This window comes from Terriglobia bacterium (assembly GCA_020073085.1).
GTDB lineage: Bacteria > Acidobacteriota > Terriglobia > JAIQFV01 > JAIQFV01 > JAIQFV01.
The window spans coordinates 1-44,671 of sequence record JAIQFV010000030.1; the positions used below are offsets into that span (position 1 = coordinate 1).

The following is a 44,671-nucleotide window of genomic DNA, read 5'->3' on the forward strand; positions in this document are numbered from 1 at the left end:
GAAGTTGACTGAAAATGCTGCAAAATGTGTTCACGGTTGAGCCTCCGAATGTGAATTTGCAATCTTCCGGACTGCGAATCCATCATACGTGATGGCTCAACCCCTTTCATTTTAAAAAGCTAATTTGGACAAGAGTGATTGGTGTAGATTTCGTGCTTTTGGCTTATCCTTATGAGTTCGATTAACCATAATGGGGCATAGGCCAAAGGAATGTCATCAAGAGAGTATCCGGGCTTCCATCTGTATAATTCGCCCGATTCGTGTTTGCTGGGGGGGGCTTTGGCATAGCCATCATAAGCCCGTATATCCACACTTGGGATAATATGCTGACAATTTTTAACGTCAAAGCCCGGATCTTTGAAGTAATGGTGAAGCCCATCCCCTGTTATGACGGTTGGCGTCTCTGGGATATAAAGCCCATGAACCGACTTCATTCCTTCTTCGCCGTCTGGATCTAGAACCAGCAACCCCTGCGTGACGATTGCGATATCGTTATTACTGCCGTTACCCCACCATTCATTGCATTTTCGCAAAGAAGCCGTCGTGTCTCGGTAGGGCTTCCAATGGCGGACGTTTGGGTACTTTGTGGAGGGCTTCAGGGGGAAAGGGCTGAGACCATGCTGGATGTAATTAAGTGCTGCCTCTAACGTTTCGTTCACTGCCGCCTCAATGTTACGGGGCTAGGCGATTAGGCGGAATCGCCAGGGCTTTTGACCTTTTCGCCCCGATCCTTTGTCGAAAGTTGCTTTGCTGCTTACTTGCTCAAGAAATATCTAATCAAATGAACCCTGGCATCGATCACTTTGCTGTCGGTCTCCTCGCTATTGTGAAAGTATTCACATGTTCTAATAAACCTATAAGTCACTCGGGCCATTATCCAGATTATCTATGGAACGGAACACCGGGGGACTTACTCTATTTCACCCCCCTTATTTCATATTTTTCGCTGAATGTCGATAATCCTTTCGGCAAATCTCAATAAAATAAATTCTGGTTTATGTGAGTTATTAAAAACAAAAGCGCTATTAATCGAATCCTCCTCTCATGGGAAGGGCCGTCGAACTAGTGCATGGTGCAAATAGGTAATTTTCACTTATTTCGGTTTTCACCGGAAAATGGCAACATCTGGGAGCGAGAAACCTGCACGGTGCAACCATAAGACAAATCAAGCTCAAAGCCACAATTTGAGCAAGTAACTTGCATAAGTGGACAGGGAAAAGAATCACCACAATATAGCATATATTTTAACCATGCCATGACTCTCTGCGCGGTTTCCAGGTTGGCTCTTATTGACAAATCACACAGTGGATTCAAAACCAGCTCGTGAAAAATTTCTCTTGAAATTGTAGCAGCGAAGTTCTACACTTTTGCTCGGCCAGCCGCCCCCAAGTCGGCCCCTTATCACAATGCACCGATCGGCTGGCTATTTGAGGCTGTTCCGTTTATCTCCAGGTTAACCAGTGATTTGGAAAGCCCCGCCTACAGGAGGCCAAATGCGTCTTCAATTGGTTGGAATCCTCACAGTCTTGCTACTGCTCCCCCAATTGATTTTTTCGCAGCAGGCAAGTTCGAAGAGCGCTTTCACTTTGAAGCCCGGACAAGCGGTTTACCTTGTCGCAGCTAAGAGTAATGGAAATCCCGACCTTTCGTCTGAGCGCAAGATCAAAGAGGAGTTTGAAAAGCAAAAGGTGTTTAAGATTGCCTCTTCCCTCCAATCCGCCGACTTTGTTTTCATAATGCTTGTTGAATACGAATATAACCAAAGCATGGTTGGTGGAATCGGGATTGGGAGCGAGGACATAAAGAGCATCCTTGCTCTTGGAGTTCCTCCTTCTGCATACAGCCGATACAAGGCAAATCTCGATGGCTTGCGTGAAGAATCATTCTGGCAGTTGAGCGAGAATAACAATGCATGGCGGACAGGAGGCCTTCCGAAGAAAATTGTGAAGAAATTTCATGAAATGGTTCCCCCAAAATAGGTCTTCCTGGACGATTTCTACATGAAAAATACCCCATGAATCTAGGTAAGAGATGAACATGAGATCTTGCGTTGGCCAGTCGCCTCCCATGTCGGCCCCCTGGTGATTCCGACCGACTGGCCACGTTTGTTTCCCCGGCCACATAAAGAAACCCTTCCACGAGAGATGAGAGAGGAGGCACCCCCATGTTGAGAATCCGCAAGTCTGTTGCCTTCGTGTTCTTGTTCTCGATGCGTTCCACTGCACTTCAAGAGGTTTGTAAAGCGTCCGATAAATAGATTTGCGGTTGCTGGTCATACAGCAAATTTCCCTCATTCTTTGGAGCGCCTGTTCAAAAAATCCTTAGTGAAATCTCAGCTCCGAAAGTAGAAGGAGTTGGTGAAATGTACTCTTTCGATTCATTTCCAGATTTCGAGAATTTCAGGTATCAAATCGCGAATGTTCCATCTGGTAGTAAGCTGCAGGCGTGGATCAAGCTCCGAGAGTGTGAACGACGTCTCGCGTTTTGCATTTGGGCCAAATCTTTTTGTGATTTCAGAGATCCAAAGATAACTCTCATTTTTCAGGATGCAATAAGTGCCTTCCTGCAAAGTTACGAATCAACGATTCAGATTCTTTATCGTCAATTGACGCCCGGAAAGCTGAAGTTGCCACAACCATTACAAGATGACGTGATCGTTGGCGGACTGCGGACCTTACGTGATCTTGAGACGCATGTGGAAGGGCGCCTAGAACAAGAAATTGAGGTGAATATCGGCGACTCGATTCAAGGTCATTCGTCTGGCACGAAGATCTCATATACAGTGAAATTGCGTTCGCTTGAAAAATCAGACCTGCCAAGGAACAAGAACGCAAGGAAATTGAGGGAGACTGGTCTATCAAATTGGAACAATTTGGATCGGGACCCCGCCAGATTATTCGAGCATGGCCTTCAAGAGCTGAAGAAAGCACTCATAGCCGTGGAGAACCAGACATATCCCCTCCCCTCGGAGAAAATGAAATGATTTACCGAATAATAATCGAGACCTTTCTTGCAATAGCAAGCTTCTGGATGGGAAGCCTTTTTTGGCAACTAATGAAGCGGAGCAAATTCCTGAAGTCAATTGTTTGTGACCAGCCTTTTCTTGAAGCATTAATCTCACAGAACAATCTTGAGTCCCCTCCTCAGAGGCTAATTCCTTATGCCTTGAAAAACGACGTCGGTTACTTTGTGAACATGATGGCAATCATAGAAAGCGACAGAATTTCACAGCAACGCACAAAGAGGATCACTGGCTTATTGCTTTTAGTGATTTTCATCGCAAGTTATTTCTTGGGAGATTTGTACCTCTTCATCAACATCACAATCTTTCTGCTTCTCTTCTGGGTTCCTGTCGCTCAATCAACAAAGTTCAATGCCATTGAGCATGTCCTCGCTCTGGCGTTAATCCTTCACAGGTGGCGACGGGAAAATGAGGCACAGTGTAACCAATGGGTTGAGGAGGTCAGAAGTCTTCACCCATTGTATAACGCAGTGAAAATCGTTGAGTCCAAAGCCAGCACGTAAAGATTTTCAAGCGTGGATCATCTGGTGCCAGCGGGGTCACCGTGGCTCATCAGTCGGATGCCCCATGTTAAACAAGGAACTACGCAACCTGAGGTTTTGGCAGGGTCCTAATTTGGTTTTTCACGATGGGGGATTTTGACTGACTTTTGGTGTTCGTTTTCCGAACAGCAAACGGTTCTCCTTGTTATGTCATTTCTTAGCGTAGTTGCCTTCCTTTTAGAATCCTAACACAGCACCCCTAAAATAATTCGTATTATGAATATCCTGTGCACCGTATGTGGAAGACGGATGCTTGACTCCCTTTTTCTGTCAAGCCGAACCTGATTCGTGAAGAAAACTCTTTCGTGCGAGTCTTCTTGAAGAGTTCTTGTCTCTGTTCTAGGCTTTTTGACAATAGTTCTAAAAATACTGTTTCATTTTGAGAAATCAAGGCCCATAATCCTTGGACGTTTAGACCAATAACCCTTTATTCCGGTTAATGTTAAATAAAGTTCAACCGATGGCATATATGTTGCTAGGAATTAATCGCGTATTCGATGTACGGCAATTTGCCGTATTTTTATCTTGACTTGTACGGCGGTTGGGTGTACAGTCACAGACGATTTATGGAGACGACGATGCCACAAATACAACAGACCGAGGAACGCTCTCCCAAAAAGGAGCGCCTTGACGCTAGGGTTACTGCGGAACAAAAACGTCTGATTGAGCGTGCGGCCGCATTACGTGGGACATCCATCACAAATTTCGTAGTCGCGAGTGCACAGGAGGCCGCCACTAGCACAATCAAAGACTTCGATGTTCTGTACCTTCGAGATCAGGCCCGCAACGTTTTCATAAGGGCGATTTTGAATCCCCCTGCACCCACCGATGCTGCTCTTGCCGCAGCAGAGCGGTACAAAAGGAACATGGGGCGCTAGGTGGCTCCCGAAGAGAAACAATCCGCATTCGAAATCGAGCCGCTCGGCAATAATCATGACCGAGCGGCTTTTTCTTGTGGGGATAAAGCGCTCGACACATACCTGCACACGCAGGCGGGGCAAGATGTAAAGAAAAGTGTGGCGGTCGTATTCGTTGCAACGCCAGATAGAAGAACCATCGCTGGATATTACACGCTCTCCCAGTACGCGATACATCTTGACACCATTCCGCCGGGAGTTGCCCGAAAACTGCCAAGGTATCCAATGCTTCCGGCAACGCTTATAGGTCGCCTTGCATCGTCCGAGAAATTTCGCGGGCAGAGGGTCGGGGAAACATTGCTGATGAACGCCCTTGAAACCTGTCTTAAGTATAGTAAACAGGTCGCCGCCGTATGTGTTGTTGTGGATGCCAAAAATGATTCGGCAGCTGCATTCTATAGGAAATACGGGTTTATTGACCTTCCGAAAGTGGAGCGACGCCTCTTTCTCCCCATGAAAACTGTTGCAGCACTTTTTCCCTAGACCTTCTTTGTCTAACCTACGATTGCGCTCCCCAAGCGCAGAGTGGGGAAAATCAACGGATTGATTACGATTGATCCATGGGTAGAGATGCCCCCTTGTACCCTTGTGAATCCAAATTAGGACACTGCGCAATTTCCCCATATCAACCCACGGGGACACCGGAGAAAATCGATTCTAGACCACCAGCGTGCTCTTGTGGGCGGGGTTCTTGGATTCTACACGCCATTTCAAGCCCCCTCTTGGCTGCTTGACGCTGCTTCTCCGACATGACGCGGATTCTCTTAATTCCTGCCTCCCGAATGGCGACTTGTGCCATTTTCTTATCGGTGGGGTAAAAAAGCACCATCCCCTCAGTGTCACAGTCCAATGTCACTTCTAACCCTGCCGCTTCCATCCGTCGTTTTGAGTTGCCCCATTTTTTCGCCGTCTCAAACATCAGCAAAACGCCAAACTGACCGGACCCATGTTCGTAGATGTGACCCCGCTTGCCAGGAATAATCGTTTCACCGCATGTATCGCGCTTTGTGCGTACTCTGTGTAACTCGGAAAACTCGCGTATATTCAACTTGCCTCCTAAAAAAGAATGCTTTTGTAATGTCGTGCTGGATTTCCAAGGCCCCTTAATGCCCAATGGGGTTTCACAAATGCGAATCCAAATCTCTCGCGTACTATCAAACCTTTTCCGGTCGATCCTGCTTGCACCCGTCTTTCAGGCGTAATGCGGTTTGAGATGCGGTTTGAGATTTGGAAACGGTGTGCCCATTTTTGTGCCCTATCGCAGGAACAACTGCAAAGATTATTGGGAGCATTTGAATCGCACAGCATGACTAAACCTTTAAGCGAGAGATACGTTTGTGCTATGATTTGTTTTTGTGTGGATCGTCCGGCTTGAACTTCGAATCCGCAGGTCGCAGGTTCAAATCCTGTCGGGCGCACCAGTTCTTTGGTATGATTCAGGAGTATGGTAGTAACGGAGGCGATGGAGAGACATTGTGGGGGCGAGGCTTCTTTTTTCATGAAGCGGCACTCTCCCGGCGACGGAGAGGATGCTCCCGGCCCCCGCATGGAGTACGGTGGGTGTAGCTCAGCTAGGTAGAGCGCCAGATTGTGGATCTGGTGGCCATGGGTTCGATCCCCATCACCCACCCCAAAGTTCAAAATCCCCCTGACGGCAAGCGCTGTTCACCACTCATTCCCCAGGTCATGCGTTCCGGTTTTCGTCGAGTGATCCGCCAGGGGGGGAAGCGTCCCGTTCTTTGTGCCCTGTGTAAACTCAGTTTATTGCCGGTGGGGACCAGGATTGTGCTCTTTCATGGTCTTTACCGCGAGGTCCAAGTCGTAAGCTGCAGCGCCTGAAGCTCTTCTCTCCTGGCGCATTCATCCTTTTCCTAAAGAGTTTGACTTCGCTGCGGAAAATTCATTGCCTGAAGGAGGCTTGTGATGACATTTCGTTTTTTGAGGATGGTTTTCATCCTCACCTTGTTGATGGGGACGGCGGTTGTGAATGCGGCTGGAGGAGGAGCCGGAGCGGGCGATGCCTCCGCCTCAAAGGCCAATCAGGACCCTACCTACCAGGCGCTCCGCACGGTGGGGCTGAGTGGAGACGCTGTGGCCGTCACCAATTTCACGCTGAAGCGCGAGGCGGGGACCTTCATATTCAAGTCGGGCAGTCTCTATTTTCTTGCGCCGGTGGCGAGCAAAGTGACCGGGGCCGTGTTTGTGGGGGAAGGGAATTTCCAACTGAGCCCTCTGCTGAAGAGTGAACGCCAAAGCTTGTCGATCTTGACCAAGGACTCCGAAGGGGTCATCAATGAGGAATTCAATCAACTTGTGTTGCGGTTTACCGACGGTACCTACGAAGAGCTCAAGAAAGCGGGGAGCGTCGCCCCGGGGTCAGCCGATAGCCACGCCCGGGATGTCCTTGGCGATAATCAATCCCTCCTGCGCCGTACGCTCCACTACAACCTCAGCGGTAGAATCCTTCAAGATCTTCTGGGTGATCACCAGGGGGGCTTGTTCTATGCGTTCATCAAGGGGAAGAAATACAGCGGCAAGCTTCTCTTTGCGATTGATCCTCACGGCGTGCCGGGCCTGGGTGATCTCCCGCCAGTTGAGCCTGAAGAAGTGGCCTTACTGACCTATGACGATTCCAAACTCGGCATTTGGTGCTCTTTTCATCTGGCTTCTGAATACAATACCGGCAAGGCCGTGGGGAATCAGAAAAATGGCGTGATCCACATTGAACACCAGGAGCTCGACACCACCATCGAGCGTAATGCCCGAATCCAGGGAACCGCCACCACAAAATTCATCGTCCAGTCGGCCGGGGTGCGGGTGGCTCCGTTCGACTTATTTCCGACGTTACGAGTCGAGAGCGTGACGGACTCCGCGGGTCAGGCGCTTTCCTTCATCCAGGAGGGAAAGGACGACGATCCTCAGTTCTCCGTGATTCTTCCTAAGGCTCTCGGGGCCGGTGAGAGTTACGTGATTAAAACGACCTACGGGGGGAAAGAGGCCGTGAGAGACTCGGGAGGCGGAAATTATTATCCGGTCGCCAGAGACAACTGGTATCCCAACAGCCGATTTGGCGATTATGCGGAGTATGAGATGACCTTCCACATCCCCAAGGGATTAACCATGGTGGCCACCGGGACTCCGGTCAGCAACGAGAATGACGGGAATCAGAACGTCTCCCGGTGGCGCAGTGAAGTACCGCAGGCCGTGGCGGGTTTCAACTTCGGGAAATTTAGAAAACAAGAGGCAAAAGACAATCAGCTTGGGTACACCATCGAGTCCTACGCAAACACGGAGCAACCGGATATTTTCCGCGAATTACAGGCGGACATAGAGCAGGAGGAGCAACGGGGGAACCGATCAGAAACGACGCTGGGAAGCCTGGACACGACCGGGTTGATCAAAAAGGCCTTGGCGGAAGGACAGATTTCCATCGCACTCTACACCACCTATTTTGGGCCGATCCCTTATAAGCGGGTCGCCTTGACCCAGCAGACAGCGACAAACTTCGGTCAGTCTTGGCCCACCCTGGTCTATCTTCCCATTACGGCATTTCTCGACACTACCATTCGCCATCAACTCCACATCGATGATACCAAAGGGTTCTTCAAGATTGTGGGCCCCCATGAAGTGGCGCACCAATGGTGGGGACACGCAGTCGGATTTGCCTCCTACCGGGACCAGTGGATGAGCGAGGGGTTTGCGGAGTTCTCTTCTTCCTTGTACGTCCAGGTGATCCAGAAAAAGACGCAGGAATTCAAAAAATTCTGGGATGACGAACGCAATCTCATGCTTGAAAGAAATAATTTTGGGAAACGGGCTATTGATGTGGGTCCGGTGACGATGGGATACCGGCTCAGCAACAGCAAGTCCGGCTTCGACATCTATCAACGCCTGATTTATCCCAAGGGAGCCTACATCCTCCACATGATCCGCATGATGATGTGGAACAATCGCACCGCGGATGAAAAGTTCATTGAGATGATGAGAGATTTCATCAAGACCTATGCCAACCAGACGGCCACCACCGAGGACTTCAAGGCGATGGTCGAGAAACATATCCTTCCCGTGATGAATGTGACGGGCGACGGGAAAATGGATTGGTTCTTCAACGAGTATGTTTATGGCACCTCACTGCCTAATTATGCTTTGGATTACTCGGTGAATAACAGCCCGGACGGCAAGCTCATGCTGCACGTTAAGATGACCCAATCGAACGTGGACGACAACTTTGCGATGCGCATTCCGATCTACCTGGAGCTTGCGGATTCGCGCGTGATCCGTCTGGGAGGTGTCCTCCTTCAGGGAAACAAATCAATTGAACAGGATGTTCCTCTCGAAGGGTTAAAGGAAAAACCTAAGCGGGTCATGCTGAATTACTTTAATGATGTTCTGTGTACCCAGTAAGGAATCGGATATCGCTCCCATTGGGAAGAACGCGCACCCGGACGTGCTCGGTCAGACGGCGGACCCGTTCCCTGAGGGCTCCGTGACGCGATGGATCCTCGGTAAACGTCAAGAGCCTCGAATAAAGGTGTGAGAATGCCTGGTTTCCCGTCAGCGGGGCTTTGTCCGGGGCCACAGTTCCACTGCAGATGAAGATCTCAGCCAGTGGGGCTCCCTTCAATTTTGTCGCGGGTCGCGCATTCCCGCCAAGCGGTGTCTGATGTGCCATAAACTTCCCGTCTTTGGATTGGGCGAGCAGCGATATCTCCCCCCCGAACAGTGAGCTTGCCTTTGGAGTGCCGTCCGCCCGCTCGTCGCCCAATGCTGAATCATCCAGCAGAAGGTAACTCCGCTCGTGGTGCACCACCGTCGACCCCCGTATCAGCATGCCATCGAATCCCTCCAGCCACAGCGGGAACAGCATCTGCAAGAGGGTCAGAAATTGAGGGAGCTTTTCCGGAATGGCAGCCCAGGCCAATCGATAGCGGGGAAGGTACGTCGCCTCCAAGCCGGTGTTCCTCAGTATCCAGTAGTGGGACCGTGCTTCAACCGTCCTCCCGGATTCCCGTAAGGCGAAGTCCTTGTCAGGAAAAAATCCCGATTCACAGACCAGTCGCGGCGATCCCTCCACAGGACGGCCGATCTCAGGAGAGAAATGGTGGTGAATGATTTGAGTCATGACGGGGGTACGCGATTCGACAGTGAATGCGACGGGGCCGATTCGCAATGTGATCTCCGAGGCCAGCATCTGTGGAGTATTCAACCGTTGGACCGCTGGCGTCGATCTGGAACCTGCGTGACAAACACTGGTCAGTTCCTCCCCGAATGGGGCTCCAGGCTTAATCATCTTGTTTCCTCGTTGAATGTTCATAGCTCCTCTTTTCCGGTTGGAATGGGGTAACGTCTCGATACAGTGGAAAACCCATTTAATCCTCGGGGTAAGTGTGAATTGCAGCTGACGTCTGTAAACAGGCAAGTAGCCATCCAAATCAACATCCCAATTATTCTCTGATACTTAAGTCGTATCAGCTAGAAAAGATCGCTCCTCAAAACTGCCGGAAAAAGTCAGGTTTGAAATCAAATTTGGTCCAGGGGAGGGATCGATGAAAATTGCCCTCACCCGCCTCATCCCCGCGAATTCGCCAAAGCGTGACGAATTTCCATCGCAGTGATGAAATGTCGTCATCGCTGGCGATGGCTTACGCGGAAGGAAAATTCGTGACTCCAAAACAACCCTCTTGTTTTCGAGTAAGTTAGTTTGAGTCTCAAGCCCGATCTCATTTTTGGATTCAGGCGTGCAACTCTTATTGAGAATTGCCACTGTGGGTAGCCTGGATGAAGGCCACCAGGAAGAGACTTCCAGACGGGACAACGACCATGATTAAGATTTCAAAAAAGGAAAGGGATAAAGGAAAGACGATCGAGCTCAAAATCGAGGGCAAAATCTGCGGGGCTTGGGCGCAGGAATTCAAGCAAACCTGCATTCAAATCCTGGGGGAAGACGTTCAGCGACTCATTCTGGACTTTTCATCAGTGACCAGCATCGACCGTGAGGGGTTGAATTTACTGAAGAAAGTGGATTGTCCCCGGATAGAAATTGTCGGCTGCAACCTGTTTCTCAATGACCTGATTCAAGGGACGAAGTTGAAGCAGTCGAAGATCGAGGCAGATCCCCAAGCCGGATCAGCCCATTCGGCTCCCAAGGGAGTTCGAGGTGGTGGAAGAATTTCTCGATGAGGTGAGCAGTGATGCAAAAACTCATGGAAGTATTGGATTTCAGAAATATGTCTAACCTCTGGACCTCGATGGTGCAGCAGTACCAGATCCTGGGCTTTGAAGGCGTCGTGATCACGCTTTTGATCCTCATCGGGAATCTACTACTGGAACAGTGGCGGCGGTATCGGAGGTCCTGGGGAGTGGCGGGACCGTTTCCAGTGCCCGTCCGGGCCGTGCAGATCCTGATGGTAGGCACGATTCTGGTGCTTGGGGTCAACCTCCCGGCATATTCGCAGAGCTCGTCTCCGACCCAGCGCCCTTCCTCCGCTCAGCCGGCAGCACAATCTCCTCAATCGCTTACTTTGCGTCAGGCGGTCGAGATGGCGCTCGAGAACAATACCCAGGTCCAACTCAGTGCGGAGGAAATACAAGCCGCAAAAGGGCGATCGAACCAGGCGCGGGCCGCTCTTCTGCCGAATTTGGATGGCCAAGTGTCCCAGTCCAATATAACCATAAACCTCAAAGCCCAAGGCATCGATTTTTCCAAGATTCCGATTCCTGGATTCAGCAGTTTTGGGGCGCTGGTCGGGCCCTTCGATCGATTTGATGCTCGTGCTTTCCTGCAGCAGAATTTGTTCAACTTCGCGGCCATCCGTCAGTATCAGGCCGCGCGCATCAGCCACAAAGTTTCAACCCTGGAGGCCGAGCGGGTTCGGCGAGACACGATTGCGACGGTGTCGGCACTCTATTACGGGGTCTTGCAGGCAGCGGCTCACATCGATGCCACTCAGGCGAATATCCGTTTGAACGAGAGCTTGCTGGAATTGGCAGTCCATCAAAAGGACGCCGGCACGGGGACGGCGGTGGATGTCACCCGCGCACAGGTGCAACTCGCCCAGCAACGGCAGCGTTTGCTGAGTGATGAAGTCGATTACGAGGACGCCCGGCTGAGGTTACTGAAGGCGATGGGGAAAGACGTTTCCATGGATGTCCAACTGGTGGATACCCTGACGCTTCGGGACGAGCCGATCCTGAGCATGCCCGAAGCGCTCACGATTTCGAAGGAGAACCGGGTGGAGCTGCAGTCACAGACGGAGCGGGAGCACGCCGCCCGATTGCAGTTGAGTTCGGTCAAGGCCGAACGGTATCCCTCGGTGGGTTTTTTTGCGGATTATGGGTCCAGCGGGTTGACCCCCGGCGACTCCGCTCTTGCAACACGCACCTATGGGGTTGCTGCGACCCTGCCCATTTTCGATGGAGGACGCCGGGAAGGGCGAATTGCGGAACAGTCGGCGCGAACCAGGGAAGAGGCCATCCGGTTGACGGATGTCAAACAACAAGTGGAAGTGGAGGTTCGCCTCGCCTTGAAGACCCTGGAATCGACCCGTCAACAGGTGGCTGTGTCGGAAGAAAACCTGAAGTTATCGCAGACTGAACTGGAACTTGCCCGCGACCGGTTCCAGGAGGGCGTCACGAACAATATTGAAGTGGTCAATGCCCAAACCTCCCTCGAACAGGCCCGCGACCGAAGGATCGAAGCGCTGTATCTGTTCAATCTGGCCCGCGTCAATCTGGATCGGGCATTGGGTCAGGTGGAGAAAATTTATCAGTAACCAAAAGGGTGGAGCCCATCCATGAGAAACCGGACATGTCAAATGGGATCCGCTGAGTGAGTGGTGAGTGAATGGATTGAGACTTTGGATTGACCTGGAAACTCGGACGATAGGTCAACAGGAGATGTGGATATGGCAAACGAGCCCAATGCAGTGATACCGAATGAGAACCCTCCCAAGGCAGCACCCGTCAGCAATGGAAACGGGTTTAACGCGCGGCGCAAGCAACAGCTGCGCATCGGGCTGATCGTTGGGACCATCGTCTTTGCTTTTGTATTCGGCGGGTGGAGGATTTACTCCGCCGGGCATGTCAGCACCGACGACGCCCAGGTGGCCGGGCACATTATTGTCATCAGCGCCAAGGCGACGGGCTTTATCAAGAATGTTTATGTTCTGGACAACCAGGAAGTCCAGGCGGGACAACTGCTGGCGGAAATTGATGACCGGGACTACCAGGTCCGACTCGCGCAGGCAGAAGCGGATCTGGCTGTGGCCCGGGCGACGGCCAGGGCCTCGTCAACCCAGGTGTCGGTAACCAGCCAGACCACCACCTCATTGGTCGATCAGGCCAGGGCCGGCGTGACCAGTGCCAGGGCCGGCGTCGAAACGGCGGAAAAAGACCTGGAACAGACCCGGGCGATGCTCCGCGCAGCAGAGGCGGATGTGGTGGCCGCAAGATCCAATCTGAAAAGAACACAGGACGATGTGACCCGCTACCGGAAACTGGCCGCCAAGGAAGAGATCCCGCGTCAAACCCTCGAGGCCGCCGAGAACGGGGAAGTGGCGGCCCAGGCAAGCGTCACCAGCTCGGTTCAAAATGAACAAGCCGCCCGGGCCAAAGTCGCCTGGGCAGAAGCTCGCGTGACGCAGGCGAAGGCACAGATAAACGATTCTCAGGCCCGCTTGATTGGGGCGGAGACTGCACCGGCCCAGGTGTCCATCTCCCAGTCGCAGGCCTCTACGGCCGAGGCGAAGGTGAAACGGGCGGAGGCCGACGTGGAATCACGACGGCTGGAATTGAGCTACACCAAAATCTATGCTCCCCTCCACGGGGTGGTCAGCAAAAAGAGCGTGGAAATCGGCCAGAACGTCGCCATCGGGCAGCCGTTGATGGCCCTGGTTCCATTGGATGATGTTTGGGTGGTGGCGAATTTCAAGGAAACGCAGTTGAAGAATGTGCGCGCCGGACAGAGTGCCGATGTCGACGTGGACACCTATTCGGGGAAGACGTTTCACGGGAAAGTGGACTCAGTCGCCGCCGGCACGGGGGCCGTGTTCTCTCTGCTTCCCCCGGAAAATGCCACGGGCAACTACGTTAAAGTGGTGCAACGAATTCCTGTAAAAATCCTGCTGACCGAGCAGAAGCCGGGAGAGGTTCTTCGGCCCGGCATGAACGTGGTGGTCACCATTCATACCCGTTGATCAGGGATTTGCGCCGGGGATCGAACTGGTCCTCGAGGGCGCTTAAAGGATGACTTGGAATTCGGAAGTGTGCGAGACAGCAGATCGACGAAACATCGGGGTAGCAAGAGGACTTTGAAATGTCGGCCATAACACAGGATGTATTCTTAGAAGGACCCCAGGAGACGACTCTGAGCCAGACCGTGGTGGGCGATGTGAATTTCCACGCCGACGGGATGCCCCGGATCAATCCCTGGCTCATCGCGGTCACGGTCACCATGGCGACCTTCATGGAGGTGCTGGATACCAGTGTAGCCAATGTGGCGCTGCCGCACATCGCCGGGAGTCTCTCGGCAGGCGTCGACGAATCGACCTGGGTCCTGACCTCCTATCTCGTCTCGAACGCCATTATTCTTCCCATCTCCCCCTGGCTGGGCGGCCGGATCGGGCGCAAACGGTTTTACCAGCTCTGCGTCATCGTGTTCACCGTCTCGTCCCTGCTGTGTGGTCTGGCCCCTTCCCTGGGCATGTTGATCTTCTTTCGTGTGCTTCAGGGGTTGGGCGGGGGAGGACTGCAACCGACGGAGCAGGCCATCCTGTTCGAATCCTTTCCGGCTGAAAAGCGCGGAATGGCTGCGGCGGTTTACGGAATGGGCGTTTTGTTCGCGCCGATCATCGGACCCACCCTGGGCGGCTGGATTACGGACAACTATTCATGGAGATGGATCTTTTTCATCAACCTCCCGGTGGGGGCGCTCTCCATTTTCATGACACAGCTGGTGGTGTTCGATCCTCCCTATATCAAGGCGCTGAAAAACAAGGTCGGAAAGATCGATGCCGTGGGGCTCGGCCTGGTGGCGGTGGGGCTCGGCTTTCTCCAAATCGTCCTTGACAAGGGTCAGCGGGAGGACTGGTTTGAGTCGGGATTCATCGTTCAGATGGTCATTTTGTCGGCGATCGCTTTGATCTTTTTCGTCATATGGGAGTTGCGTGTTGCCCATCCGGTGGTCAACCTCCGTATCCTCAAGGACCGGACGTTTTCGACGGGGATGGTTCTTATTTTTATGACCGGATTCGTGTTATATGGCTCGATCGTGTTACTCCCGATATATTTGCAGAGTCTAATGGGATACACGGCCATGCTGTCCGGTCTGGTGATTTCGCCGGGAGGCATCGCCACCTTGATGATGATGCCGTTGGTGGGCGCCATGGTCAGTAAGCGCGTCGATGCCCGCCTTTTGATTGCCATTGGATTGATTGTGACTGCAGCTTCGGTCTTTCAGATGTCGGATTTCAATTTGGAGGCAGGGCTGGCAAATTTCATCTGGCCCCGCATTGTTCAGGGCATCGGCCTGGCGTTCCTGTTCATCCCGGTGAACACCGCGGCGTTTTCCGCGATGCCCAAGGAGATCATGAATGAAGGCACGGGATTATTTAACCTGATGCGCAATCTCGGAGGCAGCTTCGGAATTGCGGCGGTCGCCACGGTCTTGTCGAGGAGACAGCAGGTTCACTCGGCGCACTTGACCGAGTACATCAACCCGCTGAACCCCAATTTTCAATCCCGTATCATGGGGGTCCAGCAGTTTATCGCAGGATCGGGTTCTGACCCGGTGACCTCCCAGCAACATTCCCTGGGTCTGGTGAATGGGCTGCTTGAGCGACATGCCGCCATGCAAGCGTTCGTGGATGACTTTTGGTTGTTAGGGGTGTTGATGCTGGCCATGCTTCCGCTGCTCCTCTTCATGCGGAAGCCTGCTCAGGATTCAGAGATTGTGATGCATTGATGGATGAAAGTTGAGCCAAAGGGAGAAGTCTTGATATGGAGTCAGAGCCGGAAGAATCCTTGAGGCCGGGAGGCCTGTCTTTTCGAGAGTGCCATGCGATCCTTCATCAGAACGGTTCTTTTAAACTTTTACCGACGCAGCGACTCTTCATAGGAGGGGTCTGAATATGACGCAAAGCAAATCGCGCGCTCTGTGGTGGAAACTTACTGAAGGAAGAATGGTTGCAAACAAGTCAGGGATCGACCTCGACGGCTCGACGCAGGTGCTAGTGCACGATTTGGTAGAATTCGAGACGGCGTCAAAGACTCTGAAGGAAAAGGCGATTTCCGACTCCCCGACGATGCGACTGGAGGAGGCTCCACTTCCGTTTGAGGCGATCCATGAATGGATGACCTGGACCATGGGTGGCAGCAAGATAAATCAATAAAGGGATTTATTCCTGGTGTTTTCTCAATTCCAGCACAACTGGATTCTGGTGGAAAAAGAAGGAGGGACAGACACCAGCTTTGCTACCATTCTGCAAAGTTATTTAAGAGAAGGTGTCTGTCCCTAACCCTGCGAAGGAGATCAGTCATTCATGAGGGCGATCCGCATTCACAAGCACGGAGGGGCGGACAACATCCGAATCGATGATATCCCAGTTCCCTCCCTCAAACCGCATGAGGCGCTTTTGGAAGTGAAGTCGACTTCCCTCAATCACCTCGACCTATGGGTTCGTAACGGGATGCCGGGGGTTCAACTCCCGCTCCCGTTGATTCTGGGAAGCGATGCCTCGGGGGTAGTCAAGGAAGTCGGTACATCAGTCAAAAACGTCAAGGTGGGTGATCGTGTCCTGGTGGTGCCGGGCTACGGCTGTGGGGCCTGCGAGGAATGTTTTTCCGGGCGGGAGAATTATTGTCTCGAGTATGCCCTTTACGGGGAGCACGGGGATGGGATTCAAGCGGAGAATCTGGCGATTGACAGCAGAAGGCTCCTCCCGATGCCCTCCAACATTTCCTTCGACGAGGGCGCAGCCATTCCGCTGGTGTATTTGACCGCATGGGAGATGCTGGTGAACAAGGCGGGTGTTCAGCCGTGGCATACCGTGCTGGTGTGGAGCGCGTCGAGCGGCGTGGGCAGTGCGGCAGTTCAGATCGCCAAGCTTTACGGAGCCCGGGTGGTGACCACGGCCGGTGGACCGGATAAGGTGGCCAAGGCCAAGCAATTGCTCAGCCCGGATGCGGTCATCGACTACCGCGCTCAGGATGTCGTGAAGGAAATGCGTTCGATCACTCGCGGACTGGGGGCGGACATCGTGGTGGATCATGTCGGCCAGGCGACCTGGGAGAAGAGCTTAAGATCGCTGGCGAAGGGCGGAAAACTGGTTTTTTGTGGCGCCACCTCGGGACCCAATGTGAGTTTTGATCTGCGTTATGTGTTCTTCAAGCAGCAGTCCATTCTGGGTTCGACGATGGGGAACCGCGGGGACCTGTTCAAGGTGCTCCAGCTGGTGGAGCACGGCAAGCTCCGGGGCGTCGTTGACCGTACCTTCGATGTGGAAGCCATTCGGGAAGCACACGAATACCTCGAGTCCGGGAAGCAGTTCGGGAAAGTGATCGTGCGATTCGCACGCTGAGCACGGCGGGCCCACATCTGTGAATTGCCGCCCGCGTTATTCGGCCGGGCCCCAGCGGAGGGAACAAAGAGGCGTAATCCCGGCTCCCCTGAAGGGGCGGGGTAGAGTCATGATAGCGTTCTGATGTCCAAAGGAAGAATTGAACCCCCCCAAATGATCGAGGCCACGGCCCCGGTGGAGTCCGCTGTCGCCATTGAAATGGTGAATGTGCGGCCTTCTGCGTTTCAGGCTTTGAAGGCGCCCAACTATCGTGCCTTTTGGATTGGCAGTTTCCTTTCCAACATCGGGACGTGGATGCAGTCGGTAGCGCAAGGATGGCTGGTGCTTCAACTGACTAACTCCGCCTTCTGGCTCGGACTGGTGGGATTCTCAAGTTCGCTGCCCTCCCTGATCTTTTCTCTTATGGGGGGCGTCCTGGCTGACCGTGTCAATCGTCGCAAGCTCCTCTTTGTCACGCAATCCGTCATGATGGCCTCCGCGCTGGCAACCGGGCTCCTTACCGCTTCTCATGCCATCCTGGTCGGTGAGATTATTGTGCTGGGCTTTGTTTCCGGGCTCGCCAACTCCGTTAACGGGCCGGCGTACCAGGCCACACTGCCCGACTTGGTGGGCGACAAAGATCTCCCGAATGCGATTGCCCTCGACTCGGCTCAATTCAACCTCTCCCGCGTGATCGGTCCGACCCTGGGTGGCTTGGCGCTCGCGGCGTTTGGCGTCGCCGTATGTTACCTGCTCAACGCTGCCAGCTTTCTGGCACTCTTGGCAGCGTTGTTCTTGATCCGCCTCCCCTCGAATGGAGGCGTGCGCCGGAACTCGGTGTGGCGTGACCTCATGGAGGGCGTCCATTATGTCCGTCACACTCCACTCCTTGTAGTTTTGTTGTCGATTATTGTCGTGATGTCCCTGTTCGGATTGCCCTATGTCACGATGCTACCGGTCTTCGCCCGGGACATTCTGGGAGCGGGAGCGAGTGGGCTGGGATACCTTTACGGGGCCGCAGGGATTGGGGCCGTTATCGGGACCTTGACGATCGCTTTTCTTCGAGACTTGAAGCACAAAGGGATTACGATCCTCTGTTGTTCCTCCCTGTTCGGAATCTCGATCACCCTTTTTGCGCGCAGTCGAGACTTTCGTCTTTCCCTTGTCATCTTGTCGTTCGCGGGCATGATGATGATCGGGGCATTGACATTGACCAAGACCTTGCTGCAAACCACCGCTTCATTCGAGATGCGAGGTCGCGTCATCAGTATGTACTTCTTCTGTGCAGTCGGCTTCTTTCCGCTCGGGAATCTGATCTCGGGAACACTCGCTGGCTGGCGGGGTGCCCCTTTCGCTCTTCAGCTGGGCGGCGGGGTTGTCTTTCTGTTTTCAGCCACCATGCTGGCCTTTATATCCAGGATTCGCCGCTGGGTGCGACAACCCGCGTCCATCAGGCATTAAAGTCCAAAGTCCAAAGTCCCAAGTCCAAAGTCTGAAGCCCAGTTCAAAGTTCCAAGGTCTGAACGTACAGTTCAAAGTTCCAGGTTCAAAAAACCCAGTTCAAAGTTCCAAGGTCTGAACATACAGTTCAAAGTTCAAAGTTTCACGGCCAAAGTCCAAGGTCCAAATTCCACAATCTATGATTCCAAGATCTTCAATCCCGACTTCTGACTTCCTTCCCCCGACTTCGGCGTCTGCCCTACTACCTACTACCTACTACCTACTACCTACTACCTACTACCTATCACCTATCACCTATTCCCTGACACCCGGCACCCGTCCTCCAACAAAGAAAACCTTCCAGCGATCTTTTGCTGGAAGGTTTCAGGCCTCACTACGGCTATCCCCAGGGGATAGCTTTGGGCAGGAGGTAGGAGGCAACTCGTTGTAGCTTATTTTTGTCTGTCTTGTAAGGATCGGGCAAAGAGCCCTTTGAAGGCCTTGCCCGAGTCCGATCATTAACCTGCGACTCGACAGCTACCCCTCCACATGTCGAGAAGCGCGGTCATATCCATTCGACAGAAAAACACTGTGAAGGTTTATTGGTTGGCCGGTTTTTTTTAGGACAAGGGGGCCTGCTACGGTCTTATTTGAGGGCAAAAGTCAGGAAAGGCAGGAAGGATGGCACCGACAAGGACACAGCTCCTCCCTTCCACTCCGCAATCCGAAATCCGCATTCCGCAATTGAATGGGGTGTCGTGTGAGATCGTGAGAGTCGGTGTTCGGGGATTCGTCCAGGGATGATCTGGAGCTAGATCCCATTGGGCCGGACGGAGGAGTCCCGGGACTTTTCAATCAGTTCTTTCAAGCCCTCAGTGGAACCATTATGGCGGGCCTTGTAATAGGCCTCCAGCAACTGGCTTGCTTGGGTCTGAATTTCACTCGGGATGGCGGCGCTTCTGGCCAGGGCGGCGATCGCCTCGTCAATTTTTTTTGACTTCCAATAGGCGATGCCAAGGCGGTATTCCACCAGCGGATCGGCGGGCAGAAAGTCCCGCGATTTCTCCAGGTCCGCCACCGCAGCATCCAGCGTCTCGTCTTTCTGCAATTCCACGAGCCCGCGCGTCGAATAAGCCAGACTCTTCCATTGAATCTTCTGCTTTCCCCATTGTTCCTCGGAAAGGGCCGCAGGCTTCGGCCTCGAGTCGAGCGCATCCGCGACAGCAACCGCTTTTTGTGCTTGTGCCATCGCCGCCTCGATCTCCATCGGCTTTCTGAGGTACGCACTAACAATCAAGGTGATGATTTCGACGTTGTCGGGGTTAAGAGCGAGCGCTTTTCCCGCGTACTCCAGAACCTTGGCCCGGTTTTCCAGTCGGAAGTAGGCCCGCATATACTGTTCATCAATGAGGGGCCTGGTCTCCGGATCATCCACGACCTTCGTATATTCATCGAGCATCGCTACGATCTTCTCCGGATCCGGCTCGGAAGACAGCTTGGCAAAGAAGACCTGCTTGTATCGATCGATCGCGTAAGCCAGCAACTGTTTGGCAGTTGAAATGACCGATTCTTGTGACAGCAGCCACTCCTTCGGCGAGACGCCCGAGGGAGGAGTGTCCTTGACCTTGGCAGCGAGGGTGGAAGCGTCCTGAATCATCTGGATCGCCTTGGACAGATTTTCACCCTTGACGGCCAGGACTCGGCCCAACATGAGCATCAACTGCGGGTCCTGGCGGAGAGCGAGGGATTTCTCGGAATATTCGATCTCCTTGTCGGAACTCCCCAGCTCGCGGTAGGAGATGGCATAGAATTCGTAAATCTGCGCGAGGTCAGAGGTCTTCGGGAAATTTTTCAAGAACCCGTCCAGCAGTTCCACGCGTTTCTTTGCGTCGGTTTCGCGCGCAATCGCCTGGTAAGCCTTATCCTCGGGTGAACCCGCGATCACCTGAGCCCAGTGCGTCAATGGGGCCATCAAAAACAAGAATACTGTGATCCCGGCCATCATTTGGAAAGTGCGACCGCGCATGGCTGTTACCCTCGCACAAAGATTGTCTTCAAACCTGGAGCAAACCGGATTGTCGCGCCTCGACCCTGGATGATGCTTAAGCCCCCGGAACTGCTGGTCCATCGCGGCCCGGACATGCTCACGTTCGGGCGGACAAGTATTTGAGCAGTATTCTCGCACAATGAAAACAATCGAAGCAAGCTGCAATTTCACCCTCCGGGCGTCTTCGACTTTTTGCTTGAAAAAGTCTCGGACGCTAGGGGATGATGTTGAGGGTTTGAATCACATGGCACTTCGTTAGAGACTTCCCAGGTCATTAACCTTAAGGAGGCACCTCAACAGTGGATGTTCCTGCCATACGCATTCAACAATTCGGAGTTCAGTTCTACCAGGCCGCACTTTCCGCCGAGGCGGTGGGGCAACTGGTGACCTTTGAAGTTCTGACCTATGACGCCCGGACTAAGATGTCAAGGCGACCCATCAAATCCGGCGTGGACAAGGCAAAAATAAACTGGGAACTGCTGGAAAACGTCATTCGCGCATCGGCCGAAGCTTATCAACGTCCGATCATCAGCAAGAAAATCGCGGAATTGGCGGAATACTATCACTTGTGCGCAGAACTGAATACGCTCCCTTCAATTCCGGGGTCGGTTTTGCTTGTTGCGGACCGGCGGCTGGATTTTCAGCAGAGCGGTCGCGACAAGTTTTACGGAAGCTTGACCATTCCCGCCGAGCCGGGCGTCCTTCGAGTGCTGGATGGCCAGCATCGACTTCTGGCCTTGCATCAGATGCAGACCGATCCTGCCGTCACCAGCGGGGGCCGAAGTCTTAAAGATTTCTATGTTCCCAGCGTCATCTTTGACTTTCTGCCGCCGGACCATGCGGTGGAGATGTTTGTCACGATCAACGCCAAACACACCCGGCTGAACCCCTCTCACATTATTTCCCTGGCGGGCCGGCGCCTGTACAAGGACGAATGGCTCGCGGCGGCGCACGACACCATCCGGGCATTGAACGAAGACCGGGACTCGCCCCTGGCGGGTCAGATCAAGGTGCTGGGCGTGGGACCCGGAAAGGTGTCCCAGGCGGCGCTTGCGGACGAGATCAAAGCGATTTTTACCAACATGGCAGGGGCCTCAGAATCGGCGGCTAAACAGTTTCGCGACGATTCCCGGCGATTTTTTGTGAGCTATTTCAAGCAGGTGGCCCGGACCTTTGAATCGGCCTGGTACGGACGCAAGTACTCCATCAAATCCGGGACCGCCCTGCGGGCGTTCATTCGCATCGTTCCCGATGTGCTGCAGATCATCCGGTCCCGGCGCGGGGAAGTGACCGACGCCCTGAAAATCCGCGAAGCGATCGCCCCATGGGCCCTCACCATCGGGGATCGGCGGTTTGAATCGGAAGGCGAGTGGAAATTGAAGCTCCTGGGGGGCACACAATCCACGGTGGACCTGCTGACGCGGGAACTGCGCGCCGGCCTGCAACCTCGTTAGCAAATTCTTCTCCAGAAGAGGGTTTATTTCATGATTCGACCCTGGATGGATGGTTCAGCGAAGCGGACTGCAGGGCGGATTAGTGGATGATCCAGTTTTCATGCGCATCCACGAAGCGCAATCCCACCCGGTACTTTCCCGACTGGGATCTCCTGGACCAGATCATGGCAACGCGGGCCTGAGCCAAAAATCTCTGATCAAAAGCAGAAACCTGGATCAACATTCCGACTTCCATCTCTTGGATGGTCTCCACACAGGCCCCATGCCGGCTGACGTTCTCCGTGACCGTGTCTTCGACGAAGGGCTTATCGGCTTTGTCCTTGCCAATCAGGCAGACAGGGAATTTGAGCGTGACACGGGGCTCACCGCGCCGCATTTTCCATACCGCATCACTGTGGAGAGCATCGCCGTTCAAGCTGGGATCATTTTGATTTTGTGTGGCCATAGGATTTATCCAGAAGACTTGTTGATCAATTCGTTGGTTGAATCCGAGACTGCTGCAACTCCCTTGATTTCAATTCGACTTGAGAGTAATTCACAAATATTACAACTTTTTGAACGACTGAGCATTAAGTTTCCTGCCGTGGACGGGGTTGTTCCGGCTTTCCTGGATGACCGCCTGGGGCGTTCCCGTTTCACGCCTGCCCTCCTCGGGGGTCAGGGACGGATCTGCAGGGCCTTCATTTTCCGGTAAAGGTGGCTTCGCTCCAATCCGAGCGCTCGTGCGGTATGCGTGATGTTCCCGTGGTTCTCCTCCAGCTTCCGCAGGATAAAATCCCGCTCATAGGCCTTGCGCGCTGTCTCCAGGGAAGAAGGGGCGGGGGGAGTTTCTTCTGACGCCGCTCCTTCGCGCAGCAAGGCGGCCGGCAAATGGCGAAGTTCGATCCGCACCGCCGAGGTCATGATCACAACGCGCTCCATCATATTTTTCAGTTCCCGGACGTTTCCCGGCCAGGAATGTTTCACCAGGGCGTCAATCGCGTCGTTGGTGAGAATTCTTTCCTTTCGACCGTATTCCCGTGAAAACTCCTGGACGAAATAGCGGGCCAGCACCGGGATATCCTCGACGCGCTCGCGCAAGGCAGGCACGTAAAACGGGATCACGTTCAGCCGATAAAACAGATCCTCCCGAAAATTTCCCTTGGCAATCTCGTCGTCGATGATTTTGTTGGTGGCGGCGATCACCCGGACATCCACCTCCGTCGGCTCGCTGCCGCCGACGCGCTCGAAGCGCTGGGTCTCCAACACCCGGAGCACCTTGGCCTGAGTCTTCAAGCTCATGTCGCCGATCTCATCCAGGAAGACGGTGCCGCGGTCCGCCTTGGCGAACTTCCCGATCTTGTCTTCCGTGGCGCCGGTAAACGCCCCCTTGACATGGCCGAACAGCTCACTCTCGATCAGTTCCTCGGGGATCGCCGCGCAGTTCACCTCGACGAAGGGGTCGTTGGAGCGGAGGGACTGTTGATGCAGGGCATGGGCGATCAATTCCTTGCCTGTCCCGCTTTCCCCATAAATGAGCACGCGGCCGTTGGTAGGAGCGGCAAGCGCGAGCTGCTGGCGGAGCGCTCGCATGGGCACGCTGTCGCCGATAATCACATATTTTCTCTTGAGTTCACTGCGCAGCGCCTCGTTCTGCTCGGCCAGGTGGCGTTGCTCCAGGGCGTGCCGCAGCACCAGCATCAGTTTGTCGATCGAGAGGGGCTTTTCGATGAAATCAAACGCTCCCAGCTTGGTGCATTTGACTGCGGTCTCGATGTTGCCGTGGCCCGAAATCATCACCACGGTGGGGGGATGGTTTTCCTGCTTGATGAGGCGCAATGTTTCCAGCCCGTCGATGCCCGGCATCCAGACGTCGAGCAGCACCAGATCGTACTCCTTCTTCTGGATGGCCTCGAGACACGCCTCGCCGTTGGCGACCGCATCGGCCTTGAAGCCCTCGTCCTCCAGGACGCCCTTGAGGGAGCCTCGAATGTTCTTTTCGTCGTCCACGATCAGGATGGTGTTCCTCAAGCGACCCCCCTGGATGACCGGATCACCGGCCCGGGAACTTCTCCGCCCGGTCTTGATCCTCTCCTTGAATTGCCGGCCGGTGTTCTTCAGGAGCTGAGGACGGGCAATTCGATGATGAAGCGAGTGCCGTGTGGAGGATTCTCTTCCACCCGGATAATGCCATTGTGATCGGCGACGATGCGATTGACGATGGCCAGCCCCAGCCCCGTGCCCCGCTTCCGGGTTGAAAAATAGGGGAGGAAAAGCTTGTCCTTGTCCTGGGGGCGCACGCCATGGCCGGAATCCTCCACCGCCACTTCCACGGTCTCGCGCCGCTCATCAAATCGTGTCTGAAACCTTAAATGTTTCTCGGGCACATCGGCCATGGCTTCCACGGCATTGTCAATCAGATTGATCAGCACCCGTTTGAACTGCTCCGGGTCCACCTTGACATTGGGCAGTCCATCGCGGAAATGCTTTTCGATGGCGATATCCTTCAGGCGTCCATCGTAGGTCGCGAGGGTCTGCTCAATGATCCGATTCAAGTTGCTCGGGACGGGATCGGCGGAGGGGAGCCTTGCAAAGCGCGAAAACTCATCGACCAGGTTCTTCAGCGCGGAAACTTCCTGCGTGATGGTGGAGGCGCATTCCGCAATCAGCTGGCCCAGCGGCCCCGTGATCCGGTTGGCATTGGCGACGCTGCCCGGAGGATCCTGGGCGCGCGTCAGGTTCTTTAGGATCCGTTCGGCGCTCAGATGGATCGGCGTCAAAGGGTTCTTAATCTCGTGAGCCATACGCCGCGCCACCTCGCGCCAGGCCGCGCTCTTCTGGGCCTTCAGCAACTCCGTCAGGTCTTCGACGACGAGGATAAAACCGAGATCCTGATTGCTGCCCTCGCGCAGGGCACAGGCCGTGATGGCGCAGTAGAGACTCCTCTCCCCGCCGATTGAGAGAGTGATCTCGCGGCTGGCAATGGAAAGCACCCGGGCCCGCCCGAGGATCTGCTCCAACAGGGGAGTGACGGTGGGACCAAACACATCCAGGAGCGAGCACACCGGTCCCACTTCAGAATTCAGCATCCGCTGGGCGGCGCCATTCAACTGCGTCACCCGAAAATCATTCGTCAATGAGATCACCCCGGTCGGAATCGACTCCACCACGGTTTCGATGTAATGCCGCCGGGCTTCCAACTCGCGATTCGCCTGTTCGAGGGCTTCGGTCGATCTTTGAATGGTCCGATTCTTTTCGTGAAGCTGCTGCGTCATGGCATTGAAGGAATCGACCAGAAGCTTGATTTCGTCCTGGGCTTCCACCGAAACGCGGTAGTCCAGATCGCCGGAGGCCACGGCCTGGGTCGCTTCCGCGAGGGCCTGGATGGGCACGGTGATGCGCTTGGAAAGGTAGATGGCTATCCACGAGGCGCTGAAAAGGATGGAGAGGGTAATTAAGAGGAGCGTGAGGACCTTGACCTTCTTGAAGGTCTTGATGTCGCGGGCCAGCGCCGAGTACTTGGCCCGCTCGGTATTGATCTGCTCGATCTTTTCCTGCAGGTTGGAGGGGTAAAAATTGAGCGCGGACACCGAGGCGACCAGATGCAATCGCTCATCAAAAATGCCGGTACCCGCCAGGGAGAAAGGCCGGCCGTTGATCTGGCCTTCGCGTGAAATCTCGGCGGTCTCCTTGAGGGCAGCCGCCGCCTGGGTGAACTCCTGTCCCATGGGACGTGTCCATTGCTCCGCCGAAGGCAAATGGTAGAGCAGGATCCCTTTTCCATCCCGGTCGTAGAGGGCAACACCCTCCACCTGGAACTCCTGCGCCGATTGCCCGATAAAGGCCTGGAGCTTGGTGGTGTCGTGCGACCTGAGAGCAGCGATAACCACGGGAGAGCTCGCCAGCTGCTTGACGTAGAAATAGGTCTGGGTCGCGAAAACCCCTTGATACTGGGCGACGATGTCGCGGGCGCTGTCGAGAACCGTGTCGACCGGGACACTGAACCACTTGTCCAGGCTGCGATTGATGAGCCCATAAGCGAAGATGAATAGGAAAATGGCCGGGATAAACGCCAGTCCCAGGAAGGCGCCGAGCAACTTGGTCTTGAACTTGGAGCCAAGCTTCACGGATCGCCGCTCCACATAGATCTTGATGAGATACCGGGAAAGGATCAGGGAGAACACGATCAGGGCCACAACAATGAGCGTCGTGAGCGCAAAGAGCACCACCGTCTGAGACGGGTCGGAGGGGGACAGAAACTTCGAGATATTGAATGCCGCCTCGATGAATACAATGGCGACCAGGATGAGGATCAGAGCGGCGATCCCCGCCAGGGCCCATATCTTCTTTGTTCTCGGGGTCATGTCAAATTACCGGGGTCTTGAATCATCGGTGGCCCCCCTCCGGTTTCGGGCCTTCGGGTAACAGGGGCTGCAATGGGCATTGCGAACATCGCGGCTCCTTCCGCTTACAATAGTTTTTCCCGACATTTACGAGCAGGGCATGATACTGGTTAAAAAGCGACTCATCACGCGGAAGCTGAGAATCGAATGAACCCTGGATTTTCCCGTAGGCCGCCTTCTCGTCGGCCCAGCCGTGACGCGAAAGAATTCTCCGTGTGTAGGCATCAACGACAAACACCGGGCGCTGTGCAGCATAAAGCAGAATTGAATCAACCGTCTCCGGCCCCAGACCCTCGATTGCGAGCAATTCCTCCCGCAGGGTTTCCGTCGGCTCCTGGAACATCCTGTCCAGTGTCCCATAGCGGGACAGGTAAGAAAGGAAATTCTTCAGTCGCCGGGCCTTCTGATTAAAATAGCCCGACGAGCGAATGTGAGCGGCGAGTTCTCGAAGCCCGACCCGGGAAAGGGTCATGGGGGTCAGCAGTCCCTCGCGCTTCAGGTTCCCGATCGCCTTCTCGACATTCGTCCAGGCGGTTGACTGAGTCAATATCGCCCCGACAATCACTTCAAATGGAGAATCTCCCGGCCACCAATGTTGCGGCCCCAGCACCTTATCCAGAAGTTGGAACGCCTCAAGCAAAGGCCGGTCGGTTTTCTTTCTGCTTCCTGGTCTCCGAATTCCGTCACCTCCATCAGGTTGTCCGTAGGTCTCGACTGTTGCAATTCAACCACACTGCTCTGCTCACTCTATCGCGACAGGAGAAAGGGAGTCAAGACAAGGAAGCCTGAGGTGTCCGGATGTGGACAATGCACCTCCTGAAAGGCCTTGACTTTGCATGCGTGATTCACTATGTTACGCAAGCAGGCAAAGGAGTCAGTGTCGGTAACAGCGGCTAATATTGAGTTTTTTGGAGGTTGGGTCAAAATCTGCCTTGGACGATTCAGGAGGTTACCCCAAAGGATCGAGGTGATTGTCGAGGCCAGGGTTATGTTTCCATCCCTCTCGGTAAGAGAGTCTTTTCGGCCATCGAGTATTGGTTTCATTGACCCACACTTGGTCCCCCGACCTTAAGATCCTTCGATTGGCCCGAGCGGAGGGAGTTGTCCGTTCCCTCGTCAAGCCTCAAAGAAATTCATGGATTCTGTCACTTTTGCCTCAGAGTGGCGCAAGGGCTGGTGGAGAAGACCCGGGCCCCATCATCAAAATTCACTCGGGACATGGCCGCCGGCATTTTCTCTTGAAACATTCGTTAAGGATCTCCCCATTATTTGTGTTGAGTGACGTTGATATTTGCGAAAGAGCATTCCTGGAGGGGTGTTTGTGTCGGTAAGAGAAGGCATGGCGTCAAAACTGGGTGATCTTCTCGTCAGCGAGAATCTGATTACCACGACACAACTGGACGAAGCGGTTGAGCTGCAGCGCCGTTCGGGCAATCGATTGGCCCAATGCCTTGTGAAGTTGGGCTACGTCAACGACGAGGATATTGCAAAAGTCCTCTCCCGTCGTTACGGGGTTCCATCCATCAATCTCTCCTATTTCGAAATTGACACTACCGTCATCAATTTAATCCCCCGCGAGACCGCCCAGAAATACCATTTGCTCCCCCTGAGCCGGGTCGGATCGGTGCTCACGATTGCGATGCTCGATCCCACCAATGTAACGGCTCTCGACGACATCAAGTTCATGACGGGCTTTAACATCGAACCCGTCGTGGCGTCAGAGTCATCGATTACGGAGGCCATCGAGAAGTACTACGGATCGCCGCACGCCATCGAACTCAAGAAGGTGATGGAATCGATCAGCGGTGCAGGCGACGGGGAAATCATCGCCGGCGAAATCGATGCGGATGTGGAGCTTCAGACAGGTGCCGAAGAGCAGGTTGACCTCGCCGAGCTGGAGCGCGCGGCCGAGGAGGCTCCCGTCGTAAAGCTCGTGAATCTCATCCTGGTGGACGCCCTTCGGCGGGGGGCATCCGATATTCATCTCGAACCGTACGAAAAAGAATACCGGGTGCGGTTCCGCATGGACGGCGTTCTTTATAACATCATGACGCCTCCCCTGAAACTCAGGGATGCCATCATCTCCCGATTGAAGATCATGGCAAAGCTCGATATTTCGGAAAAACGACTGCCCCAGGACGGCCGCATCCTGATGAAGATGAGGCATCAGGGGAAACGCAAGGAACTCGATTTCCGCGTTTCCGTCCTGCCGACCTTATACGGCGAAAAAGTGGTTCTCCGTCTGTTGGACAAGGAGAACTTGATGCTCGATATGACCCGGCTGGGTTTTGAGTCGGAGTCGCTGGTTAAATTCGAGCAGGCCATCTTGAAACCTTACGGGATGGTGTTGGTGACGGGTCCCACCGGCAGCGGCAAGACCAACACGCTTTATTCGGCCATCTCGCGCCTGAACACGCCCGAAACCAACATTATGACAGCGGAAGATCCCGTTGAGTTCCAGTTGCAGGGCATCAACCAGGTCCAGATGAAAGAACAGATCGGCCTGAATTTCGCGGCCGCCTTGCGCGCTTTCCTCCGCCAGGATCCCAATATTATTCTGGTCGGTGAAATTCGTGATTTCGAAACGGCGGAGATCGCCATCAAAGCCGCTTTGACCGGTCACCTGGTCCTGTCCACGTTGCATACCAACGATGCCCCCTCAACGATTTCGCGTTTGATGAACATGGGAATCGAACCTTTCCTGGTAGCAACGTCAGTCCATTTGATCGCCGCCCAGCGCCTGGTGCGCCGGATTTGCAAGGCCTGTAAAGAAGAGATTCCCACGCCGCAGAAAGTGCTGGTCGAAGCCGGATTTTCCCCCGAGGAAGCTAAGAAACTGAAACTTTACAAGGGGAAGGGATGTCCCCTCTGCAACGGGACCGGTTACAAGGGACGCGTGGGATTGTACGAGGTCATGGAAATCACCGATGAGATTCGGGAACTGGTGTTGGTCGGGGCGTCCGCATTAGAGTTGCGCAAGAAATCGATTGAGAACGGAATGATTTCCTTGCGCGGCAGCGGGCTGCGGAAAATAAGAGATGGAGTGACAACCCTCGAAGAAGCACTCCGTGAGACGGTCCTATGATCCCGGGGGTAAGGCGCGGGCAGACCCCGGCGTTTTGATCGAGTCAGCCGAATAATCCCCGGGACGATGAACTCTGGTTTTCCTTCTGTTGTAATTCTCACCTGATCCTCTTCAACCTGAATTCCGAAGTTGAAAACCCGGGGGGAATCTCCAAGGGATTGCAGGGAAGATCGAAGGACTATTCCTATCTTTCCGCGAGCAGGAACCGAAACCCTGCGCCGGTTGAGTACTGCTGTTGCCTCCGACGGGAACCGGCTGAGGGTGGCATAGCGACGCCAAGGGCCGATTGCGGCGTGGACACAAGCCTTCACCCGATCCGCCGGCAAGATCTGAAATCTCAGATTTGAGATTTGGGATCTGCTGGGCTAGGGGGGTCGCCACCCCGAAGAGGGAACCCGCGCAGCAGGGCCTCGAATTTTGGCTGGGGATCGTATTTCCAGGAAGAGGGAGAAGAGAACCCATGGATGTTCCCCGATCGGACCATCCCATGGAGATTTCCAGACCTCCTCTCGGACCGGTACCTTTTTCGGGCTTCAACTGAGGACCTGGGGTTAAAATTTGTGGGTTTTGGTCTGAAACCTATCCTCCGGGAAAGAATCGGGGTCGGGTCGTCAGAACCCCAAGATTCAAAAATACTACCCACTTTGTGATCTGCATCACAAGCAAAAAATACATCTGAAATATTTTGGTAATGGTCCGATAAGACTGTTAAGACCATTCGGCAGGAGGAAACAGGGATTTACGCGGGGTTGGAAGTTGAAAAAGCGGGGATTACCGCAGACCGCGGGAGGGAATCGACTGAACCAAACAGGAGCGGCAGGGGGATGGACGTATTGGCAGTGAGACAGACCATCGGCCTCGGAGGCCGGACCCCCGGCGGCAATCCTGCGGATCGGTCCCGCGAATGTTCGTCCACTTGATGTTGGTCAGGTTAGGAAAGGATTCTTCATGCTTTCGCTCAGTGACCTTTTGAAAACGATGATGGAGCAAAATGGGAGTGATCTTCACATCACCACGGGGTCACCTCCACAAATCCGCGTGGACGGCGTGCTGCGTCCGCTGGATACGCCTCCCCTGACCCCTGCCGATACCAAACAGCTCGCCTACAGCGTCCTGACGGACGCGCAAAAAAAACGCCTCGAAGAGGACCTCCAGCTCGATCTATCATTTGGCATCAAGGGGCTGGCGCGTTTTCGAACCAACGTTTTTCACCAGCGCGGAGCCGTCGCGGCGGTCTTTCGGAATATCCCCTTTTCCATCCGGAATTTCGACCAACTGGGCCTGCCCTCCATCATCCGCACCTTGTGCGATAAGCCGCGCGGGTTGATCCTGGTGACGGGGCCCACCGGCTGCGGAAAGTCGACTTCCCTGGCCGCCATGATCGACAAGATTAATGCCGACCGGCACGAACACATTGTCACCATCGAAGATCCCATTGAATACCTGCATCCTCACAAGAATTGCATCGTCAACCAGCGCGAGGTGAATAACGACACCCATTCCTTCAGTGATGCCCTTCGATCGGCCTTGCGCGAGGATCCGGACGTCGTCCTGATCGGTGAAATGCGGGACTTCGAGACCGTCGAATCGGCGCTGCGCATTGCTGAAACCGGCCACTTGACCTTTGCCACCCTGCACACCAATTCGGCCATTTCATCGATTACCCGCATTGTGGACGTGTTTCCCTCCCACCAGCAGAACCAGATCCGGGCGCAACTCTCTCTGGTGCTCGAAGCCATTCTCACGCAGGCACTGTTGCCCCGGGCCTCCGGCAGCGGGCGGGTGATGGCCATGGAGATTCTGATTCCGAATGCGGCGATCCGCAACCTGATCCGTGAAGACAAGATCCATCAGATCTACTCGTCCATGCAGGCGGGACAGGAGAAGTTCGGGATGCAGACGTTCAACCAGTCGTTGGCGTCGCTTTACTTCCAGAAGCAGATCACGCTCCAGACGGCGTTGAGCCAAACTTCGAATGTGGACGAACTGCAGGAGATGATTAACCGCGGCGCCGGCCTGGTGACTCAAGCATACAAGCGGCCGGTTCATCCCGCTTATAAGGCTTCGCATTAGACCACCCTCAGAGTGGGGCAACGCGCGGTCGTTCCAGATAGTTGAGTTCGCAGGATCTTTCGAAATCTCGCAGCTTCAGCAATGAAGGTTTAAAGGAGATCAGCGATGCCAGTCTATACTTACCGAGCAAGAACAAGAACAGGAACCACGATTTCGGGAGAGCGCGCGGCCGACAACCAGCAGGTGCTGGCAGCCATGCTGCGTCGTGAGCAGGTCAGTCCTATGGCGATCAAAGAGAAGCGAAAGGGATTTGCTCTCCCTACGTTCGGGGGAAAGGTCAAGGCCAAGGATCTGGCGGTTTTCACAAGGCAGTTCTCCGTGATGATCGACGCCGGCTTGCCCCTGGTGCAGGCGCTCGAAAGCCTCAGTTCGCAGATGGAGAACAAGGTCTTCAAGAAGGCAGTCGAAACCGTCCGTGGCGATGTGGAAGGCGGTTCCACGCTCGCCAATGCCATGCGGAATCAGCCCAAGGTGTTTGATGCTCTTTTTACCAACATGATTGCCGCCGGAGAAGCGGGGGGTATCCTTGACACCATTTTGCAGCGCCTCTCCACTTACATTGAGAAGGCGGTGAAATTAAAGCGGGCCGTTCGCTCCGCCCTGATCTATCCCTGTTCCATCCTGGCCATCGCAATGGGCGTGGTCACCCTGATTCTGGTCTACGTGGTGCCCACCTTCATGACCCTCTTTGCCGGTTTGGGGGTTGCACTTCCGGTGCCGACACAGATCGTCATTAGCGCGAGCCATTTCTTGACGCGATACGGTCTGTTCATCCTGTTTGGTCTGGGCATATTCATTGTCGCATTTCGATCCTACTACTCCACGCAGGCCGGCCGTTATAATGTGGATGCCGTCTTGTTAAAACTTCCTGTGTTCGGGATCCTGCTTCGAAAAATTGCGGTCGCCCGCTTCTCGCGAACTCTTTCCACTTTGATCACCAGCGGTGTGCCCTTGCTGGAGGCCTTGGATGTGACGGCAAAAACGGCTGGAAATGCCGTGATCGAGAAGGCCATCATGGACACCCGGAAAGCCGTGGAACAGGGACGCACCATCGTTGATCCCCTGAGACAATCCAAAATTTTCCCCCCAATGGTGACCCAGATGATCTCCGTGGGAGAACAAACCGGCGCCATGGACTCCATGCTCACCAAGATTGCCGAGTTTTACGAGGAAGAGGTCGATGCCGGCGTCAAGGATTTGCTCACCGCCATGGAACCCCTGCTGATCGTTTTCCTGGGCACGGTGGTAGGCGGGGTCGTGATTTCCATGTACCTGCCGCTGTTTACACTGATCGATAAGCTGTCGGGGTAGGGGATGGGTGTTAGGGCATAGGTGATAGTGGATAGTTGTTAGGGGACAAGGTATAGGTGATAGGTTTTAGCCGGAGTGTGGCTCCCCCTCCCGATTGATTCACGAACTCCTTCCACGCCCACATTTTCATTTTTCTATTGTTCATAGCGAAAAGCCTGGGCCCTTTCACCTGGGTTCCTATAACCTATCACCTATGATCTACAGCCTATTACCTATCTTTCGCCTCGGAGAAATCCTGAGTGGCAAACGTCACAATAGCGACTGAAACCCGCGACTGGTTGCTGTGGTTTCTCAAGCTTCGCGTCATCGTCTACACGGTGATCCTCGGCATTTTGGTCGGGGTGGAACGGATTGCGACCCCGCGAGTGCCTTTTGGGGCCGTGATGGGGGTCCTGCTGGTCGCTCTTTCCCTCACCCTGATTTATTCCCTGTGGGTCAATTACGCTTCCAATTACTTGTTCCAGGCCCTCTGTCATATCGTCACGGATCTGGTCATTATTACCCTGATTATCTATTACACTGGAGGGACCGAAAGCTATTTTTCGATTCTATATTTTCTGCCGATCGCATTTTCCAGTTTGGTGCTGTACCAGCAGGGCGCCCTGCTCACTGCTTTTTCGGCCTCGATGGTGCACGCCTCTCTTCTCCTTTTAACCCAGGCGGGATTCCTTCCTACCCATGCTCTCACGCATCCCTCTTTGAGGACATTGATTGCGTTCATTACCCTGAACACCTTCGCCTTTCTGGTGGTCGGATACTTCAGTGGATATCTGTCGGAGAACCTCCGGCGCAAGGGCGCGGAGCTGGTGAATAAGACCGGGGCGCTGGCCAGCTTGAAGGCGCTGAACGAAAACATAATTCAAAGCCTGCGCGGAGGGCTGTTGACAACCGACCTCGACGGAAAGGTGACCATGCTCAATCCTGCCGGGGAAGAAATCGTCGGGCGTCGCCTGGTCGAGGTGCTGGGCGGATCGATCAAGGAAACCTTTCCCGACGTCGACTTTGAGCGTTGCATCCATCAACTGCGTGATGGACGCCGCAACGTCCGTGTCGATTCCATTCTTCGCAACCGGCCGGGGGAGGAGAAATTTCTCGGGCTCTCGGCCTCGCCGCTTTACGGCGATCAGCATGTTTTGATCGGATACCTCGTGAATTTTCAGGATCTGACTGAAATGAAGCGACTGGAGGGAGAAATCCGCGCCAAGGACCGCATGGCCGCCGTGGGTGAAATGGCGGCGGGGATGGCCCATGAGATCCGCAATCCGCTCGCCTCTATTTCCGGTTCGGTGGGATTGCTTCGAAAAGAAGTCCCCTTGACCGATGAGCAGGACAAGTTGATGAGCATCGTGCTCCACGAGTCACAGCGTCTCAATAAGATTATTGATGGCTTTCTGATTTATTCGCGCCAGATTACCTATAACCCCCGGACCGTGGATTTGAATGAGCTCATGGAAGACACGGTGACTTTGTTGTACAACAACCCTGAGGTCACCGCGCAGCACCGGATCGAAAGCATCTCGGACCAGCACCCGCTGGAGTGCCATCTCGACCCCGATCTCATCAAGCAGGTGTTCTGGAATTTGTCGCATAATGCCATCCGGGCGATGCCCGAGGGGGGAACGCTGACCATCGAACTGAAGAAGGCCGGCGATGACGAGGTCAGGATAGTGTTTCGGGATACCGGCGTGGGCATTGAAGAAGAGCGGATTGACAGAATCTTCGAGCCCTTTCACTCTTCATTTGCCAATGGCACCGGGTTGGGGTTGGCGATTGTTTATCAGATTGTTCAGGCGCATCATGGCCGCATCGAAGCCCATTCGAGCGAGGGACTGGGCTCCGTGTTCGAAATCTCTCTCCCCTGCCAGGTTCCGGTCCAGGTCCATTGACAGGACGTGGACCAACACTGACAAACACGGATAATGAATTAATCAGGAATGAATTGAGTCGGCCGGTATGATGGACGTGAGATTCTTCAGTTCGTGCGTCATTTTGATGTGGGTCGAGAGCATTTGGACGCTCGCTTTTGCTCTTAACCCAAGTACTTCCGTGTTCATCGGTGTTCATCCGCGTCCTGAATGCGTTTTATGAAACTGCTCATCGTTGACGACGAAAAATCGATTTGTGATCTGCTGGAAATTGTTTTCAAGCGGGATGGCTACGAGGTGAAAACGGCTTCCAGTGGGCGTGCCGCTCTGGACCTGCTCTCCAAAGAATCCGTGGATCTGGTGGTCTCGGATATCAAGATGCCGGGCATGACGGGGCTTGAGCTTCTGAAAGAAGCCAGGGCGCTGCTGCCCGACGCCGTCTTCATTTTCATGACCGCCTTTGCCTCGACTTCGACGGCCATCCAGGCGCTCCGGATGGGGGCCAACAACTACATTATCAAAACGGAGAGCTTTGTTGACGAGTTGAAGGTGGTGGTCGAGAAAGAGATGCAGGAAGTGAAGGTCCGGCAGGAGAACCGCGACCTGAAACGTGAACTCGGACGTTTGAGCAGCATTGAAAACCTCATCGGCACCAGCGCCCCCATGCGGGCGCTGACCGAGTTGATTCACACCGTGGCTTCGACCAACAGCACGGTTCTGATTACGGGGGAGAGTGGCACGGGGAAGGAACTGGTGGCCCGGGCCCTGCATCGGTTGAGTCCGCGGGAGCTGGAGCCCTTTACTTCCATTAACTGCGGCGCCTTTCCCGAGACGCTTTTGGAGTCGGAACTGTTCGGTTACGTGAAAGGGGCGTTTACTGGCGCCGCCAGTAATCGAAAGGGGTTGTTCGAGGTGTCGGACCGGGGAACCGTCTTCCTGGATGAGATCGGCGAAATGAGCCCCACCATGCAGGTGAAGCTGCTGCGGGTCCTCCAGGATCACAAGATCCGCCCCGTCGGAGGCACCGAAGAAATCTCAGTGGAAGTGCGGGTCATCGCGGCGACCAACCGCAACCTGCAAAAGATGGTGGCCGAAAAGGGCTTCCGTGAAGACCTGTATTATCGAATCTCGGTGATTCCCATCCCCGTGCCTCCCTTGCGGGAAAGGAAGGAGGACATCCGGGCGCTGACCGATCACTTCATGAAACGGTTTTCAAAATCGATGGGTAAATCGATCCTCGGGGTGGAACCGGAAGTGTACGAAGCCCTGGAGGCCTATGCATGGCCGGGCAATGTGCGCGAACTCGAGAACACGATCGAGCGCGCCGTGGCGTTTGAATCCACCGAGACCCTGAAACTGGAGCGATTGCCGGAGCGTATCGTGATGCCCGAGATCAAGATTCCTGAAATCGAGGCGTCGTTCCCTCAGGAGGGGGTCAATTTCGATCAGCAGATCTCCGAGGTGGAAAAGAAACTTCTCGAAGCCGCCCTGCGAAAAGCCGACGGCGTCCAAACCCGGGCCGCGGAGCTCTTAAAAATGACCTACCGCTCTTTCCGGCACTACATGGCGAAATATAATATTCAGAAATGAGGAGACCCTGAAGAAACCGATGAATCGGTTTAATACCGAAATGGGTGGGGACAGTTGACACCCCGATAAATCGGGGTGCTGCAAACAGGGGTTCTAACAGCACCCGGATTTATCCGGGTGACCCAGGGATCATCCAAATCATGTTGATTCCGACAGCACCCGGATTCATCCGGGTGGACCTGAGATCATCAGAATAAGTTTGATTCCAACAGCACCCGGATTCATCCGGGTGTTGATGAAACAACGAAACGCATGTCAACCGTTTCAACGGTTTTATGGAGCTTGGGGAAGAAACCGATGAATCGGTTTAATACCGAAATGGGTGGGGACAGTTGACACCCCGATAAATCGGGGTGCTGTGAAGAACGAATCCAACAGCACCCGGATTCATCCGGGTGAACCAGGGGTCATCCAAATCAGTTTGATTCCAGAAGCACCCGGATTCATCCGGGTGGTGCCGTAGCATCAAGAAGCGAAGACAACCGTTTCAACCGTTTTGTGGAGTTTGAGGAAGAAACCGATGAATCGGTTTAATACCGAAATGGGTGGGGACAGTTGACACCCTGATAAATCGGGGTGCTGTGAAGAACGAATCCAACAGCACCCGGATTTATACGGGTGACCCAGGGATCATCCAAATCAGTTTGATTCCAGGAGCACCCGGATTCATCCGGGTGTCGATGAATTACCAAAAACGAAGTAGAAACCGTTTCAACGGTTTCCAGAGGAGACCGCATTGCTCCACTCACACACGAAGATATTCATTCACCTTATCTGGGCAACCAAGAGTCGTGAACGAATGCTCACGAAGGATGTTCGTCCTCTCCTTCGTCGGCATTTGGTCGACTATGCGAGGGAGAATGATATTCACTGTGATACCCTGAATGTTCAAATGGAGCACGTTCATGGCCTGATCTCTCTTCAGAGCACTCAGAAAACTGATGATGTCGTTAAACTTCTGAAAGGAGAATCTTCACACTGGATTAATGAGCAGAACCTTCTCCGCGGAAAGTTCTCCTGGCAGCGGGGATATGCGGCTTTGTCCGTGAGCCCATCGCATGTGGAGCGGCTCAAGTTGTATATCAACAATCAGGACGAGCATCACCGTCGAAAGACGTTTGCAGAGGAGTATCAAAGCATCCTGAAGAAGTATGGATTTTCAGTTGCGGAAACCGATGAATCGGTTTGAAGGAGAGTCGGAGGGATCGTTAACACCCCGATAAATCGGGGTGCTGCAAAGAACGAATCCAACAGCACCCCGATTTATCGGGGCGAAATGGGTATCCCTAAGATCAGTTTGGATTTGAACAGCACCCGGATTTATCCGGGTGAACCAGGGGTCATCCGAATCAGTTTGATTCCAGGAGCACCCGGATTTATCCGGGTGTCACGATATTGTCAAAAATCGAAGGCAACCGTTTCAACGGTTTTATGAAACTTGGGGGAGAAACCGATGAATCGGTTTGATTGGGAAGTAGTTGGGCACAGTTGACACCCCGATAAATCGGGGTGCTGCAAAGAACGAATCCAACAACACCGGTAGCCACCCAGGTGGTGACAGAACCTGCCAAATCATTCGAACGTTATCTCCGTGCGATCCAAAACCAAATCAGGAGTTCATAGTTCCTCATTGAATCCCAAGGAAGCCCCGCGACTCTCTTCGCTCGAGCTTTCCTGGATCGAGTCCCTTCCCACCTCTAAGATTCTGATCGCCCTTCTCTTGCTTGTTCTCCTGGCCTTTGCCAACTCCCTGTCCGGCGAATTTGTCTTCGACGACGTCAAATATATCGTCAACAATCGAAGCCTCCGCGGCCCCCTGGACCTGGCCGGGGTGTTTACTAACGATCTGTCTGCATTTCAAACTCATTCTTCCAGGGATGTCGCACTCCCTTATTACGGACGCCTTTACACCCTCTGGCTCCACTTCGGTTTTCGCTTGTTTCATCTCTCGCCGCCCGGATGGCACTTGCTGAACATCGTGCTGCACGCGGGGGTCTCTTGCCTGGTCTTCTTCGCGATCTCCGCCGCCCTGAAACGGAAGTCCCTGGCGGTCATCGCGGCGGCTTTGTTCGCGGTGCATCCGATCCATGCGCAGGCGGTGGCCTGGATCAGTGCCGCCCCCCAGTTGCTCGTGGCCCTTTTCTTTCTTGCCGCTCTCTTATCGTACCTTCGGGCCCGGCGGACTCATTCGATCGTTTCCTGGGTGATGGCGTTTTTCTTTTTCATACTGTCGATCCTGTGCAAGGAAACCGGCTTGGCCTTGCCGGTCGTCATACTCGGTCTGGAATACTTCTCCCTGGGTGAAGGCCACAGAACCCCAAGCTCCCGATTTTCCCGTCGGCATCTGGGTCGTGTGTTTCTCCATGCTTCGGGTTTTCTAGTAATTAGCATCGTTTTCGTGGCGGTCCGATACAATCCGGCAAGTTCTGCAAGCCTGAATCATCCGCTCAACCAGGGTCTCACGGCCCTCAATGTCGTCCTGACCATCCCCGCGGTGGTTCTGAGTTACCTCACCCATTTGCTCTTCCCGTTTCGCCTGAGTCTCCTTTACGATACAGACTTCGTCCACGCGGCTACGTCGACCGGATTTCTGTTCCCCGCGATAATCGTTTTGATCCTCGGAGCAGCCCTGTATTGGATCTGGCGAGGTCTTCGAGAAAATCCTATTGCGGACGCCCTGGTTTTTGCAGGCCTGTTGTTTTGGGCGCCGTTGCTCCCCGTGCTGAACTTGAGGGTTTTTCATCCGGAATACCTTGTCCAGGACCGGTACGCCTACCTGCCGTCCATTGGGTTTTGTCTCGTGATTGCGTTGCTGATGATATGGCTGCTGAACAAGGTCCAATCCGTGGGCGTCCAAGCGGCATGGGTGGGGGTCCTATTGACGGCTCTTTTGATTGGGGTCACCCGGGAGAACGGAACCTGGCACGATTCTGTGGCCTTGTGGAGCAGGGCGGAGACGAACCGCCCCCAATCCTGGGACGTGCATTACAATCTGGGACTGGCGTTGTTGGAACACCGGCGTTTTCGAGAATCGGAGCAGGAGCTGCTCGAAGCGGCCAGACTCGCGCCCGACGACCCTGCGGTCATGAACAACCTCGGCATGGCCCGGATGAACCTTTCTGAAACCGATCTCGCCGCCCGGAGTTTTGAGCGCGCCATCCAGCTTGATCCCCATCTGGTCGAGGCATACATCAATCTGGGAACGCTTCAGTTCCGAATGAACAACGTCCCCGCCGCAGAGAAGACATTTCGCTCGGCGTTGGCGGTCGACCCTCAATCGAAGGAAGCCCTTTACAACCTCGCCCGGCTTCAAATGGCCCGTGGTGACCTGCGGGCGGCTGTGGAGGCATGGGACCATCTGTTGCGGATCAATCCGGAAGATGCGGAAGCACGCTGGCAATACGGGAAGACCTTGAAGGGTCTCGATCGTGATGCGGAAGCGCGGGCGCAGTGGAGCCGAGCGCTCGAGGATGTGAGGGATGAAGCATTGAGGAAGAAGATAGAATCGGAATTGAATTCGAGGTAGGGGAAGCAGAAGATGATTGCGAAGGCGCCCGGGTGACCCCCAGAAAGAACAGGAAGTTTCTTGCACAGACAGAGCACCCCGAGTTATCAGGGTGTGTGCGAATTCCGTTGCTTCCCTTCAAACCGATTCATCGGTTTAGTATGTGAAATCGTTGAAACGGTTTCGATTCATTCTTGCAAATATTCCGGCCGCCCGGAACCTGGATTTGGCGCCAACACACCATTCGGAAGTGTCATACCCCGGAACGTCCAATCTCCCAACTCCGATAGGAGTGGCATCTTTATAGCTCTCAGTCCTCTCCCATTTTTGCGTGGTTGAACCCCGTAGGGGTGACATCTTCAATATCTCCGATCTCGGTTACCCTTAAATTCTCGGGAAAACCTGCATCCGACGTGGTATTCTGTCAGGTAGGCAAGCGCCCCCCCTGTTCCCATAGGAGCAAAACCTCATGGCCAATACCTATACCCAGATTTACATCCACTTGGTGTTTGCAGTCCAAGGGCGTCAGAATTTGATCCATCCCAGGCATAACGACGAGTTGCAGAAATACATCACAGGGATCGTCACCGCTCAAAAGCAGAAACTCATTTCCATCAACAACCGGCCGGACCATGTTCATATGCTGATTGGTCAGAAACCTGACATTGCCCTTTCAGACTTGGTGCGGGCAATTAAAGCTGGATCATCAGGGTTCATCAACCGGTGTGGATGGATTCGCGGGAAATTCGAATGGCAGGAGGGATTCGGGGCATTTTCGCACTCTCATTCCCAGTTGACCGCAGTGATCCGCTACATCCAGAATCAGGAAAAGCACCATGCGAGGAGAACTTTTCAGCAGGAATATCTAGAGCTCTTGGAGAAGTTTCAGATCCCCTATGATCATAAATACATCTTCGAGTCCGTTGAGTTTTGAAGCGGGGGTTTGAAAGGCCAGATGTCACCCCTACGGGGTTTCACCTCAGGGTGGGGGGAGGTTCGGCGATACTATAAAGATGGCACTCCTACGGAGTTGGGGAATCGCCAACCGTTTGGGGACAGCCCGTTCGATAGGAAAGGCAATATGTCCGTCTGTGGTCGGGAGTTGGGGGATGCGCAAACGGGGAGGTGTTAGCACGTTCGCTAGAGAATGGGAGGTATCGCTTTGTGGTCTCTCGACCCTTGGAACCTCGCTCCGGTGTCGAGACACCAATGGGATCCGCTGCACCCCGGAACGCGCGATTCCCCAACTCCGTCAGGAGTGGAATATTTATAGCGCTCGGCCCTCCCCCCTTCGCTCAGGGTTTGAACCCCGTAGGGGCGGCATCTGGGTGGGCTATTGTGCAGGCCGTGCTCCGCACGGTATTGCACCAGCCATTTGATTTCGGCAGCGCAGATGTCACCCCTACGGGGTTTCACCTCAGGGTGCGGGGGGTGTCGGCGATACTATAAAGATGGCACTCCTACGGAGTTGGGGAATCGCCAACCGTTTGGGGACAGCCCGTTCGATAGAAAAAGCAATATGTCCGTCTGTGGTCGGAAGTGGGGGGATGCCCAACGGGGAGATGTTAGCACGTTCGCTAGAGAAAATGCGGGCCTTTTCTTAGCAAAGCTGCACGTCCCCTTCCCTGACACAAAACGTTATGGGGACTCACAGAAATTGTAATTAGTACCGCCTCGAGATCCACTGACAAAGATCGTCCCCGTGAAGCAATTTCGACTGTACCAATCTAAGCCAATTATTTTCATGGGGTTACATCAAGTCCCCGGTCCGGTCAACTTGACCGAGACCTTTGGAATCCGGGGTGCATCAAACAGGGCAGGCTGCGATGATCGCGGTCGATAAATCTCCGGAGGATCTAATCATGAAAAAGAATAATAAGAAAGGTTTCTCGCTCCTAGAACTGCTGATCGTCGTAGCGATCATCCTGATCATTGCCACGATCGCCATCCCCAGCTTGCTGCGTTCGCGTCAATCAACCAACGAATCAGCAGCAGTGGGCGATTTGCGAACAATTAACACGGCCGAAGTGACTTATTCTTCGTCCAACTCCCAGCAATACGCCTCATTGGCTGACCTGATGACGGCTGGCATGCTGGACGGTCGGTTTGCCGGTGTGGCCGCGGCTCCTGGACTTCATGGGCAGGTTTATGCGGAAGATGCAGCGGTAACGGATAAAGGAGGCAGCGGTGCTGATGTTGGTGGAGCGGTCCCAACTGCCTACGGCATTGCTCAAACTCCTATCGTTGGTAATGCGCGTTATGGTTACATAACGGGCACTGATGCTGTGGTTCGATACAATGTGACTGATGGCTCGGCGGCATTCCCGACCGGTAAGGCGCAATTCGATCCAGTTCAGTAAAGGATGCACGGCTTCAACTCCAGGCGATGGTCCCGAGGAATCGGGACCATCGCTTTTTTTTGTAACAGGGACTGACACCTTTTCGCTCGACTGTTTTGAAAGTTCCCTGAATCCAGGTGTCTGTCCCTTGTCAGGATTTGCCGTGAGCAAAGGGGACAGACACCCGCCTTGTTGGCATTCTTCCGGATTTGTTTGCGAGAAGGTGTCAGTCCCCAAGACAGGGACAGACACCTATTCGCTCGACCGTTTTGAAAGTTTCTGGAATCCAGGTGTCTGTCCCTTGTCGCAAAAATCCTGCGCGAGTAAAAGCAGAATCCCCTGAAAAAAACTAATTGATTGCTGTTGAATGATTCTTAATCTTCTCATAAAATAGTCCTGTTCACCCCCATACCACCAAAGGGACCGTCACCTTCTTGGTTTGTCACCTCGTGATTTCCGAGAGGCCAGATGTCTGTCCTGGTTGGAAAGGGGGATCAAATGGCGCGTACCGCTCGAACCGTTGCTGTCGATGTTCCCCACCATGTGACACAACGTGGAAATAATCAGCAGACGCTCTTCTTTGATGATGAAGATCGTCGCTTCTACCTTTGCTTGTTGGAAAATTACATCCGCAAGTTTAACGTTGATATGCTGGGATTTTCCTTAATGACCAATCACGTTCATTTGGTACTGCTCCCGCCTGAAGCCAATGCCTTGGCCAAAGCGCTGGGAAAGGTCCACTCTCGGTACTCTCAACACAATAACTTAAAGCAAGGGCGCAGTGGTCATTTGTGGCAGAATCGATTTTTTTCGTGTCCCTTGGAACCACCTGATTTATGGAGTGCGCTGTGTTATATCGAGAGAAATCCAGTCCGGGCCCGGATGGTCAAGCAGGCATGGGACTACCCATGGTCAAGTGCAAGAGCTCATGTTACAGGTCATGATCCAAGCGGATTACTAAGCATGGACTTGTGGCAAGCAGCGTTTACTCCAGCAGAATGGCGAAAAATGCTGGAGACTCCTGAAGAGCCTGGAATGCTCACTGACATTACGAACGCCACCCGCCACGGGCGCTATTGAGGCTAAAAAAGGGACAGACACCTGCCGGGGTGCCATTCCTCTGGAGTCATCAGCGAGAAGGTGTCAGTCCCCGCGCCCGTGCGCGCAAAGGGGACAGACACCTGCCGGGGTGCCATTCCTCTGGAGTCATCAGCGAGAAGGTGTCAGTCCCCGCGCCCGTGGGCACAAAGGGGACAGACACCTGCCGGGGTGCCATTCCTCCAGATTTATCAGCGAGAAGGTGTCAGTCCCCGGACTCGATGCGCGAGCCGTCGAGGCTGCTTGGGCGAAATGGGGATTTGGGATAGAATCGCGTTCATGGATATTCGGAACCCCCATCGCCCAACCCATTGGCCCGTTCACAGTGAGGCATGTTTGCAGGCATTAGTGGTCCATGGCCTGGGAGATAAGATCTCTCTCGGCGGCGGCTTCGGCTTGTTGCATTATCTCGATTATCGACCCACCCACGATGTGTATGCGTGGTGGACCCCTTCGGCGACCTCAGAGGATCAGCAGCAAGTGGTTCGGGTGATCGAAGCGACTCTTGGATCTTTTGGCGAGGTCAAAACGCGGTCTTGGGGTGATGTGGTCAGCATTGAATTGAAGCGCGAGGGAAAGAGCGTGTTTAGTTTTCAAATTGCTCGCCGTTCGGCCCAACTGGAGCCCTCTGTCCCAGCCCCGGGGACCGCCGTGCTTCTGGACAGTTTTGCCGACTTGTTAGCCAGCAAAATGGTGGCACTCATTGAACGCGGCCCCCCCAGGGACTTTCGCGATATCTACGCCTTGTGCCAGGGGGGATTGGCGACCCCGCAGTCCTGTTGGAATCTTTGGCGGCAACGCCAGCGGTTGGCAGGAAGTGATGCCGACAGCACGCGTGCCCGCCTCGCCATTCAGACGCACTTGGCGAGAATTGAACAACATCGTCCCTTGGCTCAAATTCCTGATGGCCACCAGCAGGCTGAAGCCGAACAGCTCCGGAAATGGTTTAGAGAGGGGTTTCTGAATGCCCTCCAGTCCTAGTTCCGATTCGCCATGGATCGATGGGGCATTGTACCCGGACAGGGAAGCCCCTCGGTCGTTGGACACGTTGGCTGACCGCGTGGACTTTCTGGCGCGACTGTGTGGGGCGTGGGATTTTGGTGTTTTGCCAGAGGAGAACGTGGTGTCTGAAATCCGCCGGGCGGAGTGGCTCGAAGCCGTGGATGCCTGTCGGTTGTTGACTTCACCCGTCTACCATTTGGTGCGCCAGTGGCATGGCTTGCCCACGCTGCCCTACTTAGGACAACAATTGGCGTATATCCGTGATGACCCCGAGCTGGAACATGTGTGAAACAACAGGGACAGACACGAATGGCACTAAGTTAAGGATTCTCGCCACGCGGCACGCGCATCCGCCTGGGTACTCCCACCGTGGTACGCTGCAAGATGGTTTGTGACAGGTCGAGCATTTTCTTGAGAATGCGATGGAGCCGGCGCTGATTGTGGA

At 54.2% G+C, this 44,671-nt stretch carries 35 protein-coding genes and 1 tRNA gene; 27 read left to right on the top strand and 9 right to left on the bottom strand.

Annotation, left to right across the window (positions count from 1 at the left end; all coding sequences use genetic code 11):
• Positions 1-119: 119 nt before the first annotated feature.
• Positions 120-659, bottom strand: coding sequence for a bifunctional DNA primase/polymerase (locus LAO21_20225; GenBank protein ID MBZ5555049.1), 540 nt, complete (start codon positions 657-659; stop codon positions 120-122).
• A gap of 885 nt (positions 660-1,544) precedes the next feature.
• Between LAO21_20225 and LAO21_20230 the strand changes: the two genes are divergently transcribed.
• From LAO21_20230 to LAO21_20250, 5 genes are all read left to right on the top strand, one after another.
• Positions 1,545-1,979 (top strand): hypothetical protein, encoded by a 435-nt coding sequence (locus tag LAO21_20230; GenBank protein MBZ5555050.1) that lies wholly within the window; start codon positions 1,545-1,547, stop codon positions 1,977-1,979.
• A gap of 383 nt (positions 1,980-2,362) precedes the next feature.
• On the top strand, positions 2,363-2,983 hold the full coding sequence (locus LAO21_20235; protein ID MBZ5555051.1) for a hypothetical protein: 621 nt from the start codon (positions 2,363-2,365) through the stop codon (positions 2,981-2,983).
• Complete coding sequence (locus LAO21_20240) at positions 2,980-3,525, top strand: hypothetical protein (GenBank protein MBZ5555052.1); 546 nt, start codon at positions 2,980-2,982, stop codon at positions 3,523-3,525. The genes LAO21_20235 and LAO21_20240 overlap by 4 nt, the downstream gene beginning before the upstream one ends.
• Positions 3,526-4,142: 617 nt before the next feature.
• Positions 4,143-4,442 carry a DUF1778 domain-containing protein gene (locus LAO21_20245; GenBank protein MBZ5555053.1) on the top strand — a complete coding sequence of 100 codons (300 nt, stop codon included), beginning with the start codon at positions 4,143-4,145 and terminating at the stop codon, positions 4,440-4,442.
• A 33-nt stretch (positions 4,443-4,475) separates the two neighbouring features.
• Positions 4,476-4,964, top strand: coding sequence for a GNAT family N-acetyltransferase (locus tag LAO21_20250; GenBank protein ID MBZ5555054.1), 489 nt, complete (start codon positions 4,476-4,478; stop codon positions 4,962-4,964).
• Between the two features lie 142 nt (positions 4,965-5,106).
• Here LAO21_20250 and LAO21_20255 read toward each other — a convergent pair whose 3' ends face one another.
• Positions 5,107-5,529, bottom strand: a complete 423-nt coding sequence (locus LAO21_20255) for a hypothetical protein (GenBank protein MBZ5555055.1) — start codon at positions 5,527-5,529, stop codon at positions 5,107-5,109.
• Positions 5,530-5,537: 8 nt separating this feature from the next.
• The gene (locus LAO21_20260) at positions 5,538-5,981 is read right to left on the bottom strand and encodes a hypothetical protein (GenBank protein MBZ5555056.1); all 444 of its coding nucleotides are present in this window, start codon (positions 5,979-5,981) and stop codon (positions 5,538-5,540) included.
• 56 nt (positions 5,982-6,037) lie between these two features.
• On the opposite strand from LAO21_20260, the gene LAO21_20265 reads away from it, so the two are divergent.
• Positions 6,038-6,114: transfer RNA gene (locus LAO21_20265), tRNA-His, on the top strand.
• 290 nt (positions 6,115-6,404) lie between these two features.
• The gene (locus LAO21_20270; protein MBZ5555057.1) at positions 6,405-8,885 is read left to right on the top strand and encodes a hypothetical protein; all 2,481 of its coding nucleotides are present in this window, start codon (positions 6,405-6,407) and stop codon (positions 8,883-8,885) included.
• On the opposite strand, the gene LAO21_20275 is transcribed toward LAO21_20270, so the two are convergent.
• Positions 8,860-9,795, bottom strand: coding sequence for a hypothetical protein (locus LAO21_20275; protein ID MBZ5555058.1), 936 nt, complete (start codon positions 9,793-9,795; stop codon positions 8,860-8,862). The two genes, LAO21_20270 and LAO21_20275, sit on opposite strands and share 26 nt — an antisense overlap.
• Before the next feature lie 506 nt (positions 9,796-10,301).
• Here LAO21_20275 and LAO21_20280 point away from each other — a divergent pair.
• The 7 genes from LAO21_20280 (at position 10,302) to LAO21_20310 (ending at position 18,496) form a co-directional block, all read left to right on the top strand.
• Complete coding sequence (locus LAO21_20280; GenBank protein MBZ5555059.1) at positions 10,302-10,661, top strand: STAS domain-containing protein; 360 nt, start codon at positions 10,302-10,304, stop codon at positions 10,659-10,661.
• 47 nt (positions 10,662-10,708) lie between these two features.
• A complete protein-coding gene (locus LAO21_20285) occupies positions 10,709-12,253 on the top strand; it encodes a TolC family protein (GenBank protein MBZ5555060.1) in 1,545 nt (514 codons plus the stop codon).
• 132 nt (positions 12,254-12,385) lie between these two features.
• Positions 12,386-13,675, top strand: coding sequence for an HlyD family secretion protein (locus tag LAO21_20290; protein ID MBZ5555061.1), 1,290 nt, complete (start codon positions 12,386-12,388; stop codon positions 13,673-13,675).
• A gap of 215 nt (positions 13,676-13,890) precedes the next feature.
• Entirely contained in the window at positions 13,891-15,441 is a 1,551-nt protein-coding gene (locus tag LAO21_20295) for a DHA2 family efflux MFS transporter permease subunit (GenBank protein ID MBZ5555062.1), read from the top strand.
• A gap of 166 nt (positions 15,442-15,607) precedes the next feature.
• Positions 15,608-15,868 carry a hypothetical protein gene (locus LAO21_20300; GenBank protein MBZ5555063.1) on the top strand — a complete coding sequence of 87 codons (261 nt, stop codon included), beginning with the start codon at positions 15,608-15,610 and terminating at the stop codon, positions 15,866-15,868.
• 150 nt (positions 15,869-16,018) lie between these two features.
• Positions 16,019-17,056 (top strand): zinc-binding dehydrogenase, encoded by a 1,038-nt coding sequence (locus tag LAO21_20305; GenBank protein ID MBZ5555064.1) that lies wholly within the window; start codon positions 16,019-16,021, stop codon positions 17,054-17,056.
• 153 nt (positions 17,057-17,209) lie between these two features.
• A complete protein-coding gene (locus tag LAO21_20310) occupies positions 17,210-18,496 on the top strand; it encodes an MFS transporter (GenBank protein ID MBZ5555065.1) in 1,287 nt (428 codons plus the stop codon).
• Between the two features lie 790 nt (positions 18,497-19,286).
• On the opposite strand, the gene LAO21_20315 is transcribed toward LAO21_20310, so the two are convergent.
• On the bottom strand, positions 19,287-20,501 hold the full coding sequence (locus LAO21_20315; protein MBZ5555066.1) for a hypothetical protein: 1,215 nt from the start codon (positions 20,499-20,501) through the stop codon (positions 19,287-19,289).
• Between the two features lie 320 nt (positions 20,502-20,821).
• On the opposite strand from LAO21_20315, the gene LAO21_20320 reads away from it, so the two are divergent.
• Positions 20,822-21,976: a DGQHR domain-containing protein gene (locus LAO21_20320; GenBank protein ID MBZ5555067.1), complete on the top strand. Its 1,155-nt coding sequence runs from the start codon at positions 20,822-20,824 to the stop codon at positions 21,974-21,976.
• A 79-nt stretch (positions 21,977-22,055) separates the two neighbouring features.
• Here LAO21_20320 and LAO21_20325 read toward each other — a convergent pair whose 3' ends face one another.
• From LAO21_20325 to LAO21_20340, 4 genes are all read right to left on the bottom strand, one after another.
• Positions 22,056-22,421 (bottom strand): PilZ domain-containing protein, encoded by a 366-nt coding sequence (locus LAO21_20325; protein MBZ5555068.1) that lies wholly within the window; start codon positions 22,419-22,421, stop codon positions 22,056-22,058.
• A gap of 212 nt (positions 22,422-22,633) precedes the next feature.
• The gene (locus LAO21_20330) at positions 22,634-23,986 is read right to left on the bottom strand and encodes a sigma-54 dependent transcriptional regulator (protein MBZ5555069.1); all 1,353 of its coding nucleotides are present in this window, start codon (positions 23,984-23,986) and stop codon (positions 22,634-22,636) included.
• A gap of 86 nt (positions 23,987-24,072) precedes the next feature.
• On the bottom strand, positions 24,073-26,319 hold the full coding sequence (locus tag LAO21_20335; protein ID MBZ5555070.1) for a HAMP domain-containing protein: 2,247 nt from the start codon (positions 26,317-26,319) through the stop codon (positions 24,073-24,075).
• 22 nt (positions 26,320-26,341) lie between these two features.
• Positions 26,342-26,998, bottom strand: a complete 657-nt coding sequence (locus LAO21_20340) for an endonuclease III domain-containing protein (GenBank protein MBZ5555071.1) — start codon at positions 26,996-26,998, stop codon at positions 26,342-26,344.
• Positions 26,999-27,697: 699 nt separating this feature from the next.
• Here LAO21_20340 and pilB point away from each other — a divergent pair.
• The 12 genes from pilB (at position 27,698) to LAO21_20400 (ending at position 44,515) form a co-directional block, all read left to right on the top strand.
• Entirely contained in the window at positions 27,698-29,443 is a 1,746-nt protein-coding gene (gene pilB, locus LAO21_20345; protein MBZ5555072.1) for a type IV-A pilus assembly ATPase PilB, read from the top strand.
• A gap of 948 nt (positions 29,444-30,391) precedes the next feature.
• The gene (locus LAO21_20350) at positions 30,392-31,516 is read left to right on the top strand and encodes a type IV pilus twitching motility protein PilT (protein MBZ5555073.1); all 1,125 of its coding nucleotides are present in this window, start codon (positions 30,392-30,394) and stop codon (positions 31,514-31,516) included.
• Between the two features lie 105 nt (positions 31,517-31,621).
• Complete coding sequence (locus LAO21_20355) at positions 31,622-32,827, top strand: type II secretion system F family protein (GenBank protein ID MBZ5555074.1); 1,206 nt, start codon at positions 31,622-31,624, stop codon at positions 32,825-32,827.
• A gap of 239 nt (positions 32,828-33,066) precedes the next feature.
• Entirely contained in the window at positions 33,067-34,713 is a 1,647-nt protein-coding gene (locus LAO21_20360) for a PAS domain-containing protein (GenBank protein ID MBZ5555075.1), read from the top strand.
• Positions 34,714-34,911: 198 nt separating this feature from the next.
• A complete protein-coding gene (locus tag LAO21_20365) occupies positions 34,912-36,282 on the top strand; it encodes a sigma-54 dependent transcriptional regulator (protein ID MBZ5555076.1) in 1,371 nt (456 codons plus the stop codon).
• A gap of 736 nt (positions 36,283-37,018) precedes the next feature.
• Complete coding sequence (gene tnpA, locus LAO21_20370) at positions 37,019-37,471, top strand: IS200/IS605 family transposase (GenBank protein ID MBZ5555077.1); 453 nt, start codon at positions 37,019-37,021, stop codon at positions 37,469-37,471.
• A 441-nt stretch (positions 37,472-37,912) separates the two neighbouring features.
• Positions 37,913-39,808, top strand: coding sequence for a tetratricopeptide repeat protein (locus LAO21_20375; protein MBZ5555078.1), 1,896 nt, complete (start codon positions 37,913-37,915; stop codon positions 39,806-39,808).
• A gap of 448 nt (positions 39,809-40,256) precedes the next feature.
• The gene (tnpA, locus tag LAO21_20380; protein ID MBZ5555079.1) at positions 40,257-40,721 is read left to right on the top strand and encodes an IS200/IS605 family transposase; all 465 of its coding nucleotides are present in this window, start codon (positions 40,257-40,259) and stop codon (positions 40,719-40,721) included.
• 928 nt (positions 40,722-41,649) lie between these two features.
• Entirely contained in the window at positions 41,650-42,147 is a 498-nt protein-coding gene (locus LAO21_20385; GenBank protein MBZ5555080.1) for a prepilin-type N-terminal cleavage/methylation domain-containing protein, read from the top strand.
• 477 nt (positions 42,148-42,624) lie between these two features.
• A complete protein-coding gene (locus tag LAO21_20390) occupies positions 42,625-43,206 on the top strand; it encodes a transposase (GenBank protein ID MBZ5555081.1) in 582 nt (193 codons plus the stop codon).
• Positions 43,207-43,503: 297 nt separating this feature from the next.
• The gene (locus LAO21_20395) at positions 43,504-44,205 is read left to right on the top strand and encodes a nucleotidyl transferase AbiEii/AbiGii toxin family protein (protein ID MBZ5555082.1); all 702 of its coding nucleotides are present in this window, start codon (positions 43,504-43,506) and stop codon (positions 44,203-44,205) included.
• Positions 44,189-44,515 (top strand): hypothetical protein, encoded by a 327-nt coding sequence (locus LAO21_20400; GenBank protein MBZ5555083.1) that lies wholly within the window; start codon positions 44,189-44,191, stop codon positions 44,513-44,515. Before LAO21_20395 ends, LAO21_20400 begins: the two co-directional genes overlap by 17 nt.
• Positions 44,516-44,671: the final 156 nt, after the last annotated feature.

Coding starts and splice junctions, on each gene's coding strand:
- LAO21_20235 (MBZ5555051.1), top strand. CDS start 2,363: ATGTACTCTTTCGATTCATTTCCAGATTTCGAGAATTTCAGGTATCAA.
- LAO21_20240 (MBZ5555052.1), top strand. CDS start 2,980: ATGATTTACCGAATAATAATCGAGACCTTTCTTGCAATAGCAAGCTTC.
- LAO21_20245 (MBZ5555053.1), top strand. CDS start 4,143: ATGCCACAAATACAACAGACCGAGGAACGCTCTCCCAAAAAGGAGCGC.
- LAO21_20260 (MBZ5555056.1), bottom strand. CDS start 5,981: ATGAAAAAAGAAGCCTCGCCCCCACAATGTCTCTCCATCGCCTCCGTT.
- LAO21_20270 (MBZ5555057.1), top strand. CDS start 6,405: ATGACATTTCGTTTTTTGAGGATGGTTTTCATCCTCACCTTGTTGATG.
- LAO21_20275 (MBZ5555058.1), bottom strand. CDS start 9,795: ATGAACATTCAACGAGGAAACAAGATGATTAAGCCTGGAGCCCCATTC.
- LAO21_20280 (MBZ5555059.1), top strand. CDS start 10,302: ATGATTAAGATTTCAAAAAAGGAAAGGGATAAAGGAAAGACGATCGAG.
- LAO21_20285 (MBZ5555060.1), top strand. CDS start 10,709: ATGTCTAACCTCTGGACCTCGATGGTGCAGCAGTACCAGATCCTGGGC.
- LAO21_20290 (MBZ5555061.1), top strand. CDS start 12,386: ATGGCAAACGAGCCCAATGCAGTGATACCGAATGAGAACCCTCCCAAG.
- LAO21_20295 (MBZ5555062.1), top strand. CDS start 13,891: ATGCCCCGGATCAATCCCTGGCTCATCGCGGTCACGGTCACCATGGCG.
- LAO21_20300 (MBZ5555063.1), top strand. CDS start 15,608: ATGACGCAAAGCAAATCGCGCGCTCTGTGGTGGAAACTTACTGAAGGA.
- LAO21_20305 (MBZ5555064.1), top strand. CDS start 16,019: ATGAGGGCGATCCGCATTCACAAGCACGGAGGGGCGGACAACATCCGA.
- LAO21_20310 (MBZ5555065.1), top strand. CDS start 17,210: ATGATCGAGGCCACGGCCCCGGTGGAGTCCGCTGTCGCCATTGAAATG.
- LAO21_20315 (MBZ5555066.1), bottom strand. CDS start 20,501: ATGCGCGGTCGCACTTTCCAAATGATGGCCGGGATCACAGTATTCTTG.
- LAO21_20325 (MBZ5555068.1), bottom strand. CDS start 22,421: ATGGCCACACAAAATCAAAATGATCCCAGCTTGAACGGCGATGCTCTC.
- LAO21_20335 (MBZ5555070.1), bottom strand. CDS start 26,319: ATGACCCCGAGAACAAAGAAGATATGGGCCCTGGCGGGGATCGCCGCT.
- pilB (MBZ5555072.1), top strand. CDS start 27,698: ATGGCGTCAAAACTGGGTGATCTTCTCGTCAGCGAGAATCTGATTACC.
- LAO21_20350 (MBZ5555073.1), top strand. CDS start 30,392: ATGCTTTCGCTCAGTGACCTTTTGAAAACGATGATGGAGCAAAATGGG.
- LAO21_20355 (MBZ5555074.1), top strand. CDS start 31,622: ATGCCAGTCTATACTTACCGAGCAAGAACAAGAACAGGAACCACGATT.
- LAO21_20365 (MBZ5555076.1), top strand. CDS start 34,912: ATGAAACTGCTCATCGTTGACGACGAAAAATCGATTTGTGATCTGCTG.
- tnpA (MBZ5555079.1), top strand. CDS start 40,257: ATGGCCAATACCTATACCCAGATTTACATCCACTTGGTGTTTGCAGTC.
- LAO21_20385 (MBZ5555080.1), top strand. CDS start 41,650: ATGAAAAAGAATAATAAGAAAGGTTTCTCGCTCCTAGAACTGCTGATC.
- LAO21_20390 (MBZ5555081.1), top strand. CDS start 42,625: ATGGCGCGTACCGCTCGAACCGTTGCTGTCGATGTTCCCCACCATGTG.
- LAO21_20395 (MBZ5555082.1), top strand. CDS start 43,504: ATGGATATTCGGAACCCCCATCGCCCAACCCATTGGCCCGTTCACAGT.
- LAO21_20400 (MBZ5555083.1), top strand. CDS start 44,189: ATGCCCTCCAGTCCTAGTTCCGATTCGCCATGGATCGATGGGGCATTG.